Below are 55935 nucleotides of genomic sequence, written 5' to 3' on the forward strand. Positions count from 1 at the left end.
GCCCCCCCCCCCCCCCCCCCCCCGCCCCCCCCCCCCCCCCCCCCCCCCCCCCCCCCCCCCCCCCCCCCCCCCCCCCCCCCCCCCCCCCCCCCCCCCCCCCCCCCGGCCCGCCCCCCCCCCCCCCCCCCCCCCCCCCCCCCCCCCCCCCCCGGCCTCACCCCCGCGTCACGGGTACTCGACGACGTACCGCGGCTGGCCCTGGTTGCTGCCGTCGGCCCGGCCACCCACGTCGTTCACCACGTGCTCAATCACCCCGATGCCGTCGAGGTGGACGGTCATCACGTGCTCCAGCCGCACGCCCGGTGTCTCGGGCACCTCGAAGCCGCGCTCGGTGGTGATCCCCGGAGCGGCGTTGCGCTGGTAGCCGTAGACGCCGCCGCCGTACAGCTCGTGCCGCTGCACGTCGTCGCCGACCTTGTACCCGGCCCAGCCCAGCGTGCCGTCGGGCTGCTGCCAGTCGGCCTGTGACGGCGGGTCGTAGGGCAGTTCGTTCTGGTACAGCACCGTGGTGCCGTCCTCGCCGTTCCAGACGGTGTTGTGCGTCTGGAAGTGCTCCACGAACAGGCCGGTCGCGGTCACCCGGTCGCCGTTGACCTCGGCGCCCACGCGGCCGGTGTTGGTGCGCCAGCGGTCGGTGTCGCCGAGGTACCCCTCGGTGAACGGCTCGACGCCGTGGTCGGCCCGCCACACCCAGGTGTGGTCGACGAGCACGTCGTCGCTGTTGACCTCGAGCGCGGTGTCGACCTTGCCGACGTGCGGCCCGCCCACGCGGAAGTACACGTCCGACAGCGTCGTCGGGTCGGCCGCGTCCGACCGCCCGCCGTCCCCGTTCGGCCGCCCGACCCGGAGCAGCGCCGGCGACTCGACGGTGCCGGCGTCGACGGTCACGCCGGCGACGACGACGCCGGGCACGTCGGCCACCGTCAGCGGCACCGCGCCGCCGACCGCGGTCAGCGTGGCGTGCCCGATGCCCAGGACCACGGTGCCCGGTCGCTTGACGTCGATGCTGCGCGCCACGTCGTAGGTGCCGGGGGTCAGCAGCAGGTGCCCGCCCCGGGCCAGGTGGTTGTTCACCTCCTGCACCGGCGTCGACGGCGTGGCGACGAGGAACTCGGTGATCGGGACGGTCCGCCCCGGGGTCGTCCCCTCGTCCCAGCTGGTGCCCGACGTGTCGCGCTGCGCCGAGGGCACCCGGACGTTCCAGCGGCCCTCGTCGTCGACGAACAGGTACGGCTTCTCGCGGCTGACCGGGGTGGTCTCCAGCGTGGTGTACGGCGGCGTGGGGAACCCGGCGTCGTCCGGCGCGCCCTCGACGCCGGCGAAGACCTGGTTCCAGACGCCGTTGGACCAGGAGGCCACCGAGCTGTTGCGGGTCAGCCACTGCTGCTGGGAGCCGTTGACGACGGCCGGCAGCTCCGAGTCGGCGATGAAGCCGCCGCTGGCGTACTGCGGCCCGGCGGTGCAGTAGTCCATCAACGACAGCGTGCCGCCGGTGACCTGCACGCGGCGCATCGAGACCGCCTGCGAGACCGCCCAGAAGTTGGCGGTGGACCGGCAGCCGTCCTGGCCGGCGGCGTTCACGTCGATCGTGAGGTTCGAGACGGTGCGCCAGAAGTTGTTCAGCGCGATGCAGTTGTCCGGTGTCAGGCAGCGGTTGTAGGTCTCGACCTTGCCGTTGATGACGACGTCCGAGGGCTCGGCGCCCAGGCCGCTGATCTCGGTGTAGTAGCCCACCTTGATCTGCAGCGGCTGCTCGTCGGTGCCGTAGGTCCCCGGCCGGAAGAGATAGGCGTAGCGCTCGCTCCCCATCTCGTTGTCACGCTGCCGTTCCCAGGTGGCGTCGAGCGTCGCCTGGATCTCGCTGACCGGCGTGCTCGGGTCGAACACGGTGACGTCGACACCGAGGTCGGGCGCCGTCGGGCTCGTCGGTGGAGGCGGGGCGGCGGTCGCGACCCCGGCGGCGAGCGGGCACAGGGAGAGCGCCGTCGCGAGGGCGAGGATCCCGCCGAGACGGCGACGGGTGGGCGATGCGGGAGCTGGGTGCACGGACCGTCCTCATCGTCGAGGGGTGACGCACGGTGTGACGGGTGTCACGGTGCGGCACGAGGCTAGCGGCACCCGTCCCGCTGCGGGCCACCCGGTTCCGGATCCGGTCAGACGGCCGTGACCTCGCCGCGGGGCGCGGGGACGACGTCCGCCGTCACCTGGTCGGCGGGGTCGTGCGCAGGCGCGGGCTGCGGGCGGCCGAAGAGGAACCCCTGCGCGTGCGAGCAGGCCAGGTCACCGAGCACCGCCTGCTGCTGGGCCGTCTCCACGCCCTCGGCCACCACCGCCAGGCCGAGGCTGCGGGCCAGCTCGATCATCGAGGCGACCAGGGTGGTGGAGCGGCCGCCGGCGCCCAGCTCGTGCACGAAGCTGCGGTCGATCTTGAGGACGTCGGCAGGCAGCCGGCGCAGGTAGGACAGGCTCGCGTACCCGGTGCCGAAGTCGTCGATGGCGATCCGCACACCCAGCGCCCGCAGCGCGGCGAGCCGGCCGACGACCTCGTCGACGTCGCGCAGCAGCACCCCCTCGGTGATCTCCAGCGTGAGCTGGGCGGCGGGCAGGCCGGAGTCGGCGAGGGCGCCGGCGACCAGCGCCACGACGTCGTCGTCGGCCAGCTGCCGTGGGGAGAGGTTGACCGCCATGCCGAGCGGGCGGCCCGAGTCGGCCGTCCACGCGGCCGCCTGGTGCACCGCCTGCCGGAGCACCCAGCGGCCGATCTCGACGATGGAGCCGCTCTGCTCGGCCAGCGGGACGAACTCCGCCGGTGGCACGAGCCCGCGGGTGGGGTGGTACCACCGCAGGAGCGCCTCGTAGCCGGTGGTCCGGCCGTCGGACAGGTCGACGGTCGGCTGGTAGTGGACCTCCAGCTGCCCGGCCCGGGTCGCGACGGCGAGGTCGGCGAGCAGGTCGGCCTCGCACCGGGCCGCCTCGGCCATGCCCGGCGCGTAGCGCACCAGCCGGTTCTTGCCGGCCGCCTTGGCCCGGTACATCGCCAGGTCGGCGTTGCGCAGCAGCGTCGCGGGCCGGCGGTCGGCGGCCGTGGCGGTGTCGGCGACGCCGATGCTCACCTGCACCGACAGCGGCCGGCCGCCGACGTCGACCGGCTCGGCGAGCGCCGCGAGCACCCGCTCACCGAGCGCCGCGGCCTCGTCGGCGTCGCCGTCGACCACGACGGCGAACTCGTCCCCGCCCAGCCGGCCCACCTCGTCCCCCGCCCGCGTGCACGCCTGCAGCCGGCGGCTGACCGTGGTGAGCAGCTGGTCGCCGGCGGCGTGCCCGCGGCTGTCGTTGACGTCCTTGAAGTCGTCGAGGTCGAGGAACAGCACGCTCACCCGGCCGGCGGGCCGGCGCTCCAGCAGCCGGGCCATGCCCCGCACCAGCCGCGTGCGGTTGGCCAGCCCGGTGAGCGGGTCGTGCAGCCCCTGCCGCTCGTTGAGCCGCCAGGAGGCCAGGTTGGCCAGGCTCGCGGCCAGCACGAACCCGCCGTGCACCGCGGCCCACACCCACGGGTCGCGCAGGGCGGCGTCGTGGTCGAAGACCGAGTGCGGGAACAGCGTGCCGACGACGCCGTGGTGCAGCACGACGACGGCCAGGGCCAGGCCGAAGGGGATCCAGTCCTGGTACAGCGACACCAGGCCGACGAGCACGAAGAAGGCGAAGTGCGCCTCGGTCAGCCCGTCGAACACGTGCACGAGCAGCACCGCCGCGGCGAGCAGGCTCGCCGTCGTCCCGGCCGAGCGCAGCGTGCGCCCGGCGCCCGGCAGGAGCGAGAAGGACAGCGGGTAGGCCGCCACCGCCGCGGCGCCCATCGCGGCCAGGGGCGGCCAGCCGCGGGCGAGCGCCAGGACACCGATGGCGAGCGCCTGCACGGCGGCCAGGCGCAGCAGGACCGCGTGCCGGCGCCGCCACACCTCGTCGGGCAGCAGCCGGCCCTCGGGCAGGTGGCGGCCGAGGCGGTCCAGCGCGGCGAGTTCCATGCCGCCCAATCGGCACCGGCCCCGTTCCGGATCAGCCCGGTTCGGAGAGCACCACCCCGCGGGGTGAGCGGCCTGCCGGGGGCGCCTGCAGCGACCCCGGCAGGGTCCACCAGCCGCCCAGCCAGGCATCCAGGCCCGGCTCGAGGCGGCTCAGGCCCGCGCCGGGGTAGGGGGTGAGCTCGCCGCCCCACAGCCGCCCACCGGAGTGGTAGAGGTCCACGCGCAGCATGTCGAAGCCCTCGGCGACCGCCGCGGCCGCGGCCAGCAGGTCCGGCAGCCACGCCGGGCGGGGGACGGCGGGCCCGGGCGGGTAGCCCCAGGTCCACGGCAGCGGCTCCCAGTCGGGGGTGTACAGGCGCACCCGGAGTCCGTCGCGCCGGTCGGTGTGCACGCCCACCAGCCGCGGGACGCCGTCGAACACCAGCACCTTGAGGTCGGCCGGCACCTCCCCCGGCGGGCCCACGTGCTCCTCGACCAGCAGGCACGGCCGCGCGTGCCGGTAGGCCCACTCCTCGCTCTTGCGCCAGTAGCGCTCGGCGACCCAGCCGGCGGTGCGCCGGGCGAGGTCGGCCGGGTCGGGCCGCCCCTCCCCCAGCAGCACGCAGCGGCACGAGTGGTTGGGCTTGAGCACCCACCGGTCGGGCAGCTCCACCCGGGCCAGCTCGGTGACGTCGGTGCCGGTCCAGTACGTCCGCGGGACGCCCAGCCCGGGCGCGAGGCGGGCGAAGTGCTCCTTCCCCGCCAGCTTGTCGCAGGTGGGCGCGAGCAGCGGGCGGCGGTCACGGGTGATCCGCCGCTCGAGCTTCTCGGTGAACGTCCGCGGCGCGCCCCACGGCGGCAGCCGCCCGTGGTGGCGGCGGTAGAGCAGGGCACGGTGCAGCCGCGGGACGACCCGGGCCAGGCGGGCGGGGTCCTCCGTCGTCACGCGCTCATCACGCAACGCCCCTACCCCGGCCCGGCGGGACCGGTAACGGTTCGGCCGCGGCGGGTCGCGTCAGGGCCCGCCGCGGCGGTCGCCGTCCCCAGGATGACGGCGACCGCCGGCGGCCGACGCCGGCCGACGACCGGAGTCCCCGTGACCGAGCGCCTGACCCTCCGCAACGTCTACCTGTACCTGGTCTGCCTGGTCACGCTGGTGATCTCGATCTTCGCGGCCGTGCAGCTGGTGCAGGGTGTGGTGGGCATCGCCTACCCCGACCCGGGCGTGGGCTTCGTCGGGGACCCCATGCTCGACGACGAGCAGGAGCGGCTGCTCGCCGAGCAGTCGCTGGACTCCCAGCGCCGCTACGAGGTGATCGGCGTGGTGGGGGCCGCGACCACGCTGCTGATCGCCCTGCCGCTGTACGTCTACCACTGGCGCCGCGTCCAGGCCGAGCGGGCGACGGCCGCCGACCCGGTGCCCACGGCCTGACCGCGGGCGCCGGATCGGCCGCCGGCTCAGCTGGGCGCGCGGTCCCGCCGGTCGGGGTCCCCGGCCTCCTCCGGGGTCCGGGCGCGGGGCAGCGGGGTGCCGTCGCCGTCGGTGTCGGCCTCCGGCACCTGCACGCCGGTCTCGTCCCGGGTGACCGTCGGGCCGGCCTGCTCCACGGTCAGGGTCGGCACCGACAGCGCCCGGACGACCAGCACCGCGAGGACGGCGCCCACCAGCGGCGCCACGATGAACAGCCACACCTGCGACAGCGCCTCACCCCCGGCGAACAGCGCCGGCCCGAGGGAGCGGGCGGGGTTCACCGAGGTGCCGGTGAGCGGGGTGCCGACGACGTGCACCGCGCCGAGCGTGAGACCGATGGCGAGGCCGGCGAAGCCCGGCGCCGCCGCCTTGCCCGTGACCAGCAGGACGACCGCCACCAGGACGAAGGTCAGCAGCACCTCGACGACGAAGGCGCCGCCGCCGCTGACGGTCTCGCCCCAGCCGTTCGAGCCCAGGGCGCCGGTCTGGTCGGTGACCTCGCCGAAGTCGCTGGTCAGCAGCGCGAGCACCGCGGCACCCGCGATGCCGCCGGCGAACTGGGCGGCCCAGTAGCAGGCCGCCTCGGTGCCGGTCATCCCGCGGGACAGGAGCACGCCGAGGGTGACCGCCGGGTTGACGTGACACCCCGAGATCGGCCCGATCGCGTAGGCGAGGGCCAGCAGGGTCAGACCGAACGCCAGGGCCACGCCCAGCGGGCCGACGTCGTCGATGCCGGCGACGGCTGCGCCGACCGCGACGACGACCAGCAGGGCGGTACCGAGGAACTCGACGGCGAGTTGACGGATCAGGACAGGAGACACCGGCGACCTCCGGGGCGTCCGCAGCCGTCCCCCCGCGCCTCCCCCTCCGGCGGCCACGGTGCGGGCCAGGCACGAGCGTGACGCATCCGTCACTGCCCGCACAAGGCCCCTCAGGTGAACACCTCCGGCCGCCTGACCAGGCGGAACGCCGTCGTACACAACTCCCCCGCGTACCTGGGTAGGCCCGTGCCGTGCGTGCCGTCACCTACACCCGGACCGGCGGTCCCGAGGTCCTCGAGCTGACCGACCGCCCCACCCCCGAGCCCGGCCCCGGCGAGGTCCTCGTGCGCCTCGCGATGGCCGGCGTCAACCCCACCGACTGGAAGTCCCGCCGCACGAGGGAGCCCGGGCCGGAGGGCCAGGTCCCCGGCCAGGACGGCGCCGGCACCGTCGAGGCGGTCGGCCGGGGCGTCGACCCGGCGGTCACCGGTCAGCGCGTGTGGGTGTGGGAGGCGGCCTGGCAGCGCCCCTGGGGCACCGCCGCCGAGTACACCGTCGTCCCGCTGCGGCAGGCGGTGCTGCTCGGTGCGGACCCGTCCTTCGAGCTGGGCGCGGCGCTGGGCATCCCGTTCCTCACCGCGCACCGCTGCCTCACCCTCGGCGAGTCGGTGCCCGACCGGATCGGCCCCGGCTCGCTCACCGGGCGCACCGTGCTGGTGCAGGGCGGCGCGGGCGCGGTCGGCAACGCCGCGATCCAGCTGGCCCGGCGGGCCGACGCCACGGTCGTCGCCACGGTGAGCAGTCCGCGCAAGGCGCAGCTGGCGGCGGCCGCCGGCGCCTCGCACGTCGTCGACTACCGGCAGCAGGACGTCGTCGCCGAGGTCCGCAAGGTGGCGCCGCGGGGGGTCGACGTCGTCGTCGAGGTGTCGGCGGCCCGCAACGCCGCCGTGGACGCGCAGGTGATCGGGATGCACGGGGCGGTGGCCGTGTACGCCGACGACGGCGGCGCCGAGGTCACCATCCCGGTGCGCGCGCAGATGGTGCCCAACGCCCGGTGGAGCTTCGTCTACGTCTACACCCTGCCCGAGCGGGCCAAGGTGATCGGCGTCGAGGACGTCAACGCCGCGGTCCTCGACGGCGCGGTGCGGGTGGGCGACGACGCGGGGCTGCCGTTGCACGTGTACCCGCTGGCCGGGACCGCCGAGGCCCACCGCGCGGTCGAGGACGGCGCCGTCGGCAAGGTGCTGGTCGACGTCACCGCCTGACGAAGGACCCCTCCTGCCCCCCACCACTCGCGAGCTCGTGGCGGGACCCTGCAGGGGGGCCGTCCTGGAGGGCGCCTCAGTCGGCGGCGGGAACGGGCATCGGCAGCGCGAGACCGGCACCGGCGACCAGGTCGAGGTCGGCCGGGTCGCCCGGGCCGCCGTCGGCCCAGGCGGTCTCGACGATGGTGACCAGGCTCCCCCCGACGGCGCTGGCGTACTCGGCGCCGGAGAGCTGCGCGGGGGCGCCGGGGTAGGTGACGCCCTCGCGGAGCAGGTCGCTGACGTTGCCGCTGCCGTCGGTGTCGGCCAGCGCCCGCAGGGCCCGCGCGGCGACGGTGTCGCCCATGTCGACCTTGGCCACCGACACGACGACCGCCCGGCCGTCGACGTCGGTCGACCACAGCGCCCGGGCCAGCCCGGTGCAGTCGGCGGTCTCGAAGGAGCTCGCGACGTCGCCGTAGGAGTTGCCCACGCAGGTGTCGTCGACCTGCACCTGCTGCAGGAGGAACGTCCGGCCGTCGAGCACGCTGGCCGTGCCCGGCGTCGGGCCCGCGGAGGGCGGCGCGGCCGGGGCGCTGCTCGCGGCGGGCGGCTCCTGCGCGGAGGCCGCCTCCTCCCCGCCTCCGGTGAGCCCGGCGACCAGCCCCACGAGGAGGGCGACCGTGGCCAGGGCCGCGACGGCGAGCACGGCCAGCCGGCGGCGGGCGGCGGAGGTGCGGCGGCGGGGTCCCACGAACGGGGCGGGCGGCGCCTCGGCGGACAGGAAGGTGGCCGGCGGGGCCGTGGGCAGGTGCGCCTCGGGTGCCGGCGCGGCGACCGGGGCCGGTGCCACCGGCGGCCACGACGCGGCCTCGGGGCGGTCGTCCCCGCCGGAGGAGCCACCGAAGAGTCCGCCGAGCCCGCCGGTGTCCTCGATGCCGGCCGGCGGCGCCCCGGCGCCGGACTCGACGGCGGGCGCGTCGAACCGGGCGGTCGCCGGGCGCGGCGTGGGCATCACCGGAGCGGCGGCCGCCAGGCCGGCGGCGGCCCGGGCGGCGGCCTCCTCGTCGGCCCGGATGGCGGCCGCGGCGACGGCGGCGGCCGCCACCGGGTCGACCAGCGGGCCGGCCGGCGGGCCGGCGGGGGCGGGCACCGGCGGGACCGCCGGAGCGGCGGGCGCGGCCGGGGGCGGCGACGGCAGGGCCGGCGCGGGCGGGGAGGACACCCCGCCCAGGGCCGGCGAGGCGGCCATCGCCGCCGGGGCGAGCAGCTCACGGCGGCGCAGCACGTAGGGCGAGTACGGGAAGCCCTCGCCGTTGAGCTCCTCGACCGTGGGCCCCCGCCCCTCGTAGCCGAGCGCGGTCAGCGCGGCGCGGACGTCGGCGGTGGTCCACAGCCGGGGGTTGTCCACGCCGGCGTAGCGGGCCGCCCGGGAGATGCCCAGCAGCAGCGAGCGCGTCTCCAGCAGCGCGACCTGGTCGCCGTCGCCGAGGTCGCCGTCGGCGGGGTCCAGCCCGGTGAGGTCGCCGACGAGGACGGTGACCCGGGCGATCCGGCCCGGCTCCAGCCCGGCCCGGCGCAGCCGGACGGCGGTGTCCATGCCGGCGCGCATGAGGCCGTCGAGCGGGGTCGAGCCGCCGCCGGCCAGCTGCAGGACCTCATCCGGTCCGGCGCCGGGGCCGATCGTCCAGGCCCCCTCGGGCGTCACGGTGACCACGCCGCGCTGGCGGACCACCTCGGCGACGCGCACCACCGCCAGGCCCTCCGGGACCAGGAGGACGGCGTCGGAGTACCGCCGCTCCATCGGCCCGTCGACGACGGGGAGCGAGGCCACGACGGCGCCGCGGATCGCGCCGCCGCGGTCCCAGCGGGTCAACTCGGCGTAGAGCGCACGCTCCCCCGCCGTCTGCGGCGGCACCGGGGTCAGGGGCAGCACGTGGTCCTCCGGGGGGTGGGGTGCAGGGGCGCACGGGCGGGCACACGGGCGGGTGCGGAGCGGGCCCGGGCCGGCGGCCGGGACCCGACGCTACCGACACGTGACGGGCCGGTCCCGTTCCTCAGCGGGTCGGCGCGCCGCCGTCGGCCGGCGCGCCGGCGAGGACGGGCTCGGCCGCCCGGCCGGGTCCGACCGGCCCCAGCCAGGCGGCGTACGCCCGGCTGCCGGCGACGACGTCGACCGCCGCCCAGAGCGCGGTGAACGCCGCGACGACCAGCGTGATCGACCACCACGACCAGTTCCACGGCGGCAGGACCCCCGCCGCGTCGCACAGCCAGGCGGCGGCGTAGACCGCGGCGGCGGTGGCGGGGGCCGCGCTCCAGCCGGGCAGCCGGTGGGTGACCGCGAGGTCGACGCACACGGCACCGACGAGCAGGACCAGCGGCAGCACCGAGGGCGGGAAGCCGATGACCACCAGGCCCGCCCACATGACGGCGCGGTAGGCGAGGTATGTGCCCGCGACGACGGTCGCGGTCCAGCGCAGGCCGACCACCCGCCGGGCGACGACCAGCGAGAGCAGGCCGGCGCAGAGGAGCCACGCGGGGTGCACCCAGGACGGCACCGGCAGCATGAACATCGTCGGCGTCTGGCCCTGCGCGGCGGCGAAGTCGAGCAGCTGCTGCTCGGCCGTCGTCGCCCCGGCCTCGTAGGCGCGCAGCGACAGGACGCCGTACTCCTGGTGCTGGTTGGGGAAGACCGCGTTCTCGACGAAGAACAGCCACAGGCCCAGCGACACCAGGTCGCGGACGCGGCCGGGCGCGGCGGAGAGCCACCACCCCCGGATCGCCCCGGCGAGCATGATCGCCGTGCCGATGTAGAGCAGCGCGTGGCTGGGGCTCCAGCTGGTGATGTCCAGCCCGTTGACCCGGTGGTTGACGATGTCGATCGGGATGGCGACCAGGAAGGTCGCGATCCCCCACTGCATCAGTCGCAGCGCCCGCCGGTCGACGCCGTAGCCGGTGTAGCTGTGGAACGCGACGAGGGCGATGACGACCGCGGTGCCCGCGGAGTTGAGCAGGTGCGGCGGCGCGAGGTCGTCGCGCAGCCACTTGAAGTGCCAGGACACGTCCCAGGACGAGCCGAGCATCTTGAGCAGGAACGCGCCGAGCCAGGCGGTGTAGATCCAGCGGAGCTCGGCCTCCCCCGTCGGGCGGCCCGGCCGGCCCGGCGTCCCGTAGGCCGCCCACAGCCAGCGGACGAGCGCGACGGGGTGCCGGAGAGCGGCGGCCGGCGAGGCCGGTGCCGGCGGCAGCGTCCGGGCGGGCGCCGCGGGGGCATCGGGTCGGGGCACGGCAGGGCTCCAGGAGTATCGGAACGGGATGCGGCGAGGCTACCTGCGGAGACGGCCGATCCGGTGCCCTGAGTGGCGCCGGTGTGGCGGGTGGGGTAGTCGCGGGCGCGCGGACGGCCGGGACGGACGGGACCGCCGGGCGCGACGTAGGGTCGGTCGCCGTGGCGGAGAGCGGCGGGCACCTGGTCTGGATCGACTGCGAGATGACCGGGCTGGACCTCACCAAGGACAAGCTGATCGAGGTCGCCGTGGTGGTGACCGACTCCGAGCTGCGGGTCCTCGACCCGGGTCTGGACCTGGTGATCCACGCCGACGACGCCGACCTCGAGGACATGGCCGACGTCGTCACCGAGATGCACGCGAGGTCCGGGCTGACCGAGGCGGTGCGCGCCTCCACCCTGACCGTCGCCGAGGCCGAGCAGCAGGTGCTCGCCTACGTGAAGCGGTGGGTGCCCGAGCGGCGCACCGCTCCCCTGTGCGGCAACTCGATCGGCACCGACCGCGGCTTCCTCGCCCGCGACATGCCCGAGCTCGACGACCACCTGCACTACCGGATGGTCGACGTCAGCTCGATCAAGGAGCTGGCCCGCCGCTGGTTCCCCCGCGTCTACTTCGCCCAGCCACCCAAGGGCCTGGCGCACCGCGCGCTGGCCGACATCGTCGAGTCCGTCCGGGAGCTCGCCTACTACCGCCGGACGCTGTTCGTCGACGCGCCGGGCCCGTCGACGACGCAGGCCCAGCGCGCGGCCGGCGAGGTGGCCGGCTCCTTCGCCGACGTCCTCGCCGCCGCCGCCGCCACCCTGCCGGCCACCGCACCCGACGCCGCACCCCCGGCTGCGTCGGAGGGCTGACCGGCTCCGGTATCCTCGTGCCTGCCCCCGGCGCCGCGCGCTCCGGGAGGGCACGCGGTGGGTGTAGCTCAGCTGGTAGAGCACCAGGTTGTGATCCTGGGTGTCGCGGGTTCGAGCCCCGTCACTCACCCCACGCAGGGAGGCCCTGGTCAGGCGACTGACCAGGGCCTCTCCCCGTTCCCCGGCCCGGGCTGGGGGGCGAGACCACGCCGGGTGCCCCCTCTCTGCGAGCAGATCCGGGGGGCAGTGGCGGGGCGACTGCGCGGACCGTAGGCCATCGCGCCGACACCGCCAGGTGCGGTGACGTCCCGGGATGCACGCCCGTCTGCACGCCGTCTCAGCCAACCCCGGGATGAGCCTGAGCAGGCGCACGCTCCACCCGACCGGTGTACACCTGTGCGATGCCTGCCGTACATCAAGAAGTCGATGTGAGGTACACGGCCGACGACTCGTTCGAGCTGCCGTCGCTGGTGGAGCTGGTGGCCGACGCCGGCGCCGTGCCCCCGGGAGACGTCCCGCTGTCGGACGGGGTGACCGCCGAGCACCGGCTGGAGGCCGTGTACTTCGACACCGCCGACCTGCAGCTGACCGCCGTCGGGTTGACGCTGTGCCGTCGCACCGGGGGTGAGGACGCCGGCTGGCACCTCGAGGTCCCGGCTGGAAGCGCCCGCCGCACGGACATCCGGCTCCCCCCGGGCCGGGTGCCGCCCGGCCGCACGCCGCGCGCGGTGCCCGAGCAGCTGCAGTCGATGGTGTGGGCGCACACCCTCGGCAGGCCGCTGCAACCCGTCGCCCGCACCACCACGGAGCGCACCGTACGGCGGCTCAGCGACCCGAGCGGGCAGGTGCTCCTCGAGGTGACCGACGACCGGGTCACGGCTCAGCGGCTCCTCACCCTCGACGGGGACGGCGAGGCGGCCGGTGCGCCGGAGCGGTGGCGGGACATCGTGGTGCAGCCCGGCGACGGCGCCACCGAGCGGGTCGGGGCGCTCGACGCGCAGCTCCGGCAGCGTGGCCTGAGCGCGACGACCGCCTCGACGCCGGCCCGCGTCCTGGACGGAGCCGCACCCGAACGCCGCACCCGCCGGAAGACCAACGCCGGCGGCGGCCTGACGGCCAGGTCGAACGCCGGTGACGTGGTGCTCGCGCACCTGCGCCAGCAGGTCGCGCAGGTGCGGGCCCAGGACCTCCCCGTGCGGCTCGACGCGCCGGACGCCGTGCACAAGATGCGCGTGGCCACCCGTCGGCTGCGCAGCGCGCTGACCACGTTCAAGCCGCTGTTCGACCCCGCCGTCGTCCGCCCGCTGCGCGACGAGCTCAAGTGGCTCGCCGCCGAACTCGGTGCCGCCCGGGACGCCGAGGTCATGAGCGACCGGGTGCGCACCGCCGTCCACGCCGAGAGCACCGGGCCATCCGTGGCGGCCGGCGCCGACGCCACGCGCGCCGAGCTCGACGCCGCCTACCGCGCCGCGCACGACCGGGTGCTCGCCGAGCTGGACGGCGACCGCTACCACCGGATCCTCACGTCGCTGCAGGAGCTGGTCGAGCAGCCTCCGCTGCGCAAGCCGGCGCGGGCACGCGCGAGCAAGACCCTTCCCGCGCTGGTCGCGCGGACCTTCGACCGCGTCCGGGACCTGGTCGAGGCGGCGCAGGGGCTGCCCGCCGGTGCCGAGCAGGAGGAGCTGTGGCACGACGCCCGCAAGGCGGCCAAGCAGTCCCGCTACGCCGCCGAGTCGGTCGGACCCGTCTTCGGCGAGGACGCCGCCGCCTTCGCCACCGCGATGGAGGCGGTCCAGGAGGCACTCGGGGAGCACCAGGACTCCGTGCTGACCCGGGACCGGCTGCGCGACCTGGCCCTGCACGCCCCCTCCACCGAGGTGGCCTTCCTCTACGGTCGCCTGCACGCGCAGGAGGAGGCACGCGGCGCGCAGTCGCACGAGCACTTCGCCACCGCCTGGAGGGCCGCGAGGCGCAAGTCCCTGCACCGCTGGCTGGAGTAGTCGACGGCCGGGCTGGGCAGCCGGCCCCCGGTGGCGGCGTGGTATCGGCCAGGCGATGTCCGTGCTGGCGCGGACAGCGATGTCCTGCACGCCGCCGACGCCGCGCGCTCACCGCCGAGGTGCTGCGTGACTGCCGAATCCGACGCCGGGGAACCCCGATGGGCGCCGGCTCCTGGACGTCGCCCCCAGAGGTCGTTCTGATGGAGTTCATCGCGCCTCCTGCGACGGTCACCGGTGTGGGGTGACGGGCGGTCGGCGGGGTCCGGCCGCCCGCCGCCGCGGCGAGCGCGGCGAGGAGTGCGGCCGCGGTGGAGCCGAGGGAGAAGCCTGCGGTCAGTGCGGTGAGCGGCGGCTGCTCCTGCGCCAGCAGGTCGACGGTGCGCGCGGCGGCCACAGTCGCGAGCACCGCCACGCCCAGCGCACCGCCGATCTGCTGCCGGTGCACTGCGGATGTCCGACCTCGCGGACGCGGTGATGCGCAGCCGCAGCGGACTCACCCGCCTGGCCGAGCGCCTGGAGCGGTCCGGCCTGCTCACCCGCCGGCGGGCCGGACAGGACGCCCGGACGACGCTGGCCTCGATCACGGACGCGGGGCTGGAGCGGCTGGCCGAGGCCACGCCGACACATCTCGACGGGGTGCGGCGCCTGTTCCTCGGGCCCATCGGCGCGACCGGAGCCCGCCACCTGGCCCGAGCCTGGCGGGCGGTGCTGGCCGCGCCGGCGACCGGCGCACTGGACGCCGGGTGATCCGCGAACGGGCGCGCTCGACCCGGACACGGCTACTGGACTGCTGCCCCTCCCGCCCGACTGAGGAGCTCGGGGATGGCCCTCGCCAGCGTCGGCCGGCTGCAGGTCGACCGCCGGCTTCCCGCCGGCCGGTCGTTCCTCGCCCCGACACCGACGGATCCCGTGCGGGCCGCGGGGTGTCTTCGGCCAGGTGCCGGGCCACCGACCTGCTGGTCGGTGCTCGGCCAGTGGCTCAGTTGCCGTCGGTGGCGCGCAGGACGAGGACGGCGACGTCGTCGGCCGGCTGCCCGGCCTGGAAGGCCAGCACGCCGGCCTCGATCCGCTCGGCGATGGCCGCGGCGGAGGCAGTCCCCGAGGTTGCCAGCAGTGCGCGCAGCCGGTCCTCCCCGAACAGCTCGATCGCCCCGGTCCCGGCGCGGTGGCGGGCTTCGGTCGCCCCGTCGGTGTACAGCAGCAGCACGTCGCCGGCCGCCAGCGCCGCGGTGCGCACCGGCAGGTGGAGATCATCGAGGGCGCCCATCAGCGGTCCGGGAGTGCCCAGCTCGTCGAGCGCACCGGTGCCGGCGCGGCGGATCAGCGGCAGGGGGTGCCCGGCGGAGGCGCAGCGCAGTAGCAGCTGGTCCCCGGCCCGCTCGGCCAGCACGCAGACGGCGGTGCAGGTTCCGGCGGGCGCGCCCTGCCGCATCAGCACCGCGTTGGCAGTGGCCAGCACGTCCGCCGGATCGGTGGTGCGGAAGGCGGCTGCCCGGATCGCGTAGCGGACGCGGCGGTGAGCGAGGCGGCGACCGGACCGCTGCCCTCGACGTCGCCGATGACGAGCAGCCACGAGGAGCCGCCGAGCTCCACGAGGTCGTAGAAGTCCCCGCCGACAGCGGACATCACCTGCGCCGGCCGGTACACCGCGGCCAGGTCGACACCGGCGGGTGCGGGCAGGCGCGGGGGGAGCAGGCTGCTCTGGAGGTCCTGCGCCAAGCGGCGGTGCCGTTCCTCGGACTCGGCCAGCGCCGCGGCCAGGCGGCGTTCGGCGGTCACGTCGGCGACGATGACGCACAGCCCGATGACGGTCCCGGACTGCTGCACGGGGAAGAAGCTCGCGTTCCAGTGCCGCACGTCGTCGGGCCGGCTGCTCACCGCGCCGGTCATGAGCACGTCGCGGCGCGGGGTGCCCGAGCTCATCACCTGCCGGTACATCTCCTCGGCCGCCTCCCCGACGCCGGGGTGCAGTTGCGCGGGCGTGCGCCCCAGCAGCTGCGCGGCGGGCATCCCGTTCATCTCCTCGAGCACCGGGTTGACCCGGACGTGCCGCACCTCCCGGTCGAACAGTCCGATGCCGAACGGCGCGCTCGTGATGACGGCCTCCATCTGGGCCGCGATCACCTCGAGGCGGTGGTGGTCGTCATCAGCAGCAAGCGGAACGGTCACGCACGGAATCGTGCCCCACCTCCCGAGGCGGCAGTCGGCGCACTGTCGGCGAGCGCCACGATGGCGTCATGCGAGCCGGAGATCGCGGCGGCGAGCGTGACTGCGGCGCCCACCTGGGTGGCCCCGTCCGCCGGCCCGGCCGTACTCCGTCGAGTGCGGGCGCGAAGCGGCATCCACTGCGCTGCGGGGCGAAGGCTTCGCACAGCGGGTGTCGGCGGCTACCGTCGGCTGGGCCGGCTCTGCCGGCGGCGGCCCAGCCACGGCCTCAGAAGCGCGCGCAGGGAGGCGCGTCATGCCGGTCGAGGTCGTCGAGCTGTCCATCCGGGAGTCGGACGTCGCCCAGGCCGTGCTCACCGACCTCTACCGCTCGGAGCGTCCGCTCGCGTTCTCCGGCGTCCGCGGGTCGTTCACCTGCGAGCTCCGGTCGGCAACGGCCGGTCACCTGACCGCGGACCGGCTGCGGTTCACCGCGGGCATGCGCTGCGCGGTCGCTCCGCTGAGCGACCTCGTGGTGGCCAGTCCGGTGAGCGGTGGGTGCCGGTACGTGGCGGGCCGGGAGCAGGTCATCACGCGACCGGGCGTGGTGTTCCGGTGCCCGACCGGGGTGCCGTTCACGAACGAGTGGGACGACGTGGACGTGGGCATCGTGCGGCTGCCGCTGGCGGTGATCGAGCGGGTGGCCGAGGAGCGGCTGGGTGTCGCCGGGGCCGATGTGCGGTTCGACGGGCTGAGCCCGGTGTCCGAGCCGATGCGCCGCACGTGGCTGGGGCTCATGCGGTTCGTGCACCAGCAGATGGCCGACCCCGGCAGCGGGCTGGCCGAGCCGCTGGTCGCCGCGCAGCTGGCCGAGCTGGTGGCGGCGGCCGCGCTGGCGGCGTTCCCGAACACCACGATGACCTCGGGCCACCTACCCGGCGCCGGCGCGGTGGCGCCGGCGGTGGTGCGCCGGGCTGTGGCGTTCATCGACGCGCACGCCTCGCTGCCGATCACCGTCACCGACATCGCCCGCGCCGCCGGGGTCGGCCCGCGGGCGTTGCAGCTGGCCTTCGCCCGCCACCTCGGGCTGTCCCCGATGGGCTACGCGCGGCGGGTGCGGCTGGAGAGCGCGCACCGGGAGCTGCAGGCCGCCGACCCGACCGCCGGGGACACGGTGGCGGCGATCGCGCTGCGCTGGGGGTTCGCCAAGCCCGGCCGGTTCGCCGCCGCCTACCGCGCCGCCTACGGGGTGACCCCCGCCCACACCCTGCGCACCTGATGGTCCTGGGACTGACATCGCCCTGCGAGTTGGCATCGCCTCACGAGCGGGAGAGGAGGGCGGCATGGGAACCCCCACACCGGGAGCACTACGGCGGCACGAGTACGCCACGTCTGACCCGGACGAGGCGCGAGAGCTCATCGACGACCTCTTCGGCGGCCGGCTGCAGCTGAAGGCTTCCCCGGACACCAGATGGGAGGCCAGCGTCAGGATGCTGGACGCGGGTGCATTCAGCATCAGCGATGTCATGGTGCCCGCCGACCTCACGTTCGACCTGGCCGGCCAGGACGACGTCCTCATCTCCGTAGCCGTCGCCGGTGCCATCGGGTACGACCGCGGGCACGGCCTCGAGCGGTACGTGCCCGGGAACGTGTTCATCGCCAATCACCCCGACACCCGAGCCGTCGCCGACAGTCATGAAGCTCGGACCCTCAGCGTCGCCCTCCCACAGTCACTGCTCACGGACGTCGCCCAGGGCACTCCTGCCACGAACGAGCCGTGGCGGTTCACCGCCTCGCAGGCCGCTCCCGGCGGAGCTGCTCGATGGCGGCAGGTCACCCGCTTCGTCGACGACCTGCTCGCCGAGCCCGAGGCCGCCGCCTCGCCGCTGCTGCTCGGGCCGGCCGCACGGCTGCTGGCCGCGACCGCGCTGACGATCCTGCCGAACACCGCCGTTGCCGAACCCGCGGCCGCGGCCGCGGACAGCGCCGACGCCCACCCCGGCACGCTGCGCCGCGCGATCGCGTTCATCGACGCCAACGCGGACGCCGACATCTCCCTGGCCGACATCGCCCGGGCCGCCTACGTCACCCCCCGCGCGGTGCAACTGGCCTTCCGTCGGCACCGGAACACCACCCCGACCGCCTACCTCCGCCGGGTGCGGCTGGCCCAGGCGCACCGGCAGCTATGCGACGCCACCCCCGGCGAGGGGGTCACCGTGACCGCCGTCGCCGCCCGCTGGGGCTTCACGCCCAGCCGGTTCACCGAGCGCTACCGCGCGGTCTACGGCGTGCTGCCCAGCTCCACCCTGCGCACCTGAGCCGCCGCCTCGTGCGGCCCGCATCCGGCGGCCCTCCAGTCCCCGGCGCAGCGCCTCCGCCCGCTGCTGGCAGGCGCCGGCCTCGGCGACGAGTTCGACCGCGGAGCGCCGGGCCCGCTCGGCCGCAGCGGCGCGACGTGCCGCCACCGCGGACCGGTTCGTCGCCCCTGCGCGCTGCGCCTGCCCCCAGCTGTCGGCCATCGCGCCCACCGGTGCCCTCGCTGCCTGCTCGTGGGGCGCCGCGTGCGGAGGGCCACCGCCTGGGCTCAGCGGGGCGCTGCGTGTCCGGGAAACCGGCCGCACGCGGCGACCCGCGGTCAGCGAACTCCCCGGCCGCGGGCGGCGCCGACCGGGCGGGCACGCGGCTGCGCTTCGTGGGGGTGTCGGTTCGCCTGCCGGGGAACTGCCGGTCAGTATGCGGCGGACTCGAGCGCGTCGGCCCGCGCCCACATCCGCAGCGCCTCGCGCCGCTCTTCCTCGGCGCGCCGGCGCATGCGGGCTGCCCGGTCGCGGTGCAGCCCGAACGGGTCGGCGCGGCAGGCGGCCTCCGCGGTGCACGCGACGTCGTCGTAGGTCAGCGCCGCCTCCGCGGCAGCCGCGGCGGCGGCACGGATGGCTGCCACAGCGCGGCGCGACACCTCGGCCCGCCGGTGATCCAGCGGCCGCTGCGCTGGTGACGCGGTCACGACGCGAGCGTGACCGGCGGATCTCCTGGCGGCTACGACCGCAGGCGAACGGTCGCCCCGCGGATTCGCCCGCAGACGAAGCGCCACCTCGGCGACTCCCGCCGAGACGATCTTCGCGGGATGATGGCCCGGCCCCCGGACCGGCGTCCGGTCAGCCGAGAGCGACCAGGTCCTCGGCAGTCGTCGCCTCCGCCCGCGCCTTGACCCCGCGCAGCATCTGCCGGGCCATGACGAAGTCGGCCGGGACGATCACGGCCAGGTAGAACGCCTCCACCCACCACGGCTGCAGGCGGAGCCTGCTGCGCAGCAGGAACCGGGTCCGGTCCCCGGGCAGCCGGTCGAGCACGAACGCCCAGCTCCAGTCGATGGCGGCGCCGTACTCGTCGGCCCACTCCGGGGGCAGGTGCTCGCGGGAGTGCAGCACCAGGTGCCGGTTGGGCTCCAGCCGCCGGACGACGAACGCGGTGTGCTTCTCCGGGGCGCCGTCGAGGACCCGGTCGCCGACCTCCAGGTCCTGCCACTCGGCCGCCAGGTGGTCGGCACTGGGCCCGTTGTCGGGGAACAGCAGCCGGTCGACCCAGCGGGCGGTGTACCACTGCCCGCGCCCCCAGCCCATCTGCACCAGCCACGGCCACACGTGCTCCGGGGGCGCGTCGATGCTGATCGCGTGCGTGGTGGTCGCCTGCGGCGCGGCGCACAGGTCGTCTCCCGGTAGGCGCCGTCGGCGTTCCTCCCGGGTCGCGCCCCAGGTCCGGCCGAGCCACTGCAGCCCCGCGTAGCCGGTGACCGCGGCCCCGAGGGCCGCGGCGGTCACGCCGGCCGGTCTCACCGGTCCTCCGGCGGGGTGGTCTCCGTGGCGGCGCTCGTCGTGTCCGCGACGGGCTGACCACGGCCGCCCGGTGCGCCGCCACCGGTGGCGGACGGCGCCGGGCCGTCGCCGGCGGTCATCGTCCGGACCAGCTGCTCGGTGCGCTCCCTGGTGACCCGCCAGCGGCGCTCGTTGTCGTGCACCAGCTCAGCGGACTCGCAGCACAGGTCCGCGGCGCGGGAGACGACCTCGGCGGCGGCGTACAGCCGGCGGGGAGCGACCCGGGGCCCGGCCAGGTCGGCGCGCACCGCCGCGGGAGTGAGCTCGATGCGCTCGAGCATGTCGGCGGCACGGGCCAGCAGTGTCCCGATCAGGGTCTGCACGTGCGCGGCGAGCCAGTCGTTGCTGATGATCCGGTGCCGCTCCCCCATCACGTCGGCCAGCTCGTCGAACTGCAGCATGGACGCGGCCACCTGCCACGACGCCTGCATCGCGGTCGCCAGCCACTCCCCGCCGCCGGCGAAGGTCTCGGCGTCAGCGCGCAGCTCGCCGATCATCGCGGTGAGCTCGGCCGGGCGGCCCTCCCCCTCCATGAACAGCACCCCGTCCAGCGCGGTAGCGGCCTCGCTGTTGAGGTCCTCGGTACCCGCGAAGGGGCTCACAGCCCGATGGGCCGCAGGCTCCACGGTGGTCCACCGGTCCGCCAGTGCCAGCAGGGCACGGGCGTGCCGCTGCAGTCCCAGCGCCGTCTCCAGGGGAGCCGAGGCGTAGAAGCGCTCGTGCTCCTTGTGGAACCGCGCCAGGTTGAGCGCCGCCTCCAGCAGTGCGTCGTTCCCCGCGGTGCCGGCGGTCACGACCGCGCTCCGGTCAGCGCCAGCACGGCGGTGCAGGCGTCGGCGTGGCCGCGGCGCACCTCCAGGTGGGGGCGGGTCTCGTGCCGTTCGTCGGCCCGCATCACGTCTCCTCCCTACTCGTCAGGGCGCGGTCGCGGCCCACAGCTCCAGCGTGGTGGTGGCATCCGGCCGCCCCGGGCGGTCGAGGACGGCACGCAGCAGCCAGCGGAGGGTGAACTCCGGCGCGCTGATGGACGGGGCCGGCAGCGGCAGCGGCGGCCGGATGGTGAACGGCAGCCGCAGCACCGCGCCGGGTTCCACCTCGAGGGGCCCGGCCACCGCCATGGTGGCCACCACGGTGGTCTCGGCGCGGTCCTCCTCCAGCGGCATCTCCGGCAGGCGGGCCGGCACCTGTTCGGCGAGGACCAGCTCGACACGCACGCCCCGGGCGCGGCCGGCCCCGCGCGGGGTCACGGTCACCGTGCCCGAGACGGGGACGCCGCCGGACAACCGCCGGCTGGACACCTCCTCGAGGCCGAGGGCGGCCACGCCGGCGTCGTCGACGACCGCCGCGGTGCCGGTCACCCAGTTGCGGTCCGCGGCGTGGGAGGTCACCCGCACCGCGGTGCTCGCCTCCGCGTCGCGGCCGTGAGGGACGTGGAGCCGCGCACGGATCGCGTAGGCCTGCTGCACGAGGTACCCCTCGACGGTCGCCTCCCCCGCCGGCACGGTCAGCGTCACCCGCCGCAGCAGCCGCTGCCCGGCGACCAGCGGCTCGGCCGGGCCGAGATCGGCGCGGTCGAGGACCGCGGAGCGGCGGGAGCTCACCGTGGCGCCGGCGCCCATCCAGCCGCGCTCGAGATGCGCGATCGCCCCGTGCCGGACGAGTTCGACCTGTCCGCCGCTGACCTCGCTGGGGTGGTCGGGGACGAACCGGACGGTGACCTCCAGGGGGCGCCCTGCCTCCACCGTCGCCTCGGCCGCGCTCACCGTGATCTCGGGCACCTGCAGCGGTGCCCTCATCGAGCCGGCCCTCGCCACGTCAGTGACCGGCCACGCCGGCGCGGTCCCGCCGGTCCTGGAGTGGCTGCCGGGTGGCGCGTCATCGACCGGCTCCGGCCATCCACGGCTGCGCCGGCGGGCGGGTGGACCGGTCGTCCGGGCCGGCGACCAGGTAGAGGACCATCCCGACGACGCCGAGGCTCACCAGACCGGTCACCAGCAGGACCAGGAACCAGGTCTTGTCCTCCAGGCGGGCAGTGGCCAGCAGTGCTGCCACCCAGGCGACGAGCAGGCCCACCCCGGCCGCCAGCAGCACCAGGACGCCGACGATCGCCAGCGCGATCAACAGCCAGCCCGCCCCACCGGCGTCGACCCCCACCACATCGGGGCCCTGGGTGACGAGGACGTCGCTGGCGATGGCCAGTCCACCGCCCAACGCCACCACTGCCAGCCCCGCCACGACGGCGAGCAGGCTCCCGACGAACAGCCGGGTGATCTGCCGCTTGCTCATCCGAACCACCTCCTGGAGCTCCTGTCCAGGCTGCCGGGCTCCGAGAGGGCCCGGCAGGGGCGCGGGTCCCGCACCGACCGGAGGGTCCGTCCCGGCAGCCCAGGACCTCCGACCCTGCCCGTACCGGAACGTCGAGGCGTCAGGGGACGCCTGGCACCCCCGGCCCGCCGTGCCGTGCCGAGCCCCGGTGACCGGTCGGCGGGTCCCCCGAGACCAGCGGCCGAGCCAGGAGCGGGCCACCCGGACGCCGCAGGCGTCGGTGGGCACGTGCGGCAGCAGGACGGCCCGCACCCCGCCCGTGCGCCAGGCGACAGCGGTCGACGCCGCACCGACCACCGCCGCCCCGAGAGGAACCCGGCGCGGCCGCGGGAGGACGGCAGGCCGCCCACCTGCCCGCCGCTGCCGCGGCGGTGCCGGCGAGCCCGGGATCGGTGCCGATCAGCGGCGGTCAGGTGAACGCTGGAGCGGAGCCTGTCGCCCCGCACGGAGGTGGGTGCTGATGGTCGACAGGTTGCGGTCCCAGGTCCGGTGCACGTACCGGCGCAGCAGCGGGGCCAGCGGGCGCAGCAGCCCGCGCGGCCGCAGGTCGGTGCGGACGACCAGCCGCGCACCGGACCCGGCCGGCTCCACACGGCCCTCGACGCGGACGTCCAGCCGCGGCGAGGTGCTGCGCGCGGCCCAGGACCGCGGCGGATCGACGCGGGTGTAGACGACCGTGCTGTCGCCGGCACCGTGCCTGAACCGCATCCGGAAGCGGGTACCGACCCCGACCGGCCCGTCGGTCAGCTGCTCCACCGCCAGCAACTGCGGGTTCCAGTCCAGCTCCCGCCGCGGGTCGGTCATGAACGCGAACAGCTCGGCCGGAGTCCGGTCCGTGACGAGAGCGTTCTCGATGACCCGCCGGGCGGCGCGCGGGCCCGCGTCCCGGGCCGGCACGGTGGGCAGCCCCGCGCCGGACCTCGCCGCCTCCACCAGCGCGGTGGCCGACCGCTGCACCCCGGCGGCGAGCACGTCGAGGTCGTCGACGGCGGAGTCGGCGTCGATGCCGACGGCGAGGGTGCCGGTGTAGGACAGCGCGGCGATCCCGAGCGGGACGCCGGCAGTCAGGGGTGCGACCGGTAGCGCCTCCACCAGGCGGGCGCCGGCCAACCACAGCGGCCGATCGGGGCCGGGCACGTTGGTGACGAAGAGGTTGATCCGTCCCCCGGCGATGCGCCGCATCCAGCGCACCGCCAGCCGGGCCAGCGGCAGGGGCAGCTGCAGGACGTCGAGGACGTCGCCGCCGCCGGCGCGCAGGCGTGCCTTGAGCCGGGCGGTGTCCCGGTGGATGGCCGCCAGGCGGCGCAGGGGGTCGGCCTCACCGACCGGCAGGCCGACGACCAGCAGGCCCTCCGGCTGCCCGGCGCCGCGGGCGCCGACAGGCACCGAGGCGCGCAGCACCAGGCCGGTGACGTCGTCGCCGCGGCTGGTCAGCAGCTCCCGCAGCCCACCCGCGACGGCGGTGAGCAGGAGGTCGTTGAGGCTCACCCCGAGCTCGTGCCCGGTCTCGCGCAGCTCGGACAGCGGCAGCCGCACGGTCGCCAGCCGCCGCCCGGCACCGAGCGGTCGGCTCAGCGAGGTGATCGGCGCGCGGGTGCGGAAGTCCGCCGCGGCGTCGGTCAGCTGCCGCCAGCGGTGGCCCACCCGGTCCGGCAGGCCTCGCGACGGTGCGGCGGCAGTGGGCGGGAGGGGCGGGGCCGGGTCGGATGCCGTCATCGGCCGCTCCGCGAGCTCCTCGGGTCCGGTGTCGAGCAGGGCCGCGGCCAGCGCCACCCCGGCCAGCCCGCCGGCGACCACGTGGTGCACCATGATGAGCACCCCGAACCGGCCGTCGGGCAGGCCGGCGATCACCTCTGCCCGCCACAGCGGCCGACCGTGGTCCAGCGGGCGGAGGACCGCCTCGGCACACCAGTCGGCGAAGCCCACCCCGTCCGGCAGGAACGAGACGGCCACATGGGTGGCGGCGTCGAAGGCCGGGTCGTCGTCCCAGTACGGCCGGCCCCGTCCGGAGCGGGGCCACACCACCCGGCGCCGCAGCGCCGGCACCCGGCCGACCCGGCGCACCAGCTCGGCCCTGACCCGCCCGAGGTCGATGCTGCCGTCGTCGCGCCGGAACGGGGCCCCGTCGAACTCGCCGGCGAGGGCGATGTGGAAGGGCGTGGCCGGCTCGTCCACCCACACGGTCGCCAGCTCACCCATGGTCAATGGCGTCGGGTCCACGAGCCGCCCCCCACTCCCGTCCGCCGGCGGACGGACGCGCCCGCCTCGTCGACCCGCGCCAGGTACGCGGTGACTGCCCCCGGCCGCCGCTCGATGACCTTGCCCCTCCAGGCTGCGCGGCGGAGACCGACCGGGCACCGAGCGAAGGTCACCGCCTGCGGGGCCCTCGGACCCGTCCCGGCGCCGTGCCGCGGCGGCCGGTCAGCGCCCGGCGCGCAGACGCCGGTCGGTGCGGTGCACCGCTGCGCGGATGGCCGGTGCGCGCCGGGGGTGCACCCGGGCGTTGGGGCTGTCCGGGCCGTGTCGGCGCAGCATCTCGGCGAGCCGGTCCTCCACGGTCATCACCTGACCGTCGGGGCCCGTGGTCTGGTCGGCGTAGGTCAGCGCGTCGGCGACCGGGCCGAAGGCGTACCGGGACGCCGGGAAGGCACGCATCGGGCCGGCCAGTCCGCGGACCGCGGCGATGAAGCGGGCCGCCGAGTGGTGCGCCACCAGCCCGGCCAGCGGCTCGGGCCAGCCGAGGTCCTGCAGGTACCAGGCGCCGTCGAGGGGGTGGAAGCCCGACCGGTGCAGCCGCGGCGCGTAGCCGATGTCGTGCAGCCACGCGGCGGTGACCAGCACCGGGCGGTCGGCCTGCGGTACCGCGACGGAGACCTCGGCGGCACGGCGGGCGACGCCCTGGGTGTGCTCCCAGCGGCCGTCCGCGTCGGTGAGCAGGTCACGGGCCAGGCCGCGGGCGGCGTCGGCGAGAGGACGCCGTGCGACCGCGTCGTGCAGCCCCCGCTGTTGGAGGTCGGGCACACGGTGACGGTACGCCCGCGCGCCGTGACCCGCGCCCCCCGCCGCCGGCGGGCGACGGGTCGACGGGCCCGCCGCGCGACCACCTGACGCACCGGAACGGGAGGCCGTCGGCCCAGGTCAGGGCAGCCTTCCCTCGCTGGCGAGGGCCCCGCCGGGCTGTCACCCTGAGGCCCATGACGACGATGCAGGAACTCCCCCAGGTGCAGGACTGCTCGGTCAGCAGCTGTTCCTACAACGCGGACTCTGCCTGCCACGCGGGCGCCATCACGGTCAGTGGCGACCACGCCCACTGCGGCACCTTCGTCGAGATCTCGTTCCGGGCCGGCCTCGACCGCACCGGGATGGTCGGCGCGTGTCACCGCTCCGACTGCCGGCACAACGAGCAGCTCGAGTGCACCGCGCCGGGTGTCCGGGTCGGCCCGGCGGCCGACGCGGCCGACTGCCTGACCTACGAGGCCAGGTAGTCGAAGCCCCCGACCGGCTCGAGGGACAGTTCCCCGGTGGCACCGGCGCGCAGCGCGCCGTCGGCGAACGACAGCGCGGCGACGGAGTCGGCGTCGTCGACGAGGACGGCGCAGCCGGGGCCGGCGAGCGGACGCACGGCGGCCAGCACCGTCCGGCGGTCGGCCGCGGTCAGCCCGTCGGTGAGCCGGTCGACCAGCACGATCGCGGCTCCGTCGCGGCCGGCCTGCGCCAGGGCCTCCAGGCGCGGCCCGATGCCCTCGGCGGCCGACGACGACAGCCGCCGGGCCGGGACGGCACCGTGCCCGTCGGCGCAGCGACCCGTGCTCTCGTCGAGCGCCGCCATCACGTGGCGGCGGACGCGTTCCGGTCCGAGCAGCACGGTCACCTGTCCGAGCGGCAGCCGCAGTCCCATCGAGCCTCCCTGAGTCGAGCAAAGGGAAGCCTAACCTCATCGCAGCGCGCGCGTCCACGCCCGCACGGGATCCGGGGAACCGGAACGGCCGCATCCGGGTGTCCGGTGGGACGGCCGGGACTGCTGTGGCGGACCGTGCCGGACACGCACCGGCCGGTGCTTCTCCGGCCCCGCCCGGGCTCGGACGCTGGCGTCATGACGACGACCGCCTACTCCTACGGGACCGCCCACGCCGTCGTGATGGTCGGCTCGGTCGGCACGCCGGAGGGTCTCCAGCCGCGGCAGATCGGACCGGCACACGCCACCATCGGCCGCGTGCAGGGCCGCAGCCGCAAGTCGCTGTGCGGTGCCTACGTCGCCGTCGACGACGAGACCGTGTGGCCGCCGGAGGGCTACGAGGACCACCAGCTCTGCCAGGAGTGCGCCGAGCTCGCCCGCCTCTGACCCGGCCGCTCAGCCCCCGGCCACCGAGGGCAGCACCTGCACGACGGCGCCGTCGCGGACGGCGGTGTCCACGCCCGCCGCGAACCGCACGTCGTCCCCGTCGACGTACACGTTGACGAACCGGCGCAGCGCCCCGGCCTCGTCCCGGATCCGCCGTGCCAGCACCGGGTGCTCGCTGGCGAGCGCGTCGAGCAGGCCGGCGACCGTGCCCGGCACGGGCTCCACCAGCAGCCGCCGCTGCCCGCCCACCAGGTCGGCGAGCACCCCCGGCAGGAGCACCTCGACGCTCATACCGGCCGCGCCGCGCGCACGCTCAGGACGTCGGGCAGGTGGGCGGCCACGAGGGTGAACGAGTCCCCCTCGTCGCGGCTGGCGTAGACGCAGCCGTCGCGGGTGCCGACGTACACCCCGGTCGGGTCGGCCTCGTCGACGCAGACCGCGTCGCGCAGCACGGCGGTCCAGGAGGCGTCGGGCAGCCCGTCGCCGAGCTCGGTCCAGCTCTCCCCGGCGTCCCGGGTGCGGTGCACCCGCAGCCGGCCGCCGGGCGGGGTCCGGTCGGCGTCGGCCACCAGCGGCACCACCCAGGCCGCGCCCGGCGTCCGCGGTGAGGCGGCCACGGGGAAGCCGAAGTCGGCGGGCAGCCCGTCGGCGATCGAGGTCCAGCGCCCGCCGGCGTCGTCGGTGCGGAAGACGCCGAAGTGGTTCTGCGCGTAGAGCCGGTCGGGGTCGGCGGCGTCGACGGCGACCTTGTGCACGCACTGGCCGTACTCCGGCGGCGGCCCGGGGAGGAACGACGTGGTGATGCCGGAGTTGCGCGGCTCCCACGAGGTGCCGCCGTCGTCGCTGACGTAGACGCCGCCGGTACTCATCGCCACGACGACGCGGTCGCCGGTGGGGTGCGGCAGCACGGTGTGCACGGCACCGCCGCCACCGCCGGGCTCCCAGGTGGGCCGGTGCGGGTGGTCCCACAGCCCGCGGACCAACGCGAACGTGCGGCCGCCGTCGTCGCTCCGCCACAGCGAGTGCGGCTCACAACCGGCCCAGACGACGCCCGGCCGCCCGGCGACGTCGGGCCGCAGCTGCCAGACCCGGGCCAGCGCGGCGCCGGTGTCGGCAGGGAAGCGGATCGCGCCCTCGTCGGTCTCCGACCAGGTGCGGCCGAGGTCGTCGGACCAGGTGACCGTGGGACCCCAGTGGCCGTAGGTCACCCCGGCGAGCACACGCGGCGCCGGGCCGCGCACGTCCAGGCCGACCGCGGCGACCTCCTGAGCCACCAGGTGCGGCCCGTCCAGCTGCCAGGTGCGGCGGTCGTCGTCGCTGCGGGCCAGCCACAGCCCCTTGCGCGTGCCGATGGCGAGCAGGTCGGTCACGGCGCCCTCCGGTGTCCGGTGGGGCCCGGCCGGCCCCGCTCACCAGGGACAGACCGCCGTGCCGGCCGGAACTGAGCGGTGCGAGCGCGGGTCAGCGGCGGGTGGCGCCTCCGGGGCCGTCGCCAGCGGCCGGGGCGTGGCCGTCGCGCTCGGCCACGCCGGGCGCGAGCTTCTCCGCCTCGGCCCGCAGCCGCTCCGCGGCCGACGCGTGCTCCTTGGCGCTGGCCGCCCGCTCGCGGGCCTCCTGCTCCGCCAGGCGGGTCCGCTCCTCGACCTCGGCGCGCTCGCGGCGGGCGCGGGCTGCCTGCTCCTCGGCCAGCGCCTGCTCCTTCTCCGCCTGCGCGCCGCGCAGCCGGGCCTCGTCCAGGCGCTCGCGCGCCTGCAGGCGCTGCTGCTCGCGGCGCCGGGCGCCGGCCACCCTGCTGCGCTTGGCCAGCGCGAGGGCGATCAGCGCCAGCACCACCAGCGCCACCACCACGATGAGGACGATCACCCAGGTGTCCACGACGCCTCCCCTTCTCCGAGAACCGCTGGTGAGGTGCCCTCCGCGGCGGCTCAGGAAACGGAGATCACTGCAGGGCGCTGCCGGCCCGCCACTGGTCCCAGGGGATGGTCCAGTCGGCGATGTCCGAGGTCAGCGTGCCGGCGCCGGAGTTGACGATCTCGACGACGTCCCCCGGCTGGGAGAACTCGAAGAACCAGCGGGCGTTCTCGTCGGAGAGGTTGATGCAGCCGTGGGAGACGTTCTCCCGGCCCTGCTGCGCCACCGACCACGGGGCACCGTGGACGAACTCGCCGCTGTCGGACAGCCGCACGGCCCACTTCACCGGCGTCCGGTAGCCGTCGGGGCTGTCGACGGGCACGCCGTAGGTGCTCGAGTCCATGACCCGGTCGGCGTTGAGCTCGGTGACCACGTGCGGGCCGTTGTAGCTCGGGTTCTCCGGGCTGCCGGCGCTCATCGGGAAGTCCTGCACCAGCCGGTCGCCGTCGTAGACCTGCAGCCGGTGGGTGGCGGCGTCGGCGATCGAGACGTGCCGGGCGCCCACCCGGAAGGAGACGGTGCGGTCCTCCCGGCCCCACACGCCGTCGCCGAACGGGACGCCGTAGAGGTCGGCCTCGAGGGTGACGTCGGTGTCCGCGGGCCAGTACTGCGAGGGCCGGAAGTGCACCTCGGTGTCGTCGATCCAGCTCCACACGCCGTCGGTCGGGGTGGAGCTGGTGACCAGCAGGTGGCTCTCGACGGCGGCCTTGTCGGTGACCGGCTGCTCGAAGTAGACGCGGATGGGCATGCCGACGCCCACGGTCTGCCCGTCGAGCGGGCCGACCGCCGGGGTGGCCAGCGCGTCGGGCACGGCGGTGGTGAAGGTGCCGGTCGCCTCGGCGCGCTCGTCCTCGGCGTTCACCGCGGCGGCCGTGACCGTGTAGGTGGTGCCCCACTCCAGCGGGGTGTCGGGCGTCCACAGCTCGGTGCCGTCGGTCTCGCCGTCGGCCACCTGCCCGGGCACGTCGGTGCCCGCGCCGTCGGTCACGGTGACCTCGGCCAGCTCGCCGTCGGTGACCGAGATCTCCACCGGGTCGCCCGGGGCGACGTCGGCCGCGCCGTCGGCGGGGGCGAGCCGCAGCTGCGGCGGGGGCGCGTCGGCGGGCGTGGTCGCCGTCGCCGGGGCGGACGAGGACGACGACGAGGCGGACGCCGACCCGCCGTCACCGCCCGCGCTGCACCCGCCGACCAGCGCCAGGACCCCCACCGTGACCAGCGCCGCTGTCCGTCGCACGCCTGCTGCCCGCCCTTCGGTCCCGCCCGCCCGCGACCCGGCCGGGCGCGGCTGCACCGGGCCCAGTGTCCACGTCGTGAACGGGGAGTGGCGGTTCGTCGGTCCCGCCCCCGGCGGCGACCGCCGGCCGGGCGCTGGTATCGTTCCCTCCCGGAGCCCGCGCAGGCGGGCGACACGCGCCATTAGCTCAATTGGCAGAGCAGCTGACTCTTAATCAGCGGGTTCGGGGTTCGAGTCCCTGATGGCGCACAGCACGTCACACCGGCCGCGCGCGGGTTCCGCGGCCCGCGTCTTGCCCCTACCGTGGGGCCGGTGACAGGCCACGCCGAGTGGTGGTCGGTCCAACGGCCCCCGCTCCGGTCGCTGGCCCTGGATGTCACGTTCGCCGCCGTCTGCGCCTATGCCGGCCTCGTCCTGGCCACCGAGGCGGTCGCGCTGGTCGGGACCGGGGACCTCCTGGCGGCCCGGCTGGTCGCCGTGCTGCACGCCGCCTCGGTCGCCTGGCGTCGGGTCAACCCGTGGGCGGCGACGGCGCAGCTGCTGGCCACCGCGGCGGTCTTCGTCGGCGCGCTCGGCCTGCCCGGCCACCTGCTGGGACCGGCCGTGCTCTTCGTCGTCCACGGCAGCGCCGCGGTGCTCGACCGGCGCCGGGCGCTGCTGCTGCTGGCCCTGGTGCTGGCCGCGAGCGCCCTCCTGCTCCGCCTGGAGCCCCTGTTCCCCGGATGGGCGTCCACGGTCCTCTACCTCGTGATCATCACCGCCGCCTGGTGCCTGGGCGCCGTCGTCCGCACCCTGCAGGTCCTGGCGCTGGAGAACGGGCGCCGGGCCGCCGAGCTCGAGCAGGCACGCCTGGAGCTGGCCCGCTCGGCGGTGGCCTCCGAACGCCTGCGCATGGCTCGGGAGCTGCACGACGTGCTGGCGCACAGCATGAGCGTCATCGCGATGCACGCCGGGGCCGCTCGGCTCGCGGTCGGCACCGATCCGGAGCGCGAACGCGCGATGCTGGCCCGGATCGAGGGGCTCACGCGAGGCGCGCTCGGGGAGACCCGGCGCCTGGTCACCGTCCTCCGCGACCAGGACGACGAGGAGAGCGGAGTCCGGCTGCCCGCGCCGAGCCTCGGGCGGCTGCACGAGCTGGTGTCCCGTGTGGTCGACGCGGGAGTCACCGTCGACGTCCGGACGCACGGTGAGCTCGACGACGTCCCTCCGGGGGTCTCGCTCACCGCCTACCGGGTGGTCCAGGAGGCCCTGACCAACGTGTTGCGGCACGCCGCGCCGACGAAGGCCAGGGTGGCGGTGACGGCCCGGTCCGGCCTGCTCTCCCTGTGCGTGGAGGACGACGGGCCTGCCGGGGGCACCTCGCGGTCCGAGGACGACGGCGTCGAGCACCCCGGCGGCCACGGCACGCTCGGCATGCGGGAGCGGGTCGGCCTCTACGGCGGCACGATGACCAGCGGCCCGGCTCCCGGTGGCGGCTGGCGGGTCGAGGCCCGCATCCCCTACGGGGAGAACGGTCGATGATCAGGGTCCTCGTCGTGGACGACCAGCCGCTCGTGCGCGCCGGGCTGCGGGCACTCTTCGAGTACGCCCCCGACATCGAGGTGGTGGGCGAGGCGGGTGACGGGCAGGCTGCGCTCGAGCAGGCGCGGGCCACCCGTCCCGACGTCGTCCTCATGGACGTCCGGATGCCCCGCATGGACGGCATCGAGGCGACCCGCCGGCTGGTCGCTGACCAGCGCACCTGCGACGTGGCGGTGCTGGTCCTCACCACCTTCGACCTGGACGAGTACGTCTACGCGGGGATCCAGGCAGGAGCTCGGGGTTTCCTGCTCAAGGACGCGCCGCCGGAACGGGTCTTCGACGCCGTCCGGATCGTGGCCGGCGGCGACGCGCTGATCGATCCGGCCGCCACCCGCCGCCTCGTCGAGACCACGCTCCGCCGGCGCGGGGCGGTGCCGGCCGCGGAGGCCCGACGGCTTGACGGCCTCACCGAGCGGGAGCGGGAGGTGCTCGCACTGGTCGGCCACGGCCTGTCCAACACCGAGATCTCGGCCCGGCTGCTGGTCAGCGAGGCGACGGCGAAGACGCACGTCTCCCGGCTGCTGGCCAAGCTCCACCTGCGCGACCGCCCCCAGCTGGTGGTGGCGGCGTACGAGACGGGGCTGGTCCGCCCCGGGGATGCGACGCCTCATCCCACCGGCTGACGCGGTTCTCGCCCGCGGGCCGACGAGCGTGCAGGCCGAGCCGACCTAGCGTCGGCGTCCGGAGGCCTTCGCGGAGGGACGCCATGGACGCCATCGCCGTATCCGGGCTCACCAAGCGCTTCGGCTCGGTGACCGCCGTCGACGGGCTCAGCTTCGCCGTCCGCGAGGGCACCGTCACCGGCTTCGTGGGCCCCAACGGAGCCGGGAAGACGACGACGCTGCGGGCCATCCTGGGGCTGACCCGGCCGACGTCGGGCTCCGCACTGGTCACGGGCAGGCCCTACGCCCGGCTGGACCGCCCGGCGTTCACCGTCGGCGCGGCGCTCGAGGCGGACGGGTTCCATCCCCGCAGGACCGCCCGCGACCACCTGCGCGTCCTGGCCCGCCCCCACCGGATGCCCACCGCTCGTGTCGACGAGGTGCTCGACGAGGTCGACCTCGCCGGAGCGGCCCGGCGACGGGTGGGCAGCTTCTCCCTCGGCATGCGTCGGCGCCTGGCGCTGGCCGGCGCGCTGCTCGGGGACCCGCCGCTCCTGGTGCTCGACGAGCCGGCCAACGGGCTCGACCCCGCCGGCGTCCACTGGCTCCGGGTGCTGCTGCGGGCGCGGGCCGAACGGGGCGGCACCGTGCTCCTCTCCAGCCACCAGCTGGCCGAGCTCGCGCAGGCGGCCGACCACGTCGTCATCGTCCAGAAGGGGCGACTGGTCGCCGAGGGGAGCCTCGCCGAGATCGTCGGCAGCGATCGCGCCGTCGTCCGGGTGCGCACGCCGCAGGCCGCGGCCCTGCACGCCGCGCTGGCCGCCCGCGGGATCACCGCACAGCTGCGGGAACCGGACGAGGTGGTCGCGCCCGGCGCCAGCACGGAGCAGGTGGGCCAGGCCGTCGCCTCGGCCGGCCTCGTCGTCTACGAGATGCAGGCCGAACAGCCCCACCTGGAGGACGTCTTCCTCCGGCTCACCGAGCACGAGAGCCGCCGGCCATGACCGACCTCGTCGCCACCGAGACCCTCAAGCTGCGCACCCTCGTCCTGCCCCGCGCCGTCCTCGCGCTCGGGGCGGCCGGCTCCGCCGTCATCGGCTGGGCCGCCGTGGACATCGCCGCCGACAGCGGGACCGTGCCCACGCTGGCCGAGCTCGCGGTCGCCCCCGGCCAGGTGCTCTGGTTCCTCGCCGTCGTCGTCGCCGTGCTCGCCACGGCAGGGGAGTTCCAGCACGGGACGCTCGCCGCGACGTTGCTCCAGGTCCCGCGCCGCGGGCGGGTGCTGGCCGCCAAGACGGCCGTGGCGGCCGGCTACGGAGCCGGCCTCGCGGTGCTCGGCGCCGCGCTGTCCGTGCTCTCCGGAGCCGTGGCCCTGCAGCTCTCCGGCGCCCCGGTCACCGCCGGATCCGGCCTGGCGCAGGGCGTCGTCGGGAGCTCGGTCCTCGGGGCGTCCTGGGCCGTGCTGGCCGTCGGCCTGGGCGCGCTGGTCCGGAACAGCGCCGTCGCCCTGGTGAGCGTGCTGGTCTGGAAGTTCGTCGTCGAGCAGGTGGTCCCGATCGTCACGCACACCCAGGAGGTGCAGCGCTGGCTGCCCACCGGCGCGGCCAACGCGCTGCTGGCCCACGACGACCCGTCGGCGCTCTCCCCCGTCGCGGGCGGGCTGATCTTCGCCGGATACGCCGCTGCGCTCGCCCTCGCCGGCGCGGTGGTGTTCATCCGCCGGGATCCGGTCTGAGGCCGCTTCCGGCGCCAACCGTGTCTCCGTGTCCACCGCGATCCGGGGGACGAGGAGACGGACCGATCCAGGAGGTCCTGCCATGCGGACGAGCCGAGCCGCAGCCTGTGCGGCCGTGTTGACCGTCCTCACCACAGCCTGCAACTCTCCGCAGGCGGCTGCTCCGGAGCAGGAGGCGGCACGCTACTGCTCCGCGTTCGACGCCTACGAGCTGCACGACTGCCGACCGCAGCACCGGCTTCCGGACGGCCCGCTGGGCGAGCACCTGGGCTGGCTGTTCGAGCAGCTCGGTGGCGACGCCGCGAGGCTCACCGCCGAGGAGCTCGCCGAGCACCTCACGCCCGAACTGCAGGCCGTGCTGCCACCGGAGCAGCTGGTCCAGGCACTCCGGAGCGCGTTGTCCGAGGTCGGCCCGGCCCGGTTCACCGGCTTCGCCCACCCGCCTCGCGAGGACCAGGCCCTGGCGCTCGGCGAGACACCGTCGGGGCAGCGCGTGGCGGTGGCGATCGGCGTCGACGGCGGACTGGTCGACCAGGTCGCCGCCAGTCCGGCGCCGCCGACCCTGGTCCCGCGAGGCCGGTACGACGGCTGGCACGTCGTGGACGGCCGGCGGCTGTTCCTCCGCTGCACCGGCCGGGGCAGCCCCACGGTGGTGTTCGACAACGGGCTGAGCCACTTCTGGTACGACCTGCAGCAGCAGCTGTCCGACCTCACCCGCGTCTGCAGCTACGACCCGGCCGGCCAGGCCGGCGCGGAGGGTCGGAGCGATCCGGCGCCGACGCCGCGCACCGCGGAGGACCGCGTGGACGACCTGCGGGCGCTGCTGGCGGTCGCCGGCGTCCCCGGGCCGTACGTCCTCGCGGGGGCGTCCAACGGAGGACTGTTCGACCTGCTGTTCGCCAGCCGCCATCCCGCCGAGGTGGCCGGGCTCGTGCTGATCGACGCCGTGCACCCCGCCACCCACGAGCGCACGATCGACCTCGTCGAGCCCACCGTTCCTCCCGCGGAACGGCCGGGTCTACCGGCGGCGCTCTGCCGGCTGCAGCCGCCGCAGGTCGATCCCGAGCAGATCGACATCTGCACGGCCGAACAGCAGACGGCCACGGCGCTGGCGGACCACCCGCTGCGGCCGGTGCCGCTGTCGGTGCTCAGCCGCCGTCCGGCGGAGTACCCACCCGGCAGCCTCGACGAGGCGCGTGAGCAGCTGTGGGCGGACCAGCAGGCCGAACTGGCCGCGCTGGTGCCCGGCTCGCACCACGTCGTCTCCCCCACCAGCGACCACGACATCGCGCTGAGCCAGCCGCACCTGGTCGCCGAGGAGGTCGCCGCCGTGGTCGAGGCCGTCCGCGCCGGCCGGTCGACCACCGACCCGGAGGGCAGCGGGCCGTGAGGAGGGCACGAGGCACCGCCCCCTCCCCGCGGGCGGGCCGCGTCGGACGCGTCGGACCGATCGACCACGACGTCCCAGGGGCGCGCACACCGTTCGGAGGGCCGACGTGACCGGCATCCCGACCGTCGACAGCACCTCGTCCACTCCCGCGCGGGCGGCCGTGGTGCGGCGACCCGCACGCATCCGCACCACGGCGGCGACCGCGCTCCTGGCGACCCTGACCGTCGTCCCGGCCTGCGGCGCCGGCGACCCCACCAGCACGGTCGCCGCCGACGGGGCCGCGACGACGACCGCGACGCCGTCCTCGGACGGGGCCGGTCTCCGGCGGACGCTGGGCGGCATCCTCGAGGCGCACCATGCCGACGGCGCGTTCGTCGGCGCCGTCCTCGCGCTGCGCGAGGCGGACGGGACCACCGTCACGGTGACGTCCGGCACCCGGGCACCGGGTGCCGACAGCGGCGACGTCGATCCAGACGTCCCGTGGAACATCGGGAGCGTCACCAAGTCGTTCGTCGCCGTGGCGGTGCTGCAACTCGCTGAGGAGGGCCGCATCGACCTCGACGCCGGGATCGACGGGTTCCTGCCCGACCTCGCCGGCGCCGACCGGATCACGCCCCGCCACCTCCTCCAGCACACGAGCGGGCTGGGTGAGTACCTCAACCAGCCCGCGGTGGAGGCCGACGCACGGCGCGAGTGGACGCCGCTGGAGCTCCTCGCGGTCGCCGAGGCGGCCGGGCGGACAGGAGAGCCGGGTGGTCCGCACGCCTACTCCAACACCAACTACGTCCTGCTCGGGCACGTCATCGAGCAGGTGACGGGCAGGCCCTGGGACGACGAGGTGCGCGAGCGCGTCGTCGAGCCGCTCGGCCTGCGCGACACCGGCGTCGTCAGCCGTGGCGGAGCCCCCGGCTTCGGGCTGGAGAACGGGCAGTTCGTCGACCACACCGACCGTCACCACCCGTCCCTCGGAGGCGCGGCCGGAGGACTGCAGTCGACGGCGGCGGACCTGCTGCTGTTCACCGAGGCGCTGGCCGACGGCCGGCTGCTGTCGGCGGCCAGCCAGGCGCAGATGACCACGTTCGTCCCGGCCGAGGACCTGTCGGCCCACGGGGTCACCGGCCACGAGTACGGCCTGGGACTGGAGCGGTACTCCACCGGCTCGCAGACCGTGATCGGCCACCTGGGCATCGGGGCCGCGCACTCGGCGTTCATCGGGTTCGACCGCGACAGCGGCGCCACCGTCGCGGTGCTGACCAACGCCGCGATCCCCGGACCGCAGGCACTGATGGCCTTCCAGGCGCTCGCCGCGGTGCGGGACTGATCCGGGATCGCTCGCTCGAGCATCGGCCGGGACCCGTCGCGACCGCCGCAGTCCGCCCGGCGGGCCGCCCTCGTCGTGGCCGGGCCGTCATGCCCGTGGTGACGACCCCTCCAGCAGCAGCCGCTGGCGCACGGTGAGCGCGGCCAGCCGCAGGTCGAGGGCCCGGTAGTCCTCCCCCTCCCGCTCGAGGAACGCCGCCCAGGCCGGCTCGTCCCGCCAGCGGTCGACCGTGACGAAGCGGGTCCCGCCCTCGGCGCTGCGGAAGAGCTCCGTGCCGGCGTAGCCCTCGGCGCGGGCGAACAGCCGTGCCCAGTCCCCGTCGGGGCCGTAGGCCGCGACGAACCGGTCGACCGCCGCGGGCAGCACGTCGAACTGCCAGATCCGCAGGTACACGGGCGGTCAGCTCATCCGCAGCCCGTGCTCGGCGAGGGCCTCGTCGAGGATCCGCAGCGCCCTCGGGCCCACGCCGTGCAGCGCGGCCAGCGACGTGCGCGGGACGCCGGCGAGCTGGTCGAGGCGCGTGTAGCCGGCCAGGCGCAGGGCCCCGGTGGCCGGGGCGCCGATGCGCGGTAGCTCGTCCAGTGGCGTCACGCCCCGGACCGTAGCGCCGAGCGGGTGCGCCCACGCCGCGTTCCCGCACCTCGAACCCGGCGTGGGCGCACTCGCTCAGCTCCGGACGGCGCGCACCACCCTCCGGACGCCGGAGGTCTGCCCGACCCGGGTGTCCGGCATCAGCCCGTGGTAGAGGTGCAGGTCCGAACCGCAGATGGCGGCCAGCGTGACGCGGACGATCGCGTCGTCCGGGTGCTCGATCGCCGGACGTCCTCGTCCTCGACCCGGACCTCGTACGGCCCGCGGTAGACCATCGCGCGCACGGCGTCCCCCTCTGTCGGCGAGGACCGGTCCAGCCGGCGGCTGCCTGCGCCGTGCCCGGGGTCCGCGCGGCGGAGACCGGCCGGCGTCAGTCGGCCGTCGCGCCCGGGCCACCGGGGACGTCGTCGTCCGGCCGCCGCCACCCGCCGGCCACCGCGGTGACCTCGGCCAGCAGCGCCCGCAGCTGGGCCGTCCGGTCGCCGAGGTCCTCCTCGTAGCGCGCCAGAACGGCGGCGGCGTCGACGGCGAGGTCGCGCCCGCTGCCGGTCAGCCGCACCAGCCGGCCGCGGCGCCGCGCGGGGTCGGCCACGGTCTCGAGCAGCCCCAGCCGCACGAGACCGGCCACCAGGTCCTGCTGGGCCTGGCGGGTGGTGCCCAGGCGCCGGGCGAGCTCGGCCGGCGGGGTGCCGCTCGGGCCGAGGTGGGCGAAGACCAGCGACTGCGCGGCCGTCAGCCGCGGCCATCCGCGCGCGGCCAGCTCCTCGCGCAGGGCGGCGTCGAACGCCCGGCCGGCCTGCAGCAGCAGGTAGGCCAGCGGCAGCTCCGCCCGCCGTTGCACGGGCGTCAGGTTACCTGACACCATCGTGTCAGGGCACCTGACACGGAGGGAGACGGAGTTGCACGTGGTGGTGTTCGGAGCCGCGGGCGGCGTGGGCCGGCACGCGGTGCGGCTGGCGGTCGAACGCGGTCACACGGTGGTCGCGGTGGCCCGCCGCCCGGCAGGGCACGCGGGGGCGGAGGAGCGCACCGGGGACGTCCGCGACGCCGTCCTGGTCGCGAAGGCGGTGGAGGACGCCGACGCCGTCCTGTGGTGCGTCGGCGTGACCAAGGGCTCCGGCGGGGACGTGGGCCGCGCGGCGCTGCCCGGGCTGGTGGCCGCCATGGGCGAGGCCGGTACGCGCCGGTTCGTGGGCGTCTCCGGGGCCGGCTGCGACCTCCCGGGTGATCGCAAGGGCGCCGGGGCGCGGTTCGTCTCGGGCCTCACCCACCGGCTGGCCCGCGACGTCGTCGAGGACAAGGAGGGCGAGTACCGGCTGCTCGCCGCCTCGGACCTGGAGTGGACGCAGGTGCGCCCGCCGCGGCTGGCCGACCGTCCCGGCACCGGCCGCTACCGCCTGACCACGGAGGCGCCCGGGCTGCGTGCCGCGCCGCTGGCCAAGGCCGACGCCGCCCTGGCCGTGGTCGAGCTGGCCGAGGGGCGCGAGTGGCTGTCGGCGGCGCCGTTCGTCGTGGCCGGCGACCGGTGACCGTCCTCGTCGCCGGCGCCACCGGCACGGTCGGCGGCGAGGTCGTCCGCCGGCTGGCCGCGCTCGGCCCCGACGTGCGCGCCGGTGCGCGCGACCCGGAGCGGGCGGCCGCGGCGCTCCCGGCCGGGGTGCCCGCCGTCCGGCTCGACCTGGAGGACGCCGGCAGCTGGCCGGCCGCCCTCGACGGCGTCGAGGCGCTGTTCCTGCTGCGCCCGCCCGAGATCGCCCGCGTCGAGCGGCTGCAGCCCTTCCTCGACGCGGTCGTCGCCGCCGGGGTGCGGCGGGTGGTCGTGCTGTCGGTGCAGGCGGCCGGGCGCAACCCGTTGCTGCCGCACCGGGCCCTGGAGAAGCGGGTGGAGGCGACCGGCCTGGCCTGGACCCACCTGCGGCCGGCGAACTTCTACCAGAACCTGCTCACCGTGCACCGCGAGGAGATCCGGGACCGGTCGCGGATCTCGGTGCCCGCGGGCAACGGGCGGACCGCGCACGTCGACGTCCGGGACCTCGCCGAGGTGGCCGCCGCGGCGCTCACCGGGCCGGGCCACGAGGGGCGAGCCTACGAGCTGACCGCCCGGGAGGCCCCGACCTTCGCCGAGATCGCGGCCACCCTGTCGGCGGTGCTGGGCCGCCCGGTGGTCTACCCGCACCCCGGGGTGGTCGCCTTCGCGAGGGAGAAGCTGAGCGAGGGCACGCCCCCCGGGATGGTCCTGGTGATGACCCTGCTGTTCTCGACCAGCCGGCTGGGCCTGGCCGCGCGCACCACCGGCGACCTCGCGCGGCTGCTCGGCCGGGAGCCCACCACGCTGCGGCAGTTCGTCGAGGACCACGCCGACGCCTGGCGGCCGGAAACCGGTTGAGCCCGTCCCTACCGTCGGCGGCATGACCACCGCCCCCGTGCTCGAGCCGGTGCACCGTCCAGAGGACGGCGAACTCGTCGGCCACCTGGCCGCCGCGCCGTGCGACGGCGGGTGGACCGCGCACGCCGTCCCCGGCACGCCGCTGCGCGCCTTCGCCACGCGCGAGGAGGCGGTCTCGTTCCTGCGCGCCCGCGGGCTGGCGCTGCTCGCCGGGCGCTGGGAGTACCGCCCGGCCGACGGCGGCGAGCCGCGCACGGCCTGGCTGGTGGAGGCCCGGCCCGGCGCCGTCGTCGTCCGGTTCGGGTACGACCCGGAGTCGGTGACCCTGACCGGCGCCGAGCTGGAGCGGCTGACCCCGGCATAGCGGCCGACCGGCCGGCGTTCCGCGGGTGTGAGCAGCCCGCGGGACGTCGACGTCGTGGTGGTCGGGGCGGGGCAGGCCGGCCTGTCCGCCGCGTACCACCTGGCCCGGCAGGGCTTCGCGCCCGGCAGCGGCTTCGTCGTCCTCGACGGCGACACCGCCCCCGGCGGCGCCTGGCAGCACCGCTGGCCCTCGCTGACGCTGGCCACCACCCACCGGGTGCACGAGCTGCCGGGGCTGCCGTTCGAGCCGGCGTCCGAGGACCTTCCCGCCGTCGAGGCGGTGCCGGCCTACTTCGCCGAGTACGAGCGGCGCTTCGGCCTGCCCGTGCAGCGGCCGGTTCGGGTGTCCGCGGTCCGCCGCACCGGCGACGGGCGGTTCCTCGTCGGGTCCGACGCCGGCACCTGGCGGGCGCGCGGCGTCGTCAACGCCACCGGCACCTGGACCCGCCCGTTCGTGCCGCACTACCCGGGCCAGGAGACCTTCCGCGGCCGGCAACTGCACACGGTCGGCTACCGGGGGCCCACGGAGTTCGCCGGGCGGTCGGTGGTGGTCGTCGGCGGCGGCGCGTCGGCGGTGCAGCTGCTCGGCGAGATCGCCCCGGTCGCCCGCACCACGTGGGTGACCCGCCGGCCCCCGGTCTGGCGCGAGGGGCCCTTCGGCGAGGAGCAGGGCCGGGCGGCGGTCGCCCGGGTGGCCGACGCCGTCCGCGCCGGCCGGATGCCCGGCAGCGTCGTCGGCGTGACCGGCCTGGTGGTCACCCCCTGGGTGCGCCGGGCGCTCGACGACGGCGTCCTCACCCGGCTGCCGGTGTTCGACCGGATCACCCCCGACGGCGTGGCCTGGGACGACGGCCGGTTCCTCGCCGCCGACGTGCTGCTGTGGGCCACCGGCTTCCGTGCCGCCGTCGGCCACCTCGCGCCGCTGCGGCTGCGCACCCGCGACGGCGTGATCCCCGTCGAGGGCACCTCCGCCGTCGGCGAGCCCCGCCTGCAGCTGGTCGGCTACGGCCCGTCGGCCAGCACGATCGGCGCCAACCGGGCCGGGCGCAGCGCCGCGGTGACGCTGCGCCGGCTGCTGGCCGCGGACGAGCTGCCGCGCACCGCCTGACCCGCCCCGGGCGCTCCCCCACCGCGCGGTCGGGGGCGGATCAGGGTCGGGTCGGGGGAACGCCCGGATGTGCCGGGCACCCCGCCGGCGGGAGCCTTCCGGTCCATGACCTCCTCCCCTCCCCCCTCCCGGCGGTGACCCCGTGATCGTCGCCACCGAGCTGACCAAGCGCTACGGCGACCGGGTCGCCGTCGACGGCGTCTCCTTCACCGTCCGCCCCGGTCGCGTGACCGGGTTCCTCGGGCCCAACGGCGCCGGCAAGTCCACGACCATGCGGATGGTCATCGGCCTGGACCGGCCCACCTCCGGCACGGTCACCGTCGACGGCGCCCGCTACGCCGACTCCCCCGCCCCGCTGCGCGCGGTCGGCGCGCTGCTCGAGGCCCGCGCCCTGCACCCGGGCCGCACCGCCCGGGCGCACCTGCGCTGGATGGCCGCCAGCAACGGCATCCCGGCGGCTCGGGTCGAGGAGGTGCTGGGCCTTGTCGGGCTGGAAGCGGTGGCCGGCCAGCGGGTCGGCCGGTTCTCCCTGGGCATGGGCCAGCGGCTGGGCATCGCGGCGGCGCTCCTCGGCGACCCGCCGGTGGTCGTGCTCGACGAGCCGGTCAACGGCCTGGACCCCGAGGGCATCCGCTGGGTGCGCACCCTGGCCCGCGACCTCGCCGCCGAGGGCCGCACGGTGCTGGTCTCCAGCCACCTGATGGCCGAGATGGCGCTGACCGCCGACCACCTCGTCGTCATCGGCCGCGGCCGGGTGCTGGCCGACTGCTCGACCGCCGAGTTCATCGCCGAGCACGCCGCCTCCTTCGTCCGGGTGCGCTCCCCGCAGGCCGGGCGGCTGGCCGAGCTGCTCCGCCGGTCCGGCGCCGACGTCACCCGCGACGGCGACGACCTGCGCGTGCAGGGCGTCGACACCGCGACCACCGGCGAGCTCGCCGCCGGCGCCGGTCTCGTGCTGCACGAGCTCGGCCTCGTCACCTCCTCGCTGGAGGAGGCGTTCATGACCCTGACCGCCGGCAGCGTCGAGTACGCCGCCGCCCGCCCCGCCGAGGTGACCCGGTGACCGCTCCCGCCCTGGCCGCTCCCCGCACCGCCCCGCTCCCCCCGGGCGGCACCTCGCTGCCCCGCACCGTGCACGCCGAGTGGATCAAGCTGTGGTCGGTGCGCTCGACCGGCTGGTCGGTGGCGGCGATGGTCGCCCTCGGCGCCGGTCTCACCACCCTCGTCTGCGCGCTGGTCGCCCCCGACCTCGCCGCCGGGCAGACCGGCGAGCCGGTCGGCGCGTTCATCACCTGGGGGCTGCTGTTCGCGCAGGTGACCGCCGTCGTGCTCGGCGCGCTGACGGTGACCAGCGAGTACGGCACCGGCATGATCCGCGCGACCCTGGCCGCCACCCCGCGCCGCGGCAGGGTGCTGGTGGCCAAGGCGCTGGTGCTCAGCGGCACGCTGTTCGTGGCCGGCGTCGTGACCGCGTTCCTCGGCTGGCTCGGCGGCAACGCCTTCCTGTCCGCCGAGGGCATCGGCATCGCCCTGGGCGACGACGGGATGCTGCGCTCCCTGCTCGGCAGCGGCCTGTACATGGCCGGGCTGGGCCTGCTCGCGATGGCCGCGGGGCTGCTGCTGCGCTCGACGGCCGCCGTCGTGTCCGTGGTGCTCGCGCTGGTGTTCCTGGTCGGCAACCTGGTGATGCTGCTGCCCGGCGCGCTCGGCGAGTGGCTGACCAAGCTCATGCCGGGCAACGCCGGCTCCCGGATCGCCACGCCGGAGACGTTCAACCCGCTGCTGCTCGAGCCCTGGGCCGGGTTCGCCGTGTTCGCCGTCGAGGTCGCCGTCGTGCTCGCGGTCGGGGCGCTGGTCTTCACCCGCCGCGACGCCTGAGCAGGGACCGCCCGCAGCCGGGGGCGGCGAGCGGGCACAGTGGAGGGGTGACCTCCCCCGATCCCGCCGCCCTCGGCCGCGAGCGTGCCGGCCTGCTGCTGAGCCGACTGGAGGACGGCGACGGCCCCGGTGCCGACGCCGTCCTCGCCGACGTCGACGAGGTGCGCGACCTCGTCTACGTCGGCGCCGCGCTCACCTCGCTGGCCCGCACCGAGGGCCGGGCGCTGCCGCCGGCCCAGCGGGCGCAGGCCAACACCCGCCAGCTGCGCCTGGGCGGCGTCCGCGACGCCGCCCGCGACGACCCGGCCGCGCTGCGTACCTGGCTGCGCCGCTCGGCCGAGGAGGTGCTGCTGCTGCGGTCGCTGCGCGCGGCCGCCGACCGCATCGCCGGCTGAGCCGCGCCTAGACGGGGACCGGCGCCGCGTCGTCCGCGGCCCGGGACAGCGCCGGGACGGCGGCGGTCCGGGCCTCGAGGTGCACGCCGGCGATCATGCAACGCACCGACCCGCCGGCCAGCTCGACGGTGGGCACCGCGACCGGCAGCAGTCGGGCCGAGGCCTCGATCAGCCGCCGCTGGCCGGTGTCCAGGCTCGCCGCCGCGCGAGCCGACAACGCCAGCACCGGCCCGTCGCTGCCGAGCACCTCGATGGCGTTGCCGGCGAACTCGCCGATCTGCCGGGCCGTCAGCGGCACGACGGTGCGCCCGCCCGCGGCCAGCCGGGTGCACAGCTGCTCCCGCTCGGCGGCCGAGGGCAGCATCTCCAGGGCCACCAGCGCGTACTCGCCGCCGACGCTCATCATCACGTTGGTGTGGTAGATCGGGCGCCCCGCGGCGTCGACGGCGTCGAAGACGACCGGCTCGTAGCCGAAGACGCGGCAGAAGCGCTCCAGCGCGACCGGGTCGACCCGCCGCGAGCGCGCGACGTAGGCGACCCGGTGCACGTGGTCGAGCACCATCGCGCCGGTGCCCTCGAGGAAGACGCCGTCGTGCTCGAGGCCGGACAGGTCGACCACCTCGTGCACCCGGTAGGCCGCCTTGAGGAACTCGACGACGTCGCCGCGCCGCTCCCGGCGGCGGTTGGCCGCGTACATCGGGAACAGCGCGACCCGCCCGTCGGCGTGGGTCGACAGCCAGTTGTTCGGGAAGACGCTGTCGGGCCGGTCGGGCTCGGGGTCGTCGAACAGGTGCACCCGCACCCCCACGCCCGTGAGCGCATCGGCCAGCGCGGTCACCTCGTCGTGCGCGCGGCGGGCGAGGACGGCGGGGCCCTCACCGACCTCCGCGGCCTGGAAGGCGTTGTCGGCCAGCGTCTGCGGGTTGGGCTGGAAGGCGTGGGGCCGGACCAGGACGACCGCGGCGGGTGCCTGGCCGGAGAGGTCCGGCGCCGTCACGAGGGGATCGGCGTGAGCGCCGCGACCATCCCGAACAGGTCCTTGGGGTCCTCGGGCTCGGCCACGAGGTCGATGTCGTCGACCCACGGGGTGCCGCGCACCGCGTCGCGCACGTAGCGCAGCGCCGAGAGGTCCTCGATCGCGAAGCCGACCGAGTCGAAGAGGGTGACCTGCTCCGCGGAGGTCCGCCCGGGCCGGCGGCCAGTGACGACCTCCCACAGCTCGATGACCGGGAAGTCCCGGGGCATGGCCTGGATCTCGCCCTCGATCCAGGTCTGCGGGGGGAACTCGACGAAGACGTCGGTGTCCTCGCGCAGCAGGATGGCCGGGTCGAGCTCGGTCTTGCCGGGGCAGTCGCCGCCGATGGCGTTGAGGTGCATGCCCGGCTCCACCCACTCGGTGGACAGCACGGTGGCGCGGGCCTTGTCGGCGGTGCAGGTGGTGACGACGTCGGCGCCGCGGACGGCGTCCTGGGCGGAGCGGGCGACGCGCACGCTGAACCCGAGCGGCTCGAGGTTGCGGACGAGCTTGTCCATGGCCGCGGGGTCGGTGTCCCAGACGGCGACGTCGTTGATGCCGAGGGCCGCGCGCATGCCCAGCGCCTGGAACTCCGACTGGCTGCCGGCGCCGATGAGCGCGAGCGTGGTCGAGTCGGGCCGGGCGAGGTGGCGGGCGACCATGGCCGAGGTCGCGGCGGTGCGCAGCGCGGTCAGCAGCGTCATCTCGGCGAGGAACACCGGGTAGCCGTTGGACACGTCGGCCAGCGCGCCGAAGGCGCTGACGGTCTGGAAGCCGCGGGCGGGGTTGCTCGGGTGACCGTTGACGTACTTGAAGGCGTAGGTCTCGCCGTCGCTGGTGGGCATCAGCTCGATCACGCCGAAGGGCGTGTGGCTGCCGACCCGGGCGATCTTGTCGAAGGACTCCCAGCGGCGGAAGTCGTCCTCGATGTAGCGGGACATCCCGTCGATGATCCGCTGGGGGCCGGTCTCTGCGGTCCAGCGGACCATGTTGCGCACGTCGACGAACATGGTCATACGGAAACGGTATGACTTGGCGATCTGTACACACAATGAGCAGGGAGCGCGCGTCATGCTCGCGGGTCATACGACCTGAGCGGCGCCGCTGTACGGTCTGTACATGGCCGACCTCAGCGACCTCGACCGGCGGCTGCTCTCGGCGCTGCGCGAGGACGGCCGGGCCCCGGTGGCCGAGCTCGCCCGGCGGCTGGGCGTCACCCGCGCGACGGTGACCAGCCACCTCGACCGGCTGGTGGCCGACGACGTGATCGTGGGCTTCACCGTGCGGGTTCGCGACGAGGCCGCGGCCGGCGGCGTGCGGGCGGTGTCGCTCGTCGAGGTCGAGGGCCGCTCCACCGACGAGGTCATCCGGCGGCTGCGCGGTTTCCCGGAGATCGAGTCGATGCACTCGACCAACGGCGCCTGGGACCTGGTGGCCGAGCACCGCACCACCGACCTGGTCGCCTTCGACCGGCTGCTCAACCGGATCCGGTCGGTGCCCGGGATCATCAACAGCCAGACCAGCCTGCTGCTGACCTCCGTGCTGCGCTGACCGTCAGGCCGCGCGGGCCGGACGGGTCGCGACGCGGGCCAGCGGCAGTCCGGCGAGCAGCACGCCCGCGACCAGCACGTAGGTCCCGGGCAGGCCCAGGCCCGCGGCGACCAGGCCGAGGGCCAGCGCTCCGGCCGCGGTACCCGCGTCGAAGGCGGCGTTCCACAGCGCGCTGGCCGCCGTCGACCCGCCCTCCCCCGCGCGGGCGAAGGCGGTGACCAGCGTCAGGTTCTGCACCGCGCCGTAGCCGGCCCCGAAGACGGCGGCCCCGGCGAGCACGACGGCGTCGCCCGTGCGGGCCTCCAGCGGGCCCAGGCCCAGTGCCACCGCGCCGAGCCCGGTCGCGCCGACGACCAGGGCCACCGGCAGCAGCCGGCGGGTGCCGACCCGGTCGGCGAGCAGGCCCGCGCGCCAGCGGAACAGCGCGCCGGTGACCCCGAACAGGAGCAGGCCCGTCGTGGCGAGGGCGCCGTCGGGGCGCTCGATCGGCAGGAAGGTCATCAGGCCGCCGCCGGCGAGGGTGACCAGCAGCAGGACCGCCGACGGCGCCAGCGCGGCGCGCACCGCCGCCCGCGAGGAGCCGCCGGCGGCACCCTCCCAGTGCACGGTGCGGGCGAGCCCGGGCACCAGCGGCAGGGCGAGCACCGGGGAGGCGGCCAGCCAGGCCAACCAGGCGGCGTGCCCGTCGAGCACCAGCGCCACGCCCGCGGGGACGGCGAGCAGGTTGGGCACCGCGATGGCCAGTCCGTACAGGCCGATGGACTCGCCGCGGCGGCCGGGCGGGGCGACCTGGGCCGCGAGCACCGCCCCGAGCACGGTCAGCACCGCGAAGCCGGCACCGCGCACCGCCGACACCGCCGACAGCCACAGCACGCCGTCGTCGAGGACGTAGAGCGGTGAGGGGGCGCCGAGGAGCAGCAGCCCGCCGGCGAGCACCGGGCCGAGGCCGTGGCGGGCGGTGAGCGCGGGCACGGCCGACTGCCCGGCGACGGTCACGAGCAGGAACACGGCGGTGACCACGCCGGCGGTGTCGGCGGAGGCGCCGCCCGCGACCGCGTAGGCCGGGAGGGAGGCCAGCGTCAGGCAGTACCCGGCGAAGCCGAGTCCCGTCGCGCCGACCAGTGCCCGCATCGCCGGCAGCCGCCACAGCGACGTCCGGTCCCGCGTCGTGCTCTCGACCATCCCGTTCCTCTCCGCGGGCGCGGTGCCCGACCCACGAGCATGACCGGCACCGGGCGGGTGCGCCGGACCGGGTAGGCAGTGCGGGTGCCGCTGCTGACCGTGGGCCACGGGCCCGACGACCGCGCCCGCCTCGGCGCCCGGCTGGCCGCGGCGGGGGTCGGGTGCGTGGTCGACGTCCGGCGGTTCCCGGGCAGCCGCAACAACCCCGACGTGCGGCGGGAGGCGCTCGAGGAGTGGCTGCCGGCCGCCGGCATCGGCTACCGCTGGGAGCCACGGCTGGGCGGGCGGCGCCGGCTGCCCCCGGGCGAGCCGGTCGAGGACGGCTGGTGGACCGTCGCGCAGTTCGCGGCCTACGCGGTCCACACCCGCACGGCCGAGTTCGCCGCCGCGCTCGACGACGTGCTGACCGAGGCGGCGGCGGGCCCGGTCGCGGTCATGTGCAGCGAGAGCGTGTGGTGGCGCTGCCACCGGCGGATCGTCGCCGACGTCGCCGTCCTCGCCCGCGGCGTCGCGGTGGACCACCTCATGCCCGACGGCCGGCTCGCCCCGCACACCCCGTCCGCCGGCGCCGTCCTCGGCGACGACGGCCTGCTGCACTGGCCGGGCTGAGCGACGTGCCCGGCCGAGCGGCGCGGCGTCCTCCCCCACCGTGCGGCGTCCTCCCCCACGGTGGGACGTGAGGGAGGACGCCCGACGATCAGGTCACCTGATCGTCGCGGTCACCCCATGTGCGGGTAGCGGTGGTCGGTCGGCGGGACGAACGTCTCCTTGATCGACCGGGTCGAGGTCCAGCGCTGCAGGTTCTGCGCCGCGCCGGCCTTGTCGTTGGTGCCGCTCGCGCGGCCGCCGCCGAAGGGCTGCTGGCCGACGACGGCGCCGGTGGGCTTGTCGTTGACGTAGAAGTTGCCGGCCGCGAACCGCAGCACCCGCTGGGCGTGCGCGATGGCCGCCCGGTCCTGGGCGATGACCGCGCCGGTCAGCGCGTAGGGCGCCGCCGACTCCATCTGGGTCAGCACGGTGTCGTAGTCGGCGTCGTCGTAGACGTGCACGGCTAGGATCGGGCCGAAGTACTCGGTGGTGAACACCTCGTGCCCGGGGTCGGTGCCCTCGATGACCGTCGGCCGGACGAAGAAGCCCTCGGAGTCGTCCTTCTGGCCACCGGCGACGATCGACAGGGCCGGGTCGTCGTCGACCCGGTCGATGACGCCGGACAGCTTCGAGAACGACTTCCGGTCGATCACCGCGCCCATGAAGTTCGAGAAGTCGGTGACGTCGCCCATCGACAGCGACTCGGTGGTGTCGACCAGGTCGTCGCGCAGCCGGGCCCACACCGACCGCGGCACGTAGGCGCGCGAGGCGGCGGAGCACTTCTGCCCCTGGTACTCGAACGCGCCTCGGACCAGCGCGGTGCGCAGCACGTCGACGTCGGCCGAGGGGTGGGCGACGACGAAGTCCTTGCCGCCGGTCTCGCCGACGACGCGCGGGTAGCCGCGGTAGTGGGCGATGTTCTCGCCCACCGTCCGCCACAGGTGCTGGAACACCGGGGTCGACCCGGTGAAGTGGATGCCGGCGAGGTCGCGGTCGGCGAGCACCACCTCGGACACCGGGATGCCGTCGCCGGGCAGCATGTTGATCACGCCCGGGGGCAGGCCGGCCTCCTCCAGCAGCCGCATGACGAAGTGGGCGGCGAACTGCTGGGTGGGGGCGGGCTTCCACACGACGGTGTTGCCCATGAGCGCCGGCGCGGTCGGCAGGTTGCCGGCGATCGCGGTGAAGTTGAACGGCGTGACCGCGTAGACGAAGCCCTCGAGCGGACGGTGGTCGCTGCGGTTCCACACGCCCGGCGAGGACACCGGCTGGGCGGACACGACCTCGCGGGCGAAGTGCACGTTCCAGCGCCAGAAGTCGACCAGCTCGCAGGCGCTGTCGATCTCGGCCTGGTAGGCGGTCTTCGACTGGCCGAGCATCGTCGCGGCGTTCAGCGTCTGCCGCCACGGCCCGGCGAGCAGGTCGGCGGCCTTGAGGAACACCGCGGCGCGGTCGTCGAGGGACAGGTCGCGCCAGGCCGGGGCGGCGGCCTTGGCGGCGGCCACGGCCTCGGTGGCGTCGGCGTGCGTGGCGTGCGCCGAGGTGCCGAGCACGGCGGCGTGCCGGTGCGGCTGGACGACGTCGAAGCGCTCGCCGCCGGCCATGCGCTGCTTGTCGCCGATGGTCGCGGTCAGCTCCAGCGGCTCGGCGGCCAGCTCCGCGAGGCGGGTCTCGAGCGCGGCGCGCTCCGGGGAGCCGGGGGCGTAGGTGAGCACCGGCTCGTTGTGCGGCGGGGGGACGCGGGTGATGCCGTCCACGGCATGCCTCCGGGGGGGAGAAGGGGTCAGCGGGTGACGAGGGCGCGCAGGAAGAAGCGCAGGTTGGCCGGGCGCTCGGCCAGCCGGCGGACGAAGTAGCCGTACCAGTCGACGCCGTAGGGCACGTAGGCGCGCACGCGGGTGCCGGCCGCGGCCAGCCGGCGCTGCTCGTCGACGCGGATGCCGTGCAGCATCTGCACCTCCCACGAGTCGGCGGCCCGGCCGTACTCGGCAGCCAGCCGCTGCGCGAGGTCGACCATCGCCGGGTCGTGGCTGCCGACCATCGGGTACCCCGGCCCGCGCATGAGGATGCCCAGGCAGCGGGCGTAGGCGGCGTCCACGTCCCGGCGGTCGCGGAAGGCGACCGAGGCCGGCTCGTCGTAGGCGCCCTTGACCAGCCGCACCCGTGAGCCGGGCACCGCCAGCGCCCGGGCGTCGTCCTCGGTGCGACGCAGCGCCGACTGCAGCACCGCACCGGTGCCCGGGTGGTCGCGGCGCAGCTCGGCCAGGATCGCCAGGGTGGAGTCGACGGTCGAGGAGTCCTCCATGTCGAGGGTGACCGTCGTGCCGATCGCGGTGGCCCGCTCGACCACCGGCCGGACCAGCTCCAGCGCGACGTCGTGGCCGCCGGGCAGCGCCTGCCCGAAGGCGGAGAGCTTGACCGACACCTCCGCGTCGGCACCGAGGCCCAGCGGCGCCAGCCCGTCGAGCAGCGCGAGGTAGGCGTCGCGGGTGCCGCGGGCCTCCTCCGGGTCGGTCACGTCCTCGCCGAGGTGGTCGAGGGTCACCGCGATGCCCTCACCGGTCAGGCGGGTGACGACGGCCAGCGCCTCCGGCAGCGTCTCGCCGGCCACGAACCGCTCGACCACCTTCCGGGTGACCGGCGTGCCCACCAGCGCGCGGCGCAGCGCCGGGCGCCGCGAGGCCTCCAGCAGCACGGTCTTCGTGGAGAGCACCTGAACCGACCTCCGTCCCGTCCGGACACCAGCGTCCGGTGCCGACGCTAAGGACCCCCCGGGCCAGCCGCCAGGGACAGTCGTACGTCGCCGCGTCATACATTCGTACGATGCGCGACGACCTGCAGGACGTCGTCGACGAGGTGGCCCGGCTGCTCGGCGCGCCCGCGACGCTCGAGGACACCGACTTCACGCTGCTGGCCTTCGCCGCGCACCCGCTCGACGACGGCACCGCCATGGACGCCGTCCGCACCCGCTCGATCCTCGGCCGCGGCTCCACGCCGGCGACCCGCCGCTGGTTCGAGGACCTCGGCATCGCCCGGGCGCAGGGGCCGCTGCGCACGCCCGCCGACCCCGACGCCGGCATCCTCACCCGCCTGCTGCTGCCGGTCCGGCACGAGGGCCGCACCCTCGGCTACCTGTGGCTGCTCGACGGCGGCCGCACCGACCCCGCGGGCACCGGCGACCCCGCGCTGGCCGCGGCGCTCGACCTCGCCGCCCGCGCCGGGGAGCTGCTGGCCCGGCGGCGCGCGGACGACGACCTCGCGACGGCGCTGGCGGCCGTGCTGGGCGCTGGGTCCGGAGCCGGGCGGGAGCAGGCCGGCGCCGTGCTGGCCGCCCGGTTCGCCGGCGCCGCGGTGGCCCTGGTGGCGCTGCGCCCGCCCGGCGGCGCGCTGCCGCGGGACCGCCGCCTCCCCGCGGGCGCGGCGGTGCTGGAGGGCGCCGGCGGGCGCAGCGAGGTCGCCGTCGCCGTGCGGCTGCCGCGGGCGGCCGACGCGCGCGCGGCCTGCGCCGCGGTGGGACCCCTGCTCGCCCGGCTGCCCGCGGGCAGCACCGCGGGGGTGTCCGACCCGGCGCCGGGGGTCGACGGCCTGCCCGGCCGCTGGGCGCAGGCACGGGCGGCCGCCGCGGTCGCCGCCGTCGTCCCCCGGCTGGCGCCGGTGGCCGCCTGGTCCGGGCTCGGCGGCTGGCGGGCCGCCGCGGCGCTGCCCGGCCCGGACCCCGCCGTGGCGCCGCTGCTCGCCGAGCCGGCACTGGCCGCCACCGCCGAGGCCTACCTGGACGCGGCCGGCAGCGCCGCCCGCACGTCGGCCGCGCTGGGGATCCACCGGCAGACGCTGTACTCCCGGCTGGGCCGGATCACCGCCCTGACGGGGCTGGACCTCGCCGACGGTGACACCCGGCTGCTGGTGCACGCCTCGCTGCGCCGCGCCCGCCTGGGATGAGGTTGCACAGAGCACCCGTCCCGCCGCGACGGCGCACCGGCGCTGACCTACCCTCGGGTGGCTGATGGCTGCGGGAGGAGAGGCGTTGCCTCGAGACGCGGGCGGCGCCGGCGACGTCCTCCGGGACCTCCGCACGGCCACCGCCGTGGAGCACGAGCGGGTGGAGACCGCGCTCGGGCTGGTGGACCCCCACCTGGACCGGGACCGGCTGGTCGAGGTGCTGGGGCTGCTGCACTCCTTCTGGCGCGCCGCCGAGGCCGGCCTCGACGCCTGGGCGGCCCGGTGCCCCGGTGACGCCGCGGCCCTGGACTGGGACCGCCGGCGGCGGGCCGCCCTCTACGCCGCCGACCTGCACGCGCTCGGCGCGGCTCCCGGCACGGAGCGCCCCGCGCTGCCGGACGTCCCCGACACCGGTGCCGCCCTGGGCCGGCTCTACGTCCTCGAGGGCTCCACGCTCGGCGGCGCGTTCATCGACCGCCACCTGGCCGGCGTGCCCGGGCTGCCCCGACTGCGCTGCTTCAGCCCCTACGGCGAGGACACCGGCGCGATGTGGGCGGCCTTCCGGCGCACCACCCGCCGGCACGTGGCCGGCCACGGGGACGCCCACCGCGTCGTCGCGGCCGCCCGCGGGACCTTCGCCGTCCTGGCCGACTGGTGCGCGCCCGCCGCCCGGCCCGGGGTCCCCGCGTGACCGACGTCGGCGCCCGCGCCGGCGGCGTCCACGCCCGTGACGTCGAGGCCACCGCCGGCGAGGAGGTCGCCTGGCTGGGGCCCGGCGAGGCGGTCGACCTGGACAACTGCGCGCGCGAGCCGATCCACGTCCCGGGCAGCGTCCAGCCGCGCGGGGCACTGCTGGCCGTGAGCGAGCCCGACCTGGTGGTCGTCCAGGCCTCGGAGAACCTCGCCGAGCTGACCGGGGTCGCGTGGTCCGACGCCCTCGGACGGCCGCTGGCCGACGTCCTGGGCGTCGCCCCGGCCGAGGCGGTCGTCCGCTCGGCCAGCGCGTTCGGCGACCTCCGCGAGCGCAACCCGGTGGAGGTGACCCTCGACGTCGACGGCGACCCGGTGCCGGTCGACGCGATCCTGCACCGGGCGGTGCTGGCCGGCGCCCGCGACGGGCACGGGCAGCCGGCCGGCGGGGACGCGCCCGTGACCAACCTGGTCGTGGAGCTGGAGCCGGCGCGCGGGCCGCGGCCGTTCTCCTTCCCGAACACCTACCAGGCGGTGCGCGGCACGGTCGCCGAGCTGAACCGGGCGGCGACGCTGCAGGAGCTCTACGACACCACCGCGCGGGCGGTGCGCGACCTGACCGGCTTCGACCGCGTGATGGTCTACCGCTACGACGCCGACTACAACGGCGAGGTCGTCGCCGAGGCGAAGGCGGGGCACCTCGGCTCGTTCCTCGGCCTGCACTACCCCGCCTCCGACATCCCGGCCCAGGCCCGGGCCCTGTACGAGAAGAACTGGCTGCGGCTGATCAGCGACGTCGACTACGTCCCCAGCCCGATCCGGCCCACCGCCCACCCGGCCACCGGCCGCCCGCTGGACCTCACGTACTCGACGCTGCGCAGCGTCTCCCCCATCCACCTCGAGTACCTGCACAACATGGGCGTGCGGGCCTCGATGTCGATCTCGCTGCTGCGCGACGGCCGGCTGTGGGGGCTCATCGCCTGCCACCACTACTCCGGCCCGCACCAGCCGCCGTTCGCCACCCGCGCCGCGGCGGAGTTCCTCGGCTCGACGCTGTCGCTGCGACTGGTCGACCGCACCGCCGAGGAGGAGGTGCACCGGGCACTGCGGGTGCGCTCCACGCTGGCCTGGTTGACCGCGGCGACGCTCGACGAGGACCGCCCGCTCGTCGACACCCTCCTGGGCAGGCCCAGCCTGCTCGACGTGCTGCCTGCCGACGGCGTCACCGTCGCGCTGCAGGACGCCACCGGGAGCGCGGGCGAGGAGCTGCCGGCCGCCGTCGTCGAGCGGCTGGTGGGCTGGGCCGCGGCGCGCGGTGACGAGGTCGTGGCCACCGACTCCCTGCAGCGGGAGGCGCCCGGGCTCGGCGTCCCGGTCGACGTCGCCTGCGGCGTGCTCGTCCTGCCCCTGCCGGAGGGCCAGTACGTGCTGTGGCACCGGCGCGAGGCCGTGCGGCACGTCGACTGGGGCGGCGCCCCGCACGAGAAGGCGCTCGCCCAGCGGGAGGGCGACGACGTCCGGCTCAGCCCCCGCAAGAGCTTCGACCGGTGGCGGGAGACCGTCCGGGACCGCTCGTTCCCGTGGACACCGCAGGCGCGCGCCGAGGTCCGCGAGTTGCGCGGCCACCTGCTCGAGGCCCTCTACGCCCGCTCCCGCAGCATCGTGCGCGCCGCGGAGACCCTGCAGCGCAGCCTGCTGTCCGAGCCGCCGTCGCCCGCCGGCGTCGAGGTGGGCGTGCGCTACGTGCCCGCCACCCGCGAGGCGCAGGTCGGCGGCGACTGGTACGACGCGTTCAGCCAGCCCGACGGCGCCACGATGCTGGTCATCGGCGACGTCGTCGGCCACGACGTGCAGGCCGCCGCCTGCATGGCGCAGCTGCGCGGGCTGCTGCGGGGCATCGCGTTCGACAACGGCGACAGCCCCGCCCGGGTGCTGTCCCGGCTCGACGCCGCGATCGAGGGGCTCGACCTCGCCGCCATGGCCACCGTGCTCGTCGGCCGGCTCGAGCCCGCCGGCGGCGGCGCGCGGCTGCGCTGGTCGAGCGCCGGGCACCTGCCGCCGCTGGTCGCCGGCCCCGACGGCAGCGCCCGCGTGCTCGCCGCCGGGCGGGCCGACCTGCTGCTCGGGGTACACCCCGGGGCGCCCCGCACCGACGCCGAGGTGCTCCTCGAGCCCGGCTCGACACTGCTGCTCTACACCGACGGGCTGGTCGAGCGCCGCGACGAGGGCTTCGACGACGGCGTCGACCGGCTGGCCCACGCCCTGGCCGACCTGCGCGGCCGGCCGGTCGAGGAGGTCTGCGACGGCGTCCTCGAGCGGCTGGTGCCCGAGGGTGCCGAGGACGACGTCGCGCTGGTCGCGGTCCGCCTCTCGGGGTCCTGACCGGGCACGTCCGCGGAAGTGCCCGGTGCACGTCCGGGGCCGGTTCAGCCCCCGTCGGTGTCGGAGAAGCGGGCATCCAGGCCGTCGTCCTGCGTGCCGCCGTCGGCGGGCAGCGGGACCTCGTCCTCGGCCGCCCGCAGCTCCGCGTCACCGCCCGCGGGGGCCGCGTCGTCGACGCCCCGCTGGAGCTGGGCGAGCAGCTGCTCCTCGTCGGGCCGCAGGTCGCCCCTGCCGAGGCGATCCCCGGGCTCGCCGGCGTCGCTGCCGGAGGCCATGCCGCTGTCGGGGACGTCGTCCGGTCCGGTCATCGCTCGACCCTCCTCAGCGGGGGAAGTTCGGCTCGAGCCGCGGCACGATCTGCATCTCCGGCACGAACGCCGAGGGGTGCAGCAGCAGCAGCGTGCGCACCGTGTCGGCGACCGCGGACGGCGGCATCATCAAGTGCCCCGGGATCCCCCACTGCTCCATCATCGGGGTGTCCATCGCCGCGGGGATGACCGCCTGCACCCGGCACGGGAAGGGCCGCTCGCCGCCGTCGGGGAGCTGCACGGCCTTCTCCCGCAGCTCGCGCTGGATGCAGCGGGTGGCGTTGAGGAAGCCGGCCTTGGAGCCGTTGTAGGCGATCGCGCCGCTGCCCGAGGTGATCGCCGACAGCGACACGACGTGCACCACGTCGGCGGTGCGGCCCTCGGGCAGGTGCTGAACCCGCTTCACGAACTCGCTGGTCAGGAAGACGGGGCCCTCGCAGTTGACGGCCATGACCCGGCGGTAGTCGTCGAGGTCGATGTCGGTGACGTAGCCCGGGCGGTCGATGCCGGCCACGTTGACCAGCACGTCGAAGGCGTCGCCGTGCTGCTCGAACAGCTGCGCCACCACCGCGCGGCGGGCGGCGTCGTCGGTCACGTCCAGGGCGACGACGTCGGCGCTGCCCCCGGCGTCGGTGACCAGCTCGCGGGTCCGCGCGCTGCCGTCGGGGTCGATGTCGGCGACGACGACGTGCGCGCCGGCCTCGGCCAGCGACACGCACGTCGCCCGGCCCAGCCCGCTCGCCCCGCCGGTGACCAGCGCCACGCGGCCCTTGAGCTCCCCTGCCACCCGTTCCTCCGTCCTCCGGCCGGTCGGCCGTGATCACGTCTCGCGTCCCCGGCCACTCTCGCGGAGGTCGGTCCCGCCCGCAGGTCGGAGCGGGTCAGGCCGGGGCGGACCAGGCGTCGGCGAGGGTGACCGTCACCAGCTGCCGGCTCTCGACGAGGGCCAGCAGCTGGTCGAACACGGTGGTGATCGCCGGCTGGTTGGCGTGGCCGACGATGATCGCCCGCGCCGCGAACCACTGGTGCGCGGCGGCCATCAGCCCCTCGGCGGAGACCACCCGGCCGTCGTCGAAGGTGCCGTTCCACATGACCGTCGTCGGGTGGCCGACGTCGGCGGCGATGGCGTCGACCCGCTCGTCGTGCGAGCCGAAGGGCGGCCGCCAGAACGGCGTCTCCGCGACGCCGAGGGTGCGGCGCATGGCGTCCTGGTTGCGGCGCAGCTCCTCGGCGACGTCGGCGTCGGAGAGGGTGGTCAGGTCGGGGTGCGACCACGTGTGGTTGCCGAAGGCGACCTGCCCGGACTCGATGAGCGGCCACAGGTCGCGGGCGTTGTCGCCCCACGTCCGGTAGGAGCAGTTGGGGAAGAACGTCAGCCGGGTGCCGGTCTCGCGGCAGAGGGTGACCATGGCGGCGACCACCTCGCCGTTGCTGCCGTCGTCGATGGTCAGCGCGATCTGCGGGCCGGTGCCGGGCAGCTCCTCGA

The 55935-nt window shown here is 76.2% G+C and carries 58 protein-coding genes and 2 tRNA genes (1 of these 60 only partly in view); 29 read left to right on the top strand and 31 right to left on the bottom strand.

The window, feature by feature from the left end:
• Window positions 1–165 precede the first annotated feature (165 nt).
• The 3 genes from ACI78U_RS01015 to ACI78U_RS01025 form a co-directional block, all read right to left on the bottom strand.
• Window positions 166–2046, bottom strand: coding sequence for a glycosyl hydrolase family 28-related protein (locus ACI78U_RS01015; RefSeq protein ID WP_456873419.1), 1881 nt, complete (start codon window positions 2044–2046; stop codon window positions 166–168).
• A 107-nt stretch (window positions 2047–2153) separates the two neighbouring features.
• The gene (locus ACI78U_RS01020; RefSeq protein ID WP_456873420.1) at window positions 2154–4022 is read right to left on the bottom strand and encodes a putative bifunctional diguanylate cyclase/phosphodiesterase; all 1869 of its coding nucleotides are present in this window, start codon (window positions 4020–4022) and stop codon (window positions 2154–2156) included.
• A 31-nt stretch (window positions 4023–4053) separates the two neighbouring features.
• Window positions 4054–4947, bottom strand: coding sequence for an ATP-grasp fold amidoligase family protein (locus ACI78U_RS01025; RefSeq protein ID WP_456873421.1), 894 nt, complete (start codon window positions 4945–4947; stop codon window positions 4054–4056).
• A 150-nt stretch (window positions 4948–5097) separates the two neighbouring features.
• Between ACI78U_RS01025 and ACI78U_RS01030 the strand changes: the two genes are divergently transcribed.
• Entirely contained in the window at window positions 5098–5433 is a 336-nt protein-coding gene (locus ACI78U_RS01030) for a hypothetical protein (RefSeq protein WP_456873422.1), read from the top strand.
• Between the two features lie 26 nt (window positions 5434–5459).
• Here ACI78U_RS01030 and ACI78U_RS01035 read toward each other — a convergent pair whose 3' ends face one another.
• Complete coding sequence (locus ACI78U_RS01035; protein ID WP_456873423.1) at window positions 5460–6293, bottom strand: aquaporin; 834 nt, start codon at window positions 6291–6293, stop codon at window positions 5460–5462.
• A 191-nt stretch (window positions 6294–6484) separates the two neighbouring features.
• Between ACI78U_RS01035 and ACI78U_RS01040 the strand changes: the two genes are divergently transcribed.
• A complete protein-coding gene (locus tag ACI78U_RS01040; RefSeq protein WP_456873424.1) occupies window positions 6485–7498 on the top strand; it encodes an NADPH:quinone reductase in 1014 nt (337 codons plus the stop codon).
• A 76-nt stretch (window positions 7499–7574) separates the two neighbouring features.
• On the opposite strand, the gene ACI78U_RS01045 is transcribed toward ACI78U_RS01040, so the two are convergent.
• Complete coding sequence (locus ACI78U_RS01045) at window positions 7575–9413, bottom strand: hypothetical protein (protein WP_456873425.1); 1839 nt, start codon at window positions 9411–9413, stop codon at window positions 7575–7577.
• A 121-nt stretch (window positions 9414–9534) separates the two neighbouring features.
• Window positions 9535–10764 (bottom strand): hypothetical protein, encoded by a 1230-nt coding sequence (locus tag ACI78U_RS01050; protein WP_456873426.1) that lies wholly within the window; start codon window positions 10762–10764, stop codon window positions 9535–9537.
• Window positions 10765–10925: 161 nt separating this feature from the next.
• Between ACI78U_RS01050 and orn the strand changes: the two genes are divergently transcribed.
• From orn to ACI78U_RS01070, 4 genes are all read left to right on the top strand, one after another.
• On the top strand, window positions 10926–11615 hold the full coding sequence (gene orn / locus ACI78U_RS01055; RefSeq protein ID WP_456873427.1) for an oligoribonuclease: 690 nt from the start codon (window positions 10926–10928) through the stop codon (window positions 11613–11615).
• Between the two features lie 57 nt (window positions 11616–11672).
• Window positions 11673–11748 (top strand) — tRNA-His (locus ACI78U_RS01060).
• Between the two features lie 295 nt (window positions 11749–12043).
• The gene (locus ACI78U_RS01065; protein ID WP_456873428.1) at window positions 12044–13615 is read left to right on the top strand and encodes a CYTH and CHAD domain-containing protein; all 1572 of its coding nucleotides are present in this window, start codon (window positions 12044–12046) and stop codon (window positions 13613–13615) included.
• A 444-nt stretch (window positions 13616–14059) separates the two neighbouring features.
• Entirely contained in the window at window positions 14060–14362 is a 303-nt protein-coding gene (locus ACI78U_RS01070; protein WP_456873589.1) for a MarR family winged helix-turn-helix transcriptional regulator, read from the top strand.
• A 232-nt stretch (window positions 14363–14594) separates the two neighbouring features.
• Here the strand turns inward: ACI78U_RS01070 and ACI78U_RS01075 are convergent, their stop codons facing one another.
• A complete protein-coding gene (locus ACI78U_RS01075; protein WP_456873429.1) occupies window positions 14595–15074 on the bottom strand; it encodes a PP2C family protein-serine/threonine phosphatase in 480 nt (159 codons plus the stop codon).
• Window positions 15047–15784 (bottom strand): PP2C family protein-serine/threonine phosphatase, encoded by a 738-nt coding sequence (locus ACI78U_RS01080; RefSeq protein WP_456873430.1) that lies wholly within the window; start codon window positions 15782–15784, stop codon window positions 15047–15049. Before ACI78U_RS01080 ends, ACI78U_RS01075 begins: the two co-directional genes overlap by 28 nt.
• Window positions 15785–16076: 292 nt before the next feature.
• Between ACI78U_RS01080 and ACI78U_RS01085 the strand changes: the two genes are divergently transcribed.
• Together ACI78U_RS01085 and ACI78U_RS01090 are read left to right on the top strand one after the other, a co-directional pair.
• Complete coding sequence (locus ACI78U_RS01085; RefSeq protein WP_456873431.1) at window positions 16077–17039, top strand: AraC family transcriptional regulator; 963 nt, start codon at window positions 16077–16079, stop codon at window positions 17037–17039.
• Window positions 17040–17103: 64 nt separating this feature from the next.
• Window positions 17104–18078: a helix-turn-helix transcriptional regulator gene (locus ACI78U_RS01090; protein WP_456873432.1), complete on the top strand. Its 975-nt coding sequence runs from the start codon at window positions 17104–17106 to the stop codon at window positions 18076–18078.
• 410 nt (window positions 18079–18488) lie between these two features.
• Here the strand turns inward: ACI78U_RS01090 and ACI78U_RS01095 are convergent, their stop codons facing one another.
• From ACI78U_RS01095 to ACI78U_RS01125, 7 genes are all read right to left on the bottom strand, one after another.
• The gene (locus tag ACI78U_RS01095; RefSeq protein WP_456873433.1) at window positions 18489–18764 is read right to left on the bottom strand and encodes a hypothetical protein; all 276 of its coding nucleotides are present in this window, start codon (window positions 18762–18764) and stop codon (window positions 18489–18491) included.
• A gap of 151 nt (window positions 18765–18915) precedes the next feature.
• Entirely contained in the window at window positions 18916–19578 is a 663-nt protein-coding gene (locus ACI78U_RS01100) for a hypothetical protein (protein WP_456873434.1), read from the bottom strand.
• An 11-nt stretch (window positions 19579–19589) separates the two neighbouring features.
• Complete coding sequence (locus ACI78U_RS01105; RefSeq protein ID WP_456873435.1) at window positions 19590–20426, bottom strand: hypothetical protein; 837 nt, start codon at window positions 20424–20426, stop codon at window positions 19590–19592.
• Between the two features lie 120 nt (window positions 20427–20546).
• A complete protein-coding gene (locus ACI78U_RS01110) occupies window positions 20547–21428 on the bottom strand; it encodes a hypothetical protein (protein WP_456873436.1) in 882 nt (293 codons plus the stop codon).
• Window positions 21429–21507: 79 nt separating this feature from the next.
• Entirely contained in the window at window positions 21508–21918 is a 411-nt protein-coding gene (locus ACI78U_RS01115; protein WP_456873437.1) for a hypothetical protein, read from the bottom strand.
• A gap of 438 nt (window positions 21919–22356) precedes the next feature.
• Complete coding sequence (locus tag ACI78U_RS01120) at window positions 22357–24156, bottom strand: wax ester/triacylglycerol synthase domain-containing protein (protein WP_456873438.1); 1800 nt, start codon at window positions 24154–24156, stop codon at window positions 22357–22359.
• A 222-nt stretch (window positions 24157–24378) separates the two neighbouring features.
• Window positions 24379–24978 (bottom strand): HD domain-containing protein, encoded by a 600-nt coding sequence (locus ACI78U_RS01125; RefSeq protein ID WP_456873439.1) that lies wholly within the window; start codon window positions 24976–24978, stop codon window positions 24379–24381.
• A 173-nt stretch (window positions 24979–25151) separates the two neighbouring features.
• On the opposite strand from ACI78U_RS01125, the gene ACI78U_RS01130 reads away from it, so the two are divergent.
• Window positions 25152–25442, top strand: coding sequence for a DUF1540 domain-containing protein (locus tag ACI78U_RS01130; protein ID WP_456873440.1), 291 nt, complete (start codon window positions 25152–25154; stop codon window positions 25440–25442).
• Here the strand turns inward: ACI78U_RS01130 and ACI78U_RS01135 are convergent.
• Window positions 25427–25855: a hypothetical protein gene (locus tag ACI78U_RS01135; protein ID WP_456873441.1), complete on the bottom strand. Its 429-nt coding sequence runs from the start codon at window positions 25853–25855 to the stop codon at window positions 25427–25429. The two genes, ACI78U_RS01130 and ACI78U_RS01135, sit on opposite strands and share 16 nt — an antisense overlap.
• Window positions 25856–26050: 195 nt before the next feature.
• On the opposite strand from ACI78U_RS01135, the gene ACI78U_RS01140 reads away from it, so the two are divergent.
• Window positions 26051–26299 carry a hypothetical protein gene (locus ACI78U_RS01140; protein WP_456873442.1) on the top strand — a complete coding sequence of 83 codons (249 nt, stop codon included), beginning with the start codon at window positions 26051–26053 and terminating at the stop codon, window positions 26297–26299.
• A gap of 9 nt (window positions 26300–26308) precedes the next feature.
• Here ACI78U_RS01140 and ACI78U_RS01145 read toward each other — a convergent pair whose 3' ends face one another.
• The 4 genes from ACI78U_RS01145 to ACI78U_RS01160 form a co-directional block, all read right to left on the bottom strand.
• Entirely contained in the window at window positions 26309–26590 is a 282-nt protein-coding gene (locus ACI78U_RS01145; protein WP_456873443.1) for a MoaD/ThiS family protein, read from the bottom strand.
• Entirely contained in the window at window positions 26587–27669 is a 1083-nt protein-coding gene (locus ACI78U_RS01150; RefSeq protein ID WP_456873444.1) for a WD40/YVTN/BNR-like repeat-containing protein, read from the bottom strand. Before ACI78U_RS01150 ends, ACI78U_RS01145 begins: the two co-directional genes overlap by 4 nt.
• Before the next feature lie 91 nt (window positions 27670–27760).
• Entirely contained in the window at window positions 27761–28174 is a 414-nt protein-coding gene (locus ACI78U_RS01155; protein WP_456873445.1) for a hypothetical protein, read from the bottom strand.
• 64 nt (window positions 28175–28238) lie between these two features.
• On the bottom strand, window positions 28239–29444 hold the full coding sequence (locus ACI78U_RS01160; protein ID WP_456873446.1) for a L,D-transpeptidase: 1206 nt from the start codon (window positions 29442–29444) through the stop codon (window positions 28239–28241).
• Window positions 29445–29620: 176 nt separating this feature from the next.
• On the opposite strand from ACI78U_RS01160, the gene ACI78U_RS01165 reads away from it, so the two are divergent.
• The 7 genes from ACI78U_RS01165 (at window position 29621) to ACI78U_RS01195 (ending at window position 36073) form a co-directional block, all read left to right on the top strand.
• Window positions 29621–29693 (top strand) — tRNA-Lys (locus tag ACI78U_RS01165).
• A gap of 63 nt (window positions 29694–29756) precedes the next feature.
• The gene (locus ACI78U_RS01170) at window positions 29757–30965 is read left to right on the top strand and encodes a sensor histidine kinase (RefSeq protein WP_456873447.1); all 1209 of its coding nucleotides are present in this window, start codon (window positions 29757–29759) and stop codon (window positions 30963–30965) included.
• Window positions 30962–31648, top strand: coding sequence for a response regulator transcription factor (locus ACI78U_RS01175; protein WP_456873448.1), 687 nt, complete (start codon window positions 30962–30964; stop codon window positions 31646–31648). Before ACI78U_RS01170 ends, ACI78U_RS01175 begins: the two co-directional genes overlap by 4 nt.
• Before the next feature lie 83 nt (window positions 31649–31731).
• On the top strand, window positions 31732–32631 hold the full coding sequence (locus tag ACI78U_RS01180; RefSeq protein ID WP_456873449.1) for an ABC transporter ATP-binding protein: 900 nt from the start codon (window positions 31732–31734) through the stop codon (window positions 32629–32631).
• On the top strand, window positions 32628–33362 hold the full coding sequence (locus tag ACI78U_RS01185; protein ID WP_456873450.1) for a hypothetical protein: 735 nt from the start codon (window positions 32628–32630) through the stop codon (window positions 33360–33362). The genes ACI78U_RS01180 and ACI78U_RS01185 overlap by 4 nt, the downstream gene beginning before the upstream one ends.
• Window positions 33363–33477: 115 nt before the next feature.
• Window positions 33478–34752 carry an alpha/beta fold hydrolase gene (locus ACI78U_RS01190; RefSeq protein WP_456873451.1) on the top strand — a complete coding sequence of 425 codons (1275 nt, stop codon included), beginning with the start codon at window positions 33478–33480 and terminating at the stop codon, window positions 34750–34752.
• A gap of 106 nt (window positions 34753–34858) precedes the next feature.
• Window positions 34859–36073, top strand: coding sequence for a serine hydrolase domain-containing protein (locus tag ACI78U_RS01195; protein WP_456873452.1), 1215 nt, complete (start codon window positions 34859–34861; stop codon window positions 36071–36073).
• Between the two features lie 87 nt (window positions 36074–36160).
• Here the strand turns inward: ACI78U_RS01195 and ACI78U_RS01200 are convergent, their stop codons facing one another.
• The 3 genes from ACI78U_RS01200 to ACI78U_RS01210 form a co-directional block, all read right to left on the bottom strand.
• Window positions 36161–36466 (bottom strand): antibiotic biosynthesis monooxygenase family protein, encoded by a 306-nt coding sequence (locus tag ACI78U_RS01200; RefSeq protein ID WP_456873453.1) that lies wholly within the window; start codon window positions 36464–36466, stop codon window positions 36161–36163.
• Between the two features lie 6 nt (window positions 36467–36472).
• The gene (locus ACI78U_RS01205; RefSeq protein ID WP_456873454.1) at window positions 36473–36664 is read right to left on the bottom strand and encodes a DNA-binding protein; all 192 of its coding nucleotides are present in this window, start codon (window positions 36662–36664) and stop codon (window positions 36473–36475) included.
• Window positions 36665–37034: 370 nt separating this feature from the next.
• Window positions 37035–37505, bottom strand: coding sequence for a MarR family winged helix-turn-helix transcriptional regulator (locus ACI78U_RS01210; protein WP_456873455.1), 471 nt, complete (start codon window positions 37503–37505; stop codon window positions 37035–37037).
• A gap of 64 nt (window positions 37506–37569) precedes the next feature.
• On the opposite strand from ACI78U_RS01210, the gene ACI78U_RS01215 reads away from it, so the two are divergent.
• The 7 genes from ACI78U_RS01215 (at window position 37570) to ACI78U_RS01245 (ending at window position 42794) form a co-directional block, all read left to right on the top strand.
• Window positions 37570–38193 carry an NAD(P)-dependent oxidoreductase gene (locus tag ACI78U_RS01215; protein WP_456873456.1) on the top strand — a complete coding sequence of 208 codons (624 nt, stop codon included), beginning with the start codon at window positions 37570–37572 and terminating at the stop codon, window positions 38191–38193.
• Entirely contained in the window at window positions 38190–39050 is an 861-nt protein-coding gene (locus ACI78U_RS01220) for an NmrA family NAD(P)-binding protein (RefSeq protein WP_456873457.1), read from the top strand. The genes ACI78U_RS01215 and ACI78U_RS01220 overlap by 4 nt, the downstream gene beginning before the upstream one ends.
• A gap of 22 nt (window positions 39051–39072) precedes the next feature.
• Window positions 39073–39414, top strand: coding sequence for a hypothetical protein (locus tag ACI78U_RS01225; protein ID WP_456873458.1), 342 nt, complete (start codon window positions 39073–39075; stop codon window positions 39412–39414).
• A gap of 27 nt (window positions 39415–39441) precedes the next feature.
• On the top strand, window positions 39442–40521 hold the full coding sequence (locus ACI78U_RS01230) for an NAD(P)-binding domain-containing protein (protein ID WP_456873459.1): 1080 nt from the start codon (window positions 39442–39444) through the stop codon (window positions 40519–40521).
• A gap of 142 nt (window positions 40522–40663) precedes the next feature.
• Window positions 40664–41584 (top strand): ABC transporter ATP-binding protein, encoded by a 921-nt coding sequence (locus tag ACI78U_RS01235; RefSeq protein ID WP_456873460.1) that lies wholly within the window; start codon window positions 40664–40666, stop codon window positions 41582–41584.
• Entirely contained in the window at window positions 41581–42399 is an 819-nt protein-coding gene (locus ACI78U_RS01240; RefSeq protein WP_456873461.1) for an ABC transporter permease, read from the top strand. The genes ACI78U_RS01235 and ACI78U_RS01240 overlap by 4 nt, the downstream gene beginning before the upstream one ends.
• A gap of 47 nt (window positions 42400–42446) precedes the next feature.
• Window positions 42447–42794, top strand: a complete 348-nt coding sequence (locus ACI78U_RS01245) for a hypothetical protein (protein WP_456873462.1) — start codon at window positions 42447–42449, stop codon at window positions 42792–42794.
• A gap of 7 nt (window positions 42795–42801) precedes the next feature.
• On the opposite strand, the gene ctlX is transcribed toward ACI78U_RS01245, so the two are convergent.
• Entirely contained in the window at window positions 42802–43791 is a 990-nt protein-coding gene (gene ctlX, locus ACI78U_RS01250; protein ID WP_456873463.1) for a citrulline utilization hydrolase CtlX, read from the bottom strand.
• Window positions 43788–44825 carry an ornithine cyclodeaminase gene (locus tag ACI78U_RS01255; protein ID WP_456873464.1) on the bottom strand — a complete coding sequence of 346 codons (1038 nt, stop codon included), beginning with the start codon at window positions 44823–44825 and terminating at the stop codon, window positions 43788–43790. Before ACI78U_RS01255 ends, ctlX begins: the two co-directional genes overlap by 4 nt.
• A 103-nt stretch (window positions 44826–44928) precedes the next feature.
• On the opposite strand from ACI78U_RS01255, the gene ACI78U_RS01260 reads away from it, so the two are divergent.
• Window positions 44929–45360: an Lrp/AsnC family transcriptional regulator gene (locus ACI78U_RS01260; RefSeq protein WP_456873465.1), complete on the top strand. Its 432-nt coding sequence runs from the start codon at window positions 44929–44931 to the stop codon at window positions 45358–45360.
• A gap of 3 nt (window positions 45361–45363) precedes the next feature.
• On the opposite strand, the gene ACI78U_RS01265 is transcribed toward ACI78U_RS01260, so the two are convergent.
• Complete coding sequence (locus tag ACI78U_RS01265; protein ID WP_456873466.1) at window positions 45364–46542, bottom strand: MFS transporter; 1179 nt, start codon at window positions 46540–46542, stop codon at window positions 45364–45366.
• Between the two features lie 84 nt (window positions 46543–46626).
• Here ACI78U_RS01265 and ACI78U_RS01270 point away from each other — a divergent pair, with 84 nt between their 5' ends.
• On the top strand, window positions 46627–47151 hold the full coding sequence (locus ACI78U_RS01270) for a DUF488 domain-containing protein (RefSeq protein ID WP_456873467.1): 525 nt from the start codon (window positions 46627–46629) through the stop codon (window positions 47149–47151).
• Window positions 47152–47261: 110 nt separating this feature from the next.
• Here ACI78U_RS01270 and pruA read toward each other — a convergent pair whose 3' ends face one another.
• Complete coding sequence (gene pruA / locus ACI78U_RS01275) at window positions 47262–48887, bottom strand: L-glutamate gamma-semialdehyde dehydrogenase (RefSeq protein WP_456873468.1); 1626 nt, start codon at window positions 48885–48887, stop codon at window positions 47262–47264.
• A gap of 26 nt (window positions 48888–48913) precedes the next feature.
• Window positions 48914–49843 (bottom strand): proline dehydrogenase family protein, encoded by a 930-nt coding sequence (locus tag ACI78U_RS01280; RefSeq protein ID WP_456873469.1) that lies wholly within the window; start codon window positions 49841–49843, stop codon window positions 48914–48916.
• A gap of 110 nt (window positions 49844–49953) precedes the next feature.
• Here ACI78U_RS01280 and ACI78U_RS01285 point away from each other — a divergent pair, with 110 nt between their 5' ends.
• From ACI78U_RS01285 to ACI78U_RS01295, 3 genes are all read left to right on the top strand, one after another.
• Window positions 49954–51069, top strand: a complete 1116-nt coding sequence (locus tag ACI78U_RS01285; RefSeq protein ID WP_456873470.1) for a helix-turn-helix domain-containing protein — start codon at window positions 49954–49956, stop codon at window positions 51067–51069.
• An 85-nt stretch (window positions 51070–51154) separates the two neighbouring features.
• The gene (locus tag ACI78U_RS01290) at window positions 51155–51760 is read left to right on the top strand and encodes a biliverdin-producing heme oxygenase (protein WP_456873471.1); all 606 of its coding nucleotides are present in this window, start codon (window positions 51155–51157) and stop codon (window positions 51758–51760) included.
• Window positions 51757–54141 carry a SpoIIE family protein phosphatase gene (locus tag ACI78U_RS01295; RefSeq protein WP_456873472.1) on the top strand — a complete coding sequence of 795 codons (2385 nt, stop codon included), beginning with the start codon at window positions 51757–51759 and terminating at the stop codon, window positions 54139–54141. The genes ACI78U_RS01290 and ACI78U_RS01295 overlap by 4 nt, the downstream gene beginning before the upstream one ends.
• 44 nt (window positions 54142–54185) lie before the next feature.
• Here ACI78U_RS01295 and ACI78U_RS01300 read toward each other — a convergent pair whose 3' ends face one another.
• The 3 genes from ACI78U_RS01300 to ACI78U_RS01310 all read right to left on the bottom strand — a co-directional run.
• Window positions 54186–54449, bottom strand: a complete 264-nt coding sequence (locus ACI78U_RS01300; RefSeq protein WP_456873473.1) for a hypothetical protein — start codon at window positions 54447–54449, stop codon at window positions 54186–54188.
• A 13-nt stretch (window positions 54450–54462) separates the two neighbouring features.
• Window positions 54463–55236 (bottom strand): SDR family NAD(P)-dependent oxidoreductase, encoded by a 774-nt coding sequence (locus ACI78U_RS01305; RefSeq protein ID WP_456873474.1) that lies wholly within the window; start codon window positions 55234–55236, stop codon window positions 54463–54465.
• Window positions 55237–55330: 94 nt separating this feature from the next.
• Window positions 55331–55935: the 3' portion of a polysaccharide deacetylase family protein gene (locus ACI78U_RS01310; protein ID WP_456873475.1), read on the bottom strand. 178 nt of this gene lie beyond the right edge of the window; the window shows 605 of its 783 coding nt (coding positions 179–783); its start codon lies off the right edge, out of view — the gene reads right to left on this strand; its stop codon occupies window positions 55331–55333.

The sequence above is a fragment of the Geodermatophilus sp. SYSU D00710 genome (assembly GCF_054050195.1).

Coding starts and splice junctions, on each gene's coding strand:
- ACI78U_RS01260 (WP_456873465.1), top strand. CDS start 44,929: ATGGCCGACCTCAGCGACCTCGACCGGCGGCTGCTCTCGGCGCTGCGC.
- ACI78U_RS01225 (WP_456873458.1), top strand. CDS start 39,073: ATGACCACCGCCCCCGTGCTCGAGCCGGTGCACCGTCCAGAGGACGGC.
- ACI78U_RS01175 (WP_456873448.1), top strand. CDS start 30,962: ATGATCAGGGTCCTCGTCGTGGACGACCAGCCGCTCGTGCGCGCCGGG.
- ACI78U_RS01085 (WP_456873431.1), top strand. CDS start 16,077: ATGCCGGTCGAGGTCGTCGAGCTGTCCATCCGGGAGTCGGACGTCGCC.
- ACI78U_RS01300 (WP_456873473.1), bottom strand. CDS start 54,449: ATGACCGGACCGGACGACGTCCCCGACAGCGGCATGGCCTCCGGCAGC.
- ACI78U_RS01110 (WP_456873436.1), bottom strand. CDS start 21,428: ATGAGGGCACCGCTGCAGGTGCCCGAGATCACGGTGAGCGCGGCCGAG.
- ACI78U_RS01285 (WP_456873470.1), top strand. CDS start 49,954: ATGCGCGACGACCTGCAGGACGTCGTCGACGAGGTGGCCCGGCTGCTC.
- ACI78U_RS01120 (WP_456873438.1), bottom strand. CDS start 24,156: ATGGGTGAGCTGGCGACCGTGTGGGTGGACGAGCCGGCCACGCCCTTC.
- ACI78U_RS01020 (WP_456873420.1), bottom strand. CDS start 4,022: ATGGAACTCGCCGCGCTGGACCGCCTCGGCCGCCACCTGCCCGAGGGC.
- ACI78U_RS01185 (WP_456873450.1), top strand. CDS start 32,628: ATGACCGACCTCGTCGCCACCGAGACCCTCAAGCTGCGCACCCTCGTC.
- ACI78U_RS01130 (WP_456873440.1), top strand. CDS start 25,152: ATGACGACGATGCAGGAACTCCCCCAGGTGCAGGACTGCTCGGTCAGC.
- ACI78U_RS01090 (WP_456873432.1), top strand. CDS start 17,104: ATGGGAACCCCCACACCGGGAGCACTACGGCGGCACGAGTACGCCACG.
- ACI78U_RS01140 (WP_456873442.1), top strand. CDS start 26,051: ATGACGACGACCGCCTACTCCTACGGGACCGCCCACGCCGTCGTGATG.
- ACI78U_RS01265 (WP_456873466.1), bottom strand. CDS start 46,542: ATGGTCGAGAGCACGACGCGGGACCGGACGTCGCTGTGGCGGCTGCCG.
- ACI78U_RS01145 (WP_456873443.1), bottom strand. CDS start 26,590: ATGAGCGTCGAGGTGCTCCTGCCGGGGGTGCTCGCCGACCTGGTGGGC.
- ACI78U_RS01180 (WP_456873449.1), top strand. CDS start 31,732: ATGGACGCCATCGCCGTATCCGGGCTCACCAAGCGCTTCGGCTCGGTG.
- ACI78U_RS01115 (WP_456873437.1), bottom strand. CDS start 21,918: ATGAGCAAGCGGCAGATCACCCGGCTGTTCGTCGGGAGCCTGCTCGCC.
- ACI78U_RS01135 (WP_456873441.1), bottom strand. CDS start 25,855: ATGGGACTGCGGCTGCCGCTCGGACAGGTGACCGTGCTGCTCGGACCG.
- ACI78U_RS01255 (WP_456873464.1), bottom strand. CDS start 44,825: ATGACCATGTTCGTCGACGTGCGCAACATGGTCCGCTGGACCGCAGAG.